General features: G+C 49.6%; 61 protein-coding genes and 1 tRNA gene (1 of these 62 cut by a window edge). 42 read left to right on the top strand and 20 right to left on the bottom strand.

Annotation, left to right across the window (positions count from 1 at the left end):
• Window positions 1-632, top strand: the 3' portion of a protein-coding gene (locus PLA01S_RS18030; RefSeq protein WP_100539133.1) for a YitT family protein. The gene continues 286 nt to the left of window position 1, outside the view; the window shows 632 of its 918 coding nt (coding positions 287-918); its start codon lies beyond the left edge, outside the window; its stop codon occupies window positions 630-632.
• 62 nt (window positions 633-694) lie between these two features.
• On the opposite strand, the gene PLA01S_RS18025 is transcribed toward PLA01S_RS18030, so the two are convergent.
• Both PLA01S_RS18025 and PLA01S_RS18020 read right to left on the bottom strand, forming a co-directional pair.
• On the bottom strand, window positions 695-1,765 hold the full coding sequence (locus PLA01S_RS18025) for a serine hydrolase domain-containing protein (protein WP_127593412.1): 1,071 nt from the start codon (window positions 1,763-1,765) through the stop codon (window positions 695-697).
• Window positions 1,766-1,814: 49 nt separating this feature from the next.
• A complete protein-coding gene (locus PLA01S_RS18020; RefSeq protein WP_127593411.1) occupies window positions 1,815-2,390 on the bottom strand; it encodes a TetR/AcrR family transcriptional regulator in 576 nt (191 codons plus the stop codon).
• Between the two features lie 229 nt (window positions 2,391-2,619).
• On the opposite strand from PLA01S_RS18020, the gene PLA01S_RS18015 reads away from it, so the two are divergent.
• Window positions 2,620-3,708 (top strand): SPL family radical SAM protein, encoded by a 1,089-nt coding sequence (locus PLA01S_RS18015; RefSeq protein WP_127593410.1) that lies wholly within the window; start codon window positions 2,620-2,622, stop codon window positions 3,706-3,708.
• Here the strand turns inward: PLA01S_RS18015 and ligD are convergent.
• From ligD to ku, 3 genes are read right to left on the bottom strand one after another with little or no spacing between them, the layout of a single operon-like run.
• The gene (ligD, locus tag PLA01S_RS18010; protein ID WP_127593409.1) at window positions 3,691-4,608 is read right to left on the bottom strand and encodes a non-homologous end-joining DNA ligase; all 918 of its coding nucleotides are present in this window, start codon (window positions 4,606-4,608) and stop codon (window positions 3,691-3,693) included. The two genes, PLA01S_RS18015 and ligD, sit on opposite strands and share 18 nt — an antisense overlap.
• Before the next feature lie 5 nt (window positions 4,609-4,613).
• Window positions 4,614-5,519 carry an ATP-dependent DNA ligase gene (locus tag PLA01S_RS18005; RefSeq protein ID WP_127593408.1) on the bottom strand — a complete coding sequence of 302 codons (906 nt, stop codon included), beginning with the start codon at window positions 5,517-5,519 and terminating at the stop codon, window positions 4,614-4,616.
• Between the two features lie 5 nt (window positions 5,520-5,524).
• Entirely contained in the window at window positions 5,525-6,454 is a 930-nt protein-coding gene (gene ku, locus PLA01S_RS18000; protein WP_127593407.1) for a non-homologous end joining protein Ku, read from the bottom strand.
• Between the two features lie 208 nt (window positions 6,455-6,662).
• Between ku and PLA01S_RS17995 the strand changes: the two genes are divergently transcribed.
• The 7 genes from PLA01S_RS17995 to PLA01S_RS33190 all read left to right on the top strand — a co-directional run bounded on the left by PLA01S_RS17995 (window position 6,663) and on the right by PLA01S_RS33190 (window position 11,135).
• Entirely contained in the window at window positions 6,663-6,950 is a 288-nt protein-coding gene (locus PLA01S_RS17995; protein ID WP_127593406.1) for a hypothetical protein, read from the top strand.
• Between the two features lie 4 nt (window positions 6,951-6,954).
• Window positions 6,955-7,137 (top strand): H-type small acid-soluble spore protein, encoded by a 183-nt coding sequence (locus PLA01S_RS17990; protein WP_127593405.1) that lies wholly within the window; start codon window positions 6,955-6,957, stop codon window positions 7,135-7,137.
• 337 nt (window positions 7,138-7,474) lie between these two features.
• Window positions 7,475-7,945, top strand: a complete 471-nt coding sequence (gene tsaE, locus PLA01S_RS17985; RefSeq protein WP_127593524.1) for a tRNA (adenosine(37)-N6)-threonylcarbamoyltransferase complex ATPase subunit type 1 TsaE — start codon at window positions 7,475-7,477, stop codon at window positions 7,943-7,945.
• Window positions 7,932-8,723, top strand: a complete 792-nt coding sequence (gene tsaB / locus PLA01S_RS17980; protein ID WP_127593404.1) for a tRNA (adenosine(37)-N6)-threonylcarbamoyltransferase complex dimerization subunit type 1 TsaB — start codon at window positions 7,932-7,934, stop codon at window positions 8,721-8,723. Before tsaE ends, tsaB begins: the two co-directional genes overlap by 14 nt.
• Window positions 8,724-8,742: 19 nt before the next feature.
• Entirely contained in the window at window positions 8,743-9,267 is a 525-nt protein-coding gene (gene rimI / locus PLA01S_RS17975; RefSeq protein ID WP_127593403.1) for a ribosomal protein S18-alanine N-acetyltransferase, read from the top strand.
• A complete protein-coding gene (tsaD, locus tag PLA01S_RS17970; RefSeq protein WP_127593402.1) occupies window positions 9,264-10,313 on the top strand; it encodes a tRNA (adenosine(37)-N6)-threonylcarbamoyltransferase complex transferase subunit TsaD in 1,050 nt (349 codons plus the stop codon). Before rimI ends, tsaD begins: the two co-directional genes overlap by 4 nt.
• A gap of 654 nt (window positions 10,314-10,967) precedes the next feature.
• The gene (locus PLA01S_RS33190; RefSeq protein ID WP_443093761.1) at window positions 10,968-11,135 is read left to right on the top strand and encodes a hypothetical protein; all 168 of its coding nucleotides are present in this window, start codon (window positions 10,968-10,970) and stop codon (window positions 11,133-11,135) included.
• Between the two features lie 35 nt (window positions 11,136-11,170).
• Here the strand turns inward: PLA01S_RS33190 and PLA01S_RS32840 are convergent, their stop codons facing one another.
• Window positions 11,171-11,302: a hypothetical protein gene (locus tag PLA01S_RS32840; protein ID WP_272868154.1), complete on the bottom strand. Its 132-nt coding sequence runs from the start codon at window positions 11,300-11,302 to the stop codon at window positions 11,171-11,173.
• Window positions 11,303-11,329: 27 nt separating this feature from the next.
• On the opposite strand from PLA01S_RS32840, the gene PLA01S_RS17960 reads away from it, so the two are divergent.
• Window positions 11,330-12,853: a 2-isopropylmalate synthase gene (locus PLA01S_RS17960; protein ID WP_127593400.1), complete on the top strand. Its 1,524-nt coding sequence runs from the start codon at window positions 11,330-11,332 to the stop codon at window positions 12,851-12,853.
• Between the two features lie 482 nt (window positions 12,854-13,335).
• Here PLA01S_RS17960 and PLA01S_RS17955 read toward each other — a convergent pair whose 3' ends face one another.
• Window positions 13,336-15,288, bottom strand: coding sequence for an ABC-F family ATP-binding cassette domain-containing protein (locus PLA01S_RS17955; RefSeq protein ID WP_127593399.1), 1,953 nt, complete (start codon window positions 15,286-15,288; stop codon window positions 13,336-13,338).
• 396 nt (window positions 15,289-15,684) lie between these two features.
• Here PLA01S_RS17955 and PLA01S_RS17950 point away from each other — a divergent pair, with 396 nt between their 5' ends.
• The 5 genes from PLA01S_RS17950 (at window position 15,685) to tatC (ending at window position 18,656) form a co-directional block, all read left to right on the top strand.
• A complete protein-coding gene (locus tag PLA01S_RS17950) occupies window positions 15,685-16,335 on the top strand; it encodes a 5-formyltetrahydrofolate cyclo-ligase (RefSeq protein ID WP_246059656.1) in 651 nt (216 codons plus the stop codon).
• Window positions 16,336-16,338: 3 nt separating this feature from the next.
• Complete coding sequence (gene moaC / locus PLA01S_RS17945) at window positions 16,339-16,824, top strand: cyclic pyranopterin monophosphate synthase MoaC (RefSeq protein ID WP_127593398.1); 486 nt, start codon at window positions 16,339-16,341, stop codon at window positions 16,822-16,824.
• 39 nt (window positions 16,825-16,863) lie between these two features.
• Complete coding sequence (locus PLA01S_RS17940) at window positions 16,864-17,355, top strand: MogA/MoaB family molybdenum cofactor biosynthesis protein (protein WP_076324712.1); 492 nt, start codon at window positions 16,864-16,866, stop codon at window positions 17,353-17,355.
• 218 nt (window positions 17,356-17,573) lie between these two features.
• Window positions 17,574-17,810, top strand: a complete 237-nt coding sequence (locus PLA01S_RS17935) for a twin-arginine translocase TatA/TatE family subunit (protein WP_127593397.1) — start codon at window positions 17,574-17,576, stop codon at window positions 17,808-17,810.
• 72 nt (window positions 17,811-17,882) lie between these two features.
• Window positions 17,883-18,656 carry a twin-arginine translocase subunit TatC gene (tatC, locus tag PLA01S_RS17930; protein ID WP_127593396.1) on the top strand — a complete coding sequence of 258 codons (774 nt, stop codon included), beginning with the start codon at window positions 17,883-17,885 and terminating at the stop codon, window positions 18,654-18,656.
• Between the two features lie 176 nt (window positions 18,657-18,832).
• On the opposite strand, the gene PLA01S_RS17925 is transcribed toward tatC, so the two are convergent.
• Window positions 18,833-19,606 (bottom strand): WYL domain-containing protein, encoded by a 774-nt coding sequence (locus PLA01S_RS17925; protein ID WP_246059654.1) that lies wholly within the window; start codon window positions 19,604-19,606, stop codon window positions 18,833-18,835.
• A 147-nt stretch (window positions 19,607-19,753) separates the two neighbouring features.
• Between PLA01S_RS17925 and PLA01S_RS17920 the strand changes: the two genes are divergently transcribed.
• From PLA01S_RS17920 to groL, 3 genes are all read left to right on the top strand, one after another.
• Complete coding sequence (locus tag PLA01S_RS17920; RefSeq protein ID WP_127593394.1) at window positions 19,754-20,572, top strand: nucleotidyltransferase domain-containing protein; 819 nt, start codon at window positions 19,754-19,756, stop codon at window positions 20,570-20,572.
• Between the two features lie 277 nt (window positions 20,573-20,849).
• Window positions 20,850-21,131, top strand: a complete 282-nt coding sequence (groES, locus tag PLA01S_RS17915) for a co-chaperone GroES (RefSeq protein WP_006212454.1) — start codon at window positions 20,850-20,852, stop codon at window positions 21,129-21,131.
• A 62-nt stretch (window positions 21,132-21,193) separates the two neighbouring features.
• On the top strand, window positions 21,194-22,822 hold the full coding sequence (groL, locus tag PLA01S_RS17910) for a chaperonin GroEL (RefSeq protein ID WP_100539115.1): 1,629 nt from the start codon (window positions 21,194-21,196) through the stop codon (window positions 22,820-22,822).
• 667 nt (window positions 22,823-23,489) lie between these two features.
• On the opposite strand, the gene PLA01S_RS17900 is transcribed toward groL, so the two are convergent.
• Both PLA01S_RS17900 and PLA01S_RS17895 read right to left on the bottom strand, forming a co-directional pair.
• Entirely contained in the window at window positions 23,490-23,936 is a 447-nt protein-coding gene (locus PLA01S_RS17900) for a DUF6199 family natural product biosynthesis protein (protein ID WP_127593393.1), read from the bottom strand.
• A gap of 177 nt (window positions 23,937-24,113) precedes the next feature.
• Window positions 24,114-24,353: a WGxxGxxG family protein gene (locus PLA01S_RS17895; protein WP_127593392.1), complete on the bottom strand. Its 240-nt coding sequence runs from the start codon at window positions 24,351-24,353 to the stop codon at window positions 24,114-24,116.
• A 338-nt stretch (window positions 24,354-24,691) separates the two neighbouring features.
• Here PLA01S_RS17895 and PLA01S_RS17890 point away from each other — a divergent pair, with 338 nt between their 5' ends.
• Window positions 24,692-26,518, top strand: a complete 1,827-nt coding sequence (locus PLA01S_RS17890; protein ID WP_127593391.1) for a hypothetical protein — start codon at window positions 24,692-24,694, stop codon at window positions 26,516-26,518.
• 223 nt (window positions 26,519-26,741) lie between these two features.
• Window positions 26,742-26,906, top strand: coding sequence for a sporulation protein Cse60 (locus PLA01S_RS17885; RefSeq protein ID WP_009593971.1), 165 nt, complete (start codon window positions 26,742-26,744; stop codon window positions 26,904-26,906).
• A gap of 128 nt (window positions 26,907-27,034) precedes the next feature.
• Here PLA01S_RS17885 and PLA01S_RS17880 read toward each other — a convergent pair whose 3' ends face one another.
• The gene (locus PLA01S_RS17880; RefSeq protein ID WP_127593390.1) at window positions 27,035-28,195 is read right to left on the bottom strand and encodes a PsbP-related protein; all 1,161 of its coding nucleotides are present in this window, start codon (window positions 28,193-28,195) and stop codon (window positions 27,035-27,037) included.
• A 481-nt stretch (window positions 28,196-28,676) separates the two neighbouring features.
• Between PLA01S_RS17880 and PLA01S_RS17875 the strand changes: the two genes are divergently transcribed.
• The 5 genes from PLA01S_RS17875 (at window position 28,677) to PLA01S_RS17855 (ending at window position 33,760) form a co-directional block, all read left to right on the top strand.
• A complete protein-coding gene (locus tag PLA01S_RS17875; RefSeq protein WP_127593389.1) occupies window positions 28,677-29,489 on the top strand; it encodes an undecaprenyl-diphosphate phosphatase in 813 nt (270 codons plus the stop codon).
• A 121-nt stretch (window positions 29,490-29,610) separates the two neighbouring features.
• The gene (locus PLA01S_RS17870) at window positions 29,611-30,246 is read left to right on the top strand and encodes a pyridoxamine 5'-phosphate oxidase family protein (RefSeq protein WP_127593388.1); all 636 of its coding nucleotides are present in this window, start codon (window positions 29,611-29,613) and stop codon (window positions 30,244-30,246) included.
• 44 nt (window positions 30,247-30,290) lie between these two features.
• A complete protein-coding gene (locus tag PLA01S_RS17865; protein WP_127593387.1) occupies window positions 30,291-31,532 on the top strand; it encodes a phosphoenolpyruvate hydrolase family protein in 1,242 nt (413 codons plus the stop codon).
• A 128-nt stretch (window positions 31,533-31,660) separates the two neighbouring features.
• On the top strand, window positions 31,661-32,872 hold the full coding sequence (locus PLA01S_RS17860) for a Tm-1-like ATP-binding domain-containing protein (protein ID WP_127593386.1): 1,212 nt from the start codon (window positions 31,661-31,663) through the stop codon (window positions 32,870-32,872).
• Between the two features lie 57 nt (window positions 32,873-32,929).
• Window positions 32,930-33,760: a phosphoenolpyruvate hydrolase family protein gene (locus PLA01S_RS17855; RefSeq protein ID WP_127593385.1), complete on the top strand. Its 831-nt coding sequence runs from the start codon at window positions 32,930-32,932 to the stop codon at window positions 33,758-33,760.
• 174 nt (window positions 33,761-33,934) lie between these two features.
• Here the strand turns inward: PLA01S_RS17855 and PLA01S_RS32030 are convergent, their stop codons facing one another.
• Window positions 33,935-34,108, bottom strand: a complete 174-nt coding sequence (locus tag PLA01S_RS32030; protein WP_164817458.1) for a hypothetical protein — start codon at window positions 34,106-34,108, stop codon at window positions 33,935-33,937.
• Between the two features lie 182 nt (window positions 34,109-34,290).
• A complete protein-coding gene (locus PLA01S_RS17850) occupies window positions 34,291-34,608 on the bottom strand; it encodes a hypothetical protein (protein ID WP_127593384.1) in 318 nt (105 codons plus the stop codon).
• Window positions 34,609-34,777: 169 nt separating this feature from the next.
• Here PLA01S_RS17850 and PLA01S_RS17845 point away from each other — a divergent pair, with 169 nt between their 5' ends.
• The 4 genes from PLA01S_RS17845 (at window position 34,778) to PLA01S_RS32025 (ending at window position 37,832) form a co-directional block, all read left to right on the top strand.
• Window positions 34,778-35,755 carry a LacI family DNA-binding transcriptional regulator gene (locus tag PLA01S_RS17845; RefSeq protein WP_127593383.1) on the top strand — a complete coding sequence of 326 codons (978 nt, stop codon included), beginning with the start codon at window positions 34,778-34,780 and terminating at the stop codon, window positions 35,753-35,755.
• A gap of 152 nt (window positions 35,756-35,907) precedes the next feature.
• On the top strand, window positions 35,908-36,834 hold the full coding sequence (locus PLA01S_RS17840) for a prenyltransferase (protein WP_127593382.1): 927 nt from the start codon (window positions 35,908-35,910) through the stop codon (window positions 36,832-36,834).
• A 17-nt stretch (window positions 36,835-36,851) separates the two neighbouring features.
• Window positions 36,852-37,583, top strand: coding sequence for a DUF6081 family protein (locus PLA01S_RS17835; protein ID WP_127593381.1), 732 nt, complete (start codon window positions 36,852-36,854; stop codon window positions 37,581-37,583).
• Window positions 37,584-37,676: 93 nt separating this feature from the next.
• Complete coding sequence (locus tag PLA01S_RS32025; RefSeq protein WP_164817457.1) at window positions 37,677-37,832, top strand: hypothetical protein; 156 nt, start codon at window positions 37,677-37,679, stop codon at window positions 37,830-37,832.
• A 719-nt stretch (window positions 37,833-38,551) separates the two neighbouring features.
• Here the strand turns inward: PLA01S_RS32025 and PLA01S_RS17830 are convergent.
• Genes PLA01S_RS17830 through PLA01S_RS17820 form a run of 3 tightly spaced genes read right to left on the bottom strand, consistent with a single transcriptional unit; the run spans window position 38,552 to window position 41,502 of the window.
• Entirely contained in the window at window positions 38,552-39,472 is a 921-nt protein-coding gene (locus PLA01S_RS17830) for a glycine betaine ABC transporter substrate-binding protein (protein ID WP_127593380.1), read from the bottom strand.
• A gap of 1 nt (window position 39,473) precedes the next feature.
• Window positions 39,474-40,307: an ABC transporter permease gene (locus tag PLA01S_RS17825; protein ID WP_100539092.1), complete on the bottom strand. Its 834-nt coding sequence runs from the start codon at window positions 40,305-40,307 to the stop codon at window positions 39,474-39,476.
• Window positions 40,300-41,502, bottom strand: a complete 1,203-nt coding sequence (locus tag PLA01S_RS17820; RefSeq protein ID WP_127593379.1) for a quaternary amine ABC transporter ATP-binding protein — start codon at window positions 41,500-41,502, stop codon at window positions 40,300-40,302. The genes PLA01S_RS17825 and PLA01S_RS17820 overlap by 8 nt, the downstream gene beginning before the upstream one ends.
• 371 nt (window positions 41,503-41,873) lie before the next feature.
• On the opposite strand from PLA01S_RS17820, the gene PLA01S_RS17815 reads away from it, so the two are divergent.
• The 10 genes from PLA01S_RS17815 to PLA01S_RS17770 all read left to right on the top strand — a co-directional run bounded on the left by PLA01S_RS17815 (window position 41,874) and on the right by PLA01S_RS17770 (window position 52,945).
• Entirely contained in the window at window positions 41,874-42,443 is a 570-nt protein-coding gene (locus PLA01S_RS17815) for a GbsR/MarR family transcriptional regulator (RefSeq protein WP_100539090.1), read from the top strand.
• Window positions 42,444-42,610: 167 nt separating this feature from the next.
• Window positions 42,611-43,939 carry an alpha/beta hydrolase gene (locus PLA01S_RS17810; protein WP_127593378.1) on the top strand — a complete coding sequence of 443 codons (1,329 nt, stop codon included), beginning with the start codon at window positions 42,611-42,613 and terminating at the stop codon, window positions 43,937-43,939.
• A 35-nt stretch (window positions 43,940-43,974) separates the two neighbouring features.
• Window positions 43,975-44,535: a GNAT family N-acetyltransferase gene (locus PLA01S_RS17805; protein WP_127593377.1), complete on the top strand. Its 561-nt coding sequence runs from the start codon at window positions 43,975-43,977 to the stop codon at window positions 44,533-44,535.
• 173 nt (window positions 44,536-44,708) lie between these two features.
• Complete coding sequence (locus PLA01S_RS17800; RefSeq protein WP_100539087.1) at window positions 44,709-45,206, top strand: winged helix-turn-helix domain-containing protein; 498 nt, start codon at window positions 44,709-44,711, stop codon at window positions 45,204-45,206.
• A gap of 63 nt (window positions 45,207-45,269) precedes the next feature.
• On the top strand, window positions 45,270-46,598 hold the full coding sequence (locus PLA01S_RS17795) for an MFS transporter (protein ID WP_127593376.1): 1,329 nt from the start codon (window positions 45,270-45,272) through the stop codon (window positions 46,596-46,598).
• Between the two features lie 257 nt (window positions 46,599-46,855).
• Entirely contained in the window at window positions 46,856-47,968 is a 1,113-nt protein-coding gene (locus PLA01S_RS17790) for a LolA family protein (protein WP_100539085.1), read from the top strand.
• A gap of 271 nt (window positions 47,969-48,239) precedes the next feature.
• Window positions 48,240-49,427, top strand: a complete 1,188-nt coding sequence (alr, locus tag PLA01S_RS17785; protein ID WP_127593375.1) for an alanine racemase — start codon at window positions 48,240-48,242, stop codon at window positions 49,425-49,427.
• 225 nt (window positions 49,428-49,652) lie between these two features.
• Window positions 49,653-49,934: a CopG family ribbon-helix-helix protein gene (locus PLA01S_RS17780; RefSeq protein ID WP_028406492.1), complete on the top strand. Its 282-nt coding sequence runs from the start codon at window positions 49,653-49,655 to the stop codon at window positions 49,932-49,934.
• Between the two features lie 3 nt (window positions 49,935-49,937).
• Entirely contained in the window at window positions 49,938-50,288 is a 351-nt protein-coding gene (locus tag PLA01S_RS17775) for a type II toxin-antitoxin system PemK/MazF family toxin (protein ID WP_006212388.1), read from the top strand.
• 440 nt (window positions 50,289-50,728) lie between these two features.
• On the top strand, window positions 50,729-52,945 hold the full coding sequence (locus PLA01S_RS17770; RefSeq protein ID WP_127593374.1) for a Tex family protein: 2,217 nt from the start codon (window positions 50,729-50,731) through the stop codon (window positions 52,943-52,945).
• Window positions 52,946-53,050: 105 nt separating this feature from the next.
• Here PLA01S_RS17770 and PLA01S_RS17765 read toward each other — a convergent pair whose 3' ends face one another.
• Together PLA01S_RS17765 and PLA01S_RS17760 are read right to left on the bottom strand one after the other, a co-directional pair.
• Window positions 53,051-53,491 carry a GNAT family N-acetyltransferase gene (locus PLA01S_RS17765; RefSeq protein ID WP_127593373.1) on the bottom strand — a complete coding sequence of 147 codons (441 nt, stop codon included), beginning with the start codon at window positions 53,489-53,491 and terminating at the stop codon, window positions 53,051-53,053.
• 67 nt (window positions 53,492-53,558) lie between these two features.
• On the bottom strand, window positions 53,559-54,119 hold the full coding sequence (locus PLA01S_RS17760) for a CGNR zinc finger domain-containing protein (RefSeq protein WP_127593372.1): 561 nt from the start codon (window positions 54,117-54,119) through the stop codon (window positions 53,559-53,561).
• Window positions 54,120-54,269: 150 nt separating this feature from the next.
• Between PLA01S_RS17760 and PLA01S_RS17755 the strand changes: the two genes are divergently transcribed.
• Window positions 54,270-54,740 carry a DinB family protein gene (locus PLA01S_RS17755; protein WP_127593371.1) on the top strand — a complete coding sequence of 157 codons (471 nt, stop codon included), beginning with the start codon at window positions 54,270-54,272 and terminating at the stop codon, window positions 54,738-54,740.
• Window positions 54,741-54,836: 96 nt separating this feature from the next.
• On the opposite strand, the gene cmpA is transcribed toward PLA01S_RS17755, so the two are convergent.
• Complete coding sequence (cmpA, locus tag PLA01S_RS17750) at window positions 54,837-54,968, bottom strand: cortex morphogenetic protein CmpA (RefSeq protein WP_015737250.1); 132 nt, start codon at window positions 54,966-54,968, stop codon at window positions 54,837-54,839.
• Window positions 54,969-55,048: 80 nt separating this feature from the next.
• Window positions 55,049-55,399 (bottom strand): hydrolase/acyltransferase, encoded by a 351-nt coding sequence (locus PLA01S_RS17745; protein ID WP_127593370.1) that lies wholly within the window; start codon window positions 55,397-55,399, stop codon window positions 55,049-55,051.
• 98 nt (window positions 55,400-55,497) lie between these two features.
• Between PLA01S_RS17745 and PLA01S_RS17740 the strand changes: the two genes are divergently transcribed.
• A complete protein-coding gene (locus tag PLA01S_RS17740; protein ID WP_246059650.1) occupies window positions 55,498-56,004 on the top strand; it encodes a SprT family protein in 507 nt (168 codons plus the stop codon).
• Between the two features lie 26 nt (window positions 56,005-56,030).
• A tRNA-Asn gene (locus PLA01S_RS17735) sits at window positions 56,031-56,106 on the top strand.
• Window positions 56,107-56,185: the final 79 nt, after the last annotated feature.

The raw sequence follows: 56,185 nt of genomic DNA, 5'->3' as shown, positions 1-56,185 counted from the left end.
TCGGGAAAACCTTTGCATTATCCACGCTGTTCGCCGTAGTGATCATGTCCATTGGAACTTATTTTCTGCATCCCGTCGATCCGATCACCATCGATCCGCTGCTTGCGGCCGTGTTCGGCGGCGTTCTGCTTGGTATCGGGGTTGGTCTTGTTATCCGGTCCGGCGGCTCCTTGGACGGTACGGAAATCGTAGCCATTCTGATCAACAAGAAGACACCGTTCTCTGTCGGCGAAATCGTAATGTTCATTAACGTATTTATTCTTGGCAGCGCTGGATTTATTTTCGGTTGGGATCATGCCATGTACTCGTTGATTGCTTATTACCTGGCGTTTAAACTGATTGACATTACAATCGAAGGCATTGATCAATCCAAATCGGTTTGGATTATCAGTGATAAGCATAAGGAGATCGGTGATGCGCTGACCCAACGTTTGGGACGCGGCGTAACCTATCTGGATGGAGAGGGCGCTTATTCCGGGGACAGCAAGAAGGTTATCTTTGTTGTCATTACCCGTCTGGAAGAAGCCAAACTCAAATCGATCGTGGAAGATTGGGATTCCCAGGCTTTTGTCGCCATCGGGAACATCCATGATGTGAAGGGCGGCCGCTTTAAGAAGAAGGCCATTCATTAATAACCATGAAGTGTTATGTTCCACCCATGTTGAGAGTTAACACGGGTGGAACATTTTTTTGTTTAAGGGGCATCTGCGTGCAAGCGAAGCGCCTTCTTCTCCCGCCCATATTGACGAATGATTCTTGTCATCGCCTGCACTGCCGCTGATTGTCCGACGGCCTGATTCACGGTTCCGGTGAAATAGAGACCTGATTCGGGGTGATGGAAGGCAAATGCGCCGGATTGCCCCCAGTGACCGATAAGTCCTCGTCTCAGGCCGAATGGAGAGAGCGGCTGTCTTGAAATGCCGATGCCATAGAAGAAGGGGCCAGGTGCCCATAGAAAATTCCATTGCCTCTGAAGCTCATCCAAATCGCTGATCGGAAACAAATCCCCGCTAAAAAAGGAGCGCAGGAATATCATCGTTTCCCTTGCCGTTGAGACAATGCCGCCTTCCGTTCCGATGGACGCCATGTATAGAGGAAGGTCCAAACGCTTTTTCTTATAATAGAAAGGAACGGGGCTGGTATCCTCGGGATCATCGAAAAAATACGTCTGTGTCAGATTCAGCTTGTCGAAGATGTACTCCTTGAATACGCTCTGAATGGATTCGCCCTTGATATTCTCGATCATTTGTCCAAGCAGCCTATAGTTGGTGTCGGAATATTGGGCTTTATTTCTTTGGCCAGGTTTGAATTTGGGCTTTTGCCGTCTGGCCGCATTCAATGTTTTGTCCAGACTCCAAGCCTGATCATGCCCGGCGATGAGATCCGAGAAGACGTCCCCGGAAAAATAATCCGGGATGCCTGACGTATTGGACATTAACTGTTTGACCGTGATTTCTTCGGTGTAATCCCTGTTCTCCATCATATGGAGTCCCGCCATGATCTCTTTTGAAAGGTATCTGCCGATTGGATCATCGAGCCCAATCCGCTGCTCCGCCCGTAATTTCAAAAGCACGGCTGTCACGTACAATTTGGTCACGCTGGCAATGAAATAGCGGTCCTCAGTCTGCATCTCCCCGCCGCTGCTGACAAGGGACAGGGATTGCTCCTGGTCCTCAACGCATAAAACCGTGCTAAACACATTCCTTTTATTGGCGAGCCGAGCCAACCATTCATCCAGAAGTGACTGCTCCAGGGATCTTCCCATTCACCATATACCTCCCACAGACTGTTATTTATCGATGCCTTATACAGCTTCACTTCTCCTGCTGTTTCCGCAAACGAGCGGCACGTATGAAATCTTCAGCGGCTTCGTCCATCATATGGATCATCTTGCTGTCATCCATACTCTCCGTGAACAGATCATTGGCTAGCATGACACATAGACCTGTCTGAAAGGTTTGCATTTTCAATAAAATAGATTGCAGCTCCTGATCAGAGAATCCCGCAAGCTCCGGGTCCTGCTTCATCAACACGATAATCTCACGAATTTGTTCCGGGGTATTCTTCATATGGGGATTGTTCTTCATAATCAAATCCCGGTAGAGCACAGGGTATTCCTTGGCGAATCGGAGACTTGCCATGCCGATATCCCGGAACGGCTGCCCGGATTGCTGCTCTGTAATCAATCCTCTGGCCACCTGAAGGGCCTTTTCGACGACCTGTTGAACCAGTTCTTCAGCATCGTTGAAATTGACATAGATCGGCGCGATGGAGCTGCCCAGACGTTCAGCTACTTTACGAATCGTAATGGACTCGATTCCATCGGTCTTGGCAATGTCAAATGCAGCTAGCACGATATCCTGTTTGGTGAACTTCGTTTTCGGTGCCATGGCTGTCTGCAACTCCTTGGATTAATTATATGTAGAACAATTGATATATATCATATGATATATAATAATTATAAAGCGTAATTGGACCAAGTTCAACCGATTATGATGAAGCGTTGCTGGAGGTTGATTTGTAAATCCAGTAAAATCCACTTATAATAAGAACATATGTTTGTTAAAATATATAATAGTTCAAAATACAGTAATACAGGATCAGAGGGGAGGAAGAGGAGTGGCTCGTACGTTATATGAACGGATAACGACCAAACAGACTTTAAACAGAGTAAAGGAGGAGAGGATGCCCTTCGATTGGTCCATCAATCCGTACCGCGGATGCGGGCATGGATGCAGCTTTTGTTATGCCCGCGCTTTTCAATCCTTTATCGGTATGGGGGCGGAAGATGAGTTTCAGCACCATATCTTTATGAAGTCGAATGCAGCCGAAGCGCTGGAGAAGCAGTTATCGAGTGCGGCTAGGAAGTTTGATTATGATATTGAAGCGATGCGCAGATCGATTGGACAGGTTACGATTGGAACGGCAACCGATCCGTATCAGCCGATCGAGGGCAAGGAGAATATTACGCGGGAGTGCCTGAAGCTGCTCGCTAAATACCGCATCTCCACGAGCATTACAACGCGTTCTCCGCTCGTGCTCAGGGATTTGGACATATTGACCCGGATGGAGAATGTGTCCGTTAACATCAGTCTCAACACGCTGAATGGGGACATCATCCGGAAGCTGGAGCCGGCATCGCCTCATCCGGAGGGCAGGCTCGATACGATTCACCGATTATCGGATGCAGGCATACGAACGGGCTTGTTTGTGGCGCCTGTGCTGCCCTTTTTGACGGATAAGGAGTCGGAACTGAAGGATCTCTTGTCGCAGGCGAAGGTAAGGGGCGTTTCTTTTGCTATGATCTCGTTACTGAGACTCTCGCGTGACGTGAAGAAATGGTATATCGAAACACTTAAACACCAGTTTCCCGAAGTGGTTCAGCCTTACCGCGAGTTATATGGACAGGGCGCATATGCCGAAGAGCATTACGTACGTTCCTTCAAATCGATGGCAGCCAGGCTGCTGAACGAATATGAGCTGAATGGACTGACCACGGGGGCATCTGCTGCTGTAGTGAGCGAATCCGGGACGATCGCAAGCGGGACTTCTCAAGAGAACGGGACACAGGAAGGCGCTCGCGATCATCTTCGTTCAGTCCGGGACCTGGCTGCTCCTGCACAGCCAAGGAAACTGCCTCAACCGGCAGCGCCAGTCTCCGGCAAGGAGCTTATGCCGGATATTGAGCAGTTATCCTTTCCTTTTTGACGATCCCTTTCCTTGGGGTTTCAGATGTCGGATGACGTTCTCTATCGGTTGGGGAGGCAGGCTCTGAAGCAGGTCGCCCTTCTCTCTTAGCCGTTCTTCAATGTTCAGCAGATGAAATTCCGTGGGAGAAACATCCTGACGGACCTCGTCCCAAGTGAGCGGCGTGGAGACGGTCCCAAGCCGCCGGGCCCGCGGGGTATATGGAGCGGCGAGTGTCCTTCCGCTGTAATGCTGAAGATAATCGAAGTAGATCTTATCGCCGCGATTTTTTTTAAGCCGTTCGATGGTGAACAGCTTAGGGAACTTCTCGGTTACATATTGCCCCACGAATTGGCCGACCGTACGAAGTTCATCGAACGTAATGCCTTCCGGAATCGGAACGATGATCTGCACCCCGGTAGCGCCTGAGGTTTTTGGGACGGAGGACAGGCCCAAGGAGCTCAGCACGTCCCCTACAATCGCCGTCGCCTCCATGATCCGGGGCTCTTCCGGCAGCGTAGGATCCAGATCAATCATCCATTCGCAGGGCAGAGTGCTGCCTGCCAGATGCAGGGAAGGGTGAAACTCAAGCGCAGCCAGGTTCCCCAGCCAGAGCAGCTCCGGCAGTCCGTTCAACAGCACGTAGTTAATATTTTCGTGGACATAGGTCTGAACAAAAGGCGGCAGCGGCTCCGGCGCATTTTTCTGATAGAAGGATTCGCCTTCGGCCCCGTGCGGATACCGGATGGTCGTGAGCAGCCTTCCCCGGCAGTATCGGAGCAGGAACGGGGAGATGGCCGCAAGCTTTTGCAGATACATCGCTTTGGTAATGCCGACTTCCGGCCATAGCGGTTTGTCGGGATTCGTAATTTGAATTTCCTGTCCCTCGATCGTCAGGGTGCCTTTGACGGTACGAGCCATATCGTTTACACCCCCTCAATCGATACGAGTTTGGGATGGCGCATCATGCCATCCTGACTCCATTCGAGAAATGTGACCTGAACCGAAAGCGGCTGGCTAAGCCAGGCCAGCAGTTCTTTTTTCAGGTCGGTATGAAGCGTATTCCATATCGCGTCAGCATGATGGCTTTCGGCATATTGCAGCAGCCTCTTCTTCGTCTGCTCATTAAGCCCCAGGGAAGCCCGGCCGATATAGTTGCCGTCGTCATCGGCAATGACGAGGCTGGCCACACGGCCTTCCCTGATAATCATGGCGACGGCGGTGGCTGTCAAGTTTACGGCAATCTTTTTCTTGTACCAATCCCGATGTTTCTTGCCTTCACGATAAGGAGAGGAGAGGCGCTTCATCACAATGCCCTCCCATCCCCGTTCTTCGGCCCAACTCCATAAATGCTCGCCTTCAAGAAACAGATCCGCGGTCAGGAGGCCCGGCGTGTCGGAAACGATCTCCTTCAGGCGGTGGTGTCGTTCAAGATATGGCAGCTTGCGCATGTCTTGGTCGCCGTCCACCAGAATGTCAAAGAGAACATAAGTAAACAGAGGAGCGTTCGTGCTGACCGCACGCGAACGCTCCCGCTGAAGAACTTTCTGAAACACGGGACGACCAAGCTCCGGATGAAAATAGACAACCTCGCCATCCAAAAGAAGGCGCCGTTCTTGCAATCCGGATAATGCCTGAACGACTTCGGGATACAGAGAGGTTTTATCGAGCAGCTTGCGGGAGTATAGCGATATACGGTTCTGGTCAAGTCCGGCCAGAATGCGCACGCCGTCCCATTTCAGCTGATAACCCCAATCCTCACCCGTCGTGATCTGATCCGTTGAGATCGGTGCCATCGGCTCTTTGGGCAGCAGATTCTGCAATTGTCCCATACGGATCAGGATGTCGATTCGGATTTCTTGGATTTGGTTGTCCGGCGCTTCGGCTTCGGTGCGTCGAGCTCGCCTTCCCCGCCACTGACCTTGGCAGCCGGTTCTTTGGCAGCCGTCTTCCGGGTTGTTTTACGCGGCTTCGGTTTGGTGCCCGGATCCGTTCCGATCGGCTTTACGGCCTCGATGCTGGCCTGAAGAGCAGCCATCAGATCGACAACGTTGGTCTCCTGACGGGCAGGGGCAATCTTGATCTCTTCGCCGGATACTTTGGCGTTGATCAGATCCAGCAGACGTTCGCGATAATCATCCGTATACTTCTCAGGGTCAAAGGGAGTCGACAGCTGGTCAATCAGCAGTTTGGCCATATCGAGTTCCTTGGAGTTGACCTCGGTTCTTTCAGGCAAATTCGGGACCTGGGAGATCGGCCGGATCTCATCCGGGTAGAAAATCGTCTCGATCGACAAGCATTCATCGAGCACCCGGATCGCGGCCAGACTGCTCTTCGAGCGAATGGCGATTTTGGCGATGCCGATTTTGCCGGACTGCTTCATCGCTTCCAGCAGGAGTCGATATGCGTTTGCGCCTGCCTGATCCGGCGAGAGGTAGTACGTCTTTTGAAAATAAATCGGGTCAATTTCGGTCAGATCCACAAAGTCCAGAATGGTAATGTTTTTGCTGTTCTGCTCCGCCAGCTGCTCCAATTCTTCTTTTTCGAACAGCACGAATTTCCCCTTCTCATACTCGTACCCCTTCGTAATTTCCTCCCAGGCAACTTCCTCTTCGCATACCGGACATTTGCGGATGTAAGAGAGCGGGCTGCCGCACTCCTTGTGAATGTACCGCATCGAAATATCCTTATCTTCCGTAGCCGAGAACATCTTGACGGGCACGTGCACCAGACCAAAGCTGATCGCGCCCTTCCATACCGTATGCATTCTATGAAACCTCCTATCAAATTCTAATATGTTTGGGTATGACCGTGTAGTAAACGTAATAAACGACTGCTATAAATTTTTGTACTACCTCTATCAGTGTGCCCAAAAAAAGACTCTAGTATGAGTTATAGCTCGAGATTGCATAATTAGAACCGGTTTGTGGCATATTGACGATGAACTCTGCCTGTATAAGGAGGTATTTTTCGTCATGATGGAGCCTAGAGAAACCGAAACGTCGGAGGAGATACAGAAGGACAGGGCCTCGGATCATTCCGCTGCAGAAGCGGTGAACGGGGACATGGTGGATTGGAACAGCCTGACCTCGGAAGAGAGCGAGATCTCTCGGGAATCTACGATGTTTGATATTGACCGGATGATCAATGAAGGCCTTGGCGGAGGCAATGTCACTGTGGATAATGGGCTGATCGGCCCTTCCACAACCGATACGATGGACGTCGTGGACGAATCGCCAAGAAATATGGAGAAGGAGGATTAAACGTATGGAGATACAGCGCGCCGTGGAAATTTTCAATTCCAAGGATACTTACAAAGTCAACCTGGAAGGGGAGTCGGTTTGGATCGAGCATGTGGATCAGCAGAAGGGGATGGCCACCGTCCAGGTTGGCTCCCGTCCGACCAATACGCTGACCGTGAACGTTGACCGGCTGAAAGAAGGCGAATAGCTTCTTAACGAGGAGGGGCTCTTGGCTTCCGTCTAAGCGTTTAATAAACACGAAAAAAACACACCTTGCTCGGGGCTCCGAAACGTTGGAACCCGGATAAGGTGTGTTTGCGTTGATTGTGGTTTAACTATAATGCTTAATCTTTGACTACGTAGTGCCAGTGTTTGCAACCCGGTTTGATGTTTCTTTTCTCATCTCAGTTATGAAGGCGAAACTCATGTTCTTGCAGCCGGTTGGGAGGACCGATATAATGAAGATCAAGTATTTTGAGATATGGGCAAACTAAGTAAAGGGTGGGTTATCAGTGAACAATGGCCGTACGGAGGGCCGGTTTCGAATGATTTCAAGCAGTCTGGAGGAGACGGAGCAGCTTGCTGCTTGGCTGGCCATGAGGGCGGAGCCAGGAACTGTCATCGGCTTGGACGGGGATCTTGGAGCAGGGAAAACGGCATTTTCCAAACAATTTGCACAGCACCTTGGTGTGAACGGGGTTGTGAATAGCCCGACATTTACAATTATTAAAGAATATGAGGGGCGTCTGCCGCTCTACCATATGGATGTGTACCGTTTGTCGATTGATGAAGCGGATGAGCTCGGGCTAGACGAGTATTTTTTTGGCGAAGGGGTTTGTCTCGTAGAGTGGAGCAGCTTGATCACCGAGCTTTTGCCTGAGCGGTATCTGCATATCCAGCTTGAAACGACAGGCGAAACTCACCGGATTATCACACTTTCAAGCCAGGGCGAGCCCTATGGCGAGTGGTGCCGGGATTTGAATGAAAAATGGGGTAGCTGGAATGAACAACAATGACACGAAGCCGCAGCAGCGGTTTTTGGCGCTGGATACGTCTACGGCATCGCTGGCGGTATCCGTGATGGAGCAGGACAAGCTGCTGTCGGAAGTTAACACGAATGCGGACCGCAACCACTCGGTGCATCTGCACCCGGTTATGGCGCAGGCGCTTGCGGAAGCAGGCCTAGGCATGGACCAGATGGACGGTATTGCCGTAGGTGTAGGTCCGGGTTCATATACCGGAATTCGGATTGCGGTAACGGCTGCCAAAACATTGGCATGGGCTAATCACATCCCGGTTGTCGGGGTATCCAGCCTGCATGCCTTGGCATGGGGGGGCTTGAAGTCTGGATGGCATCAAGCCGAGCCAAAGAAGGGAGTCCACTGGGTCATTCCGCTGCTGGATGCAAGACGGGGACAAGTGTACACGGCATTATTCGCTGCCGATTCAGAGAGCCAAGGGGATGCGCCGATACGTATGGAAGCAGACGGTATTCGCCTGATGCAAACCTGGGTGGAAACCATAAAGGAACGTATCAGCAAGCTGCCTGAAGAGGAGCGCCCTGTTTGCATTTGGTTTATTGGGGAAGTGGAGCTTCATGCCGAAACCGCCCGCGGGCTTGAGCCGTGGTTTAGAGACCGGCTGCATATTCATCCGTACTCGCTTGAAGGCCGCTGGATGGGGTACTTGGGAGCAGCCAGATTGCTCGCGGGGGAAGCGGATGATGTGCATACACTAATACCCAACTATACACAGCTTTCCGAAGCGGAAGCGAACCTGCTGCGTAAGCGGTGAAGGGAGCGTAGGATTCGTCATGGATCAGCAGAAGAAGCCGGTAGATGGTGAAGAGGGTTTGTCCTTTCGGTTGATGACCCTGGAGGATATTCCGGAGGTTCTCGTGGTGGAGCACGAAGCGTTCACCGTGCCCTGGACCGAGGAAGCTTTTCACAATGAGCTGAAACTGAATCATTTTGCACGTTATATGATTATGGAGTATGAAGGCAAGACGGTTGGGTATGCAGGCATGTGGACGATCGTTGATGAAGCACATGTTACGAATATTGCGCTGCTGGAGCAGTACCGCGGACGCAAGTGGGGCGACCGGCTGCTTACGGAATTGATGAAGACCGCCGCCTATATGGGAATGGAGAAAATGACGCTGGAGGTTCGGGTATCCAATCACGTTGCCCAGCGCTTATATATCAAAAAAGGGTTTAAACCAGCCGGAGTCCGGAAGGGGTATTATTCCGATAACCAGGAAGACGCACTCATCATGTGGGCAGATCTGCCCCCTTATCGAGAGGACGATGGCGAGGAAGGAAGTCAAAGGCTATCATGAATGAAGAAAGAGTAGATCGGCAGGAGAGCTGCATATTGGCGATAGAAACGAGCTGCGATGAAACCTCGGTTGCCGTTGTAAAGGATGGCTGCGAGGTTATGTCCAGTGTCATTGCCAGCCAGATTGAAACGCATAAAGCTTTTGGCGGGGTTGTGCCTGAAGTGGCTTCCCGCAAGCATGTGGAGAGTATCACGCTAATTATTGAACAGGCCGTAGCTGAGGCTGGTATTGAAATGAAGGATTTGTCGGCGATCGCTGTAACGCAGGGGCCCGGTTTGGTTGGAGCGCTTCTCGTTGGCGTCATGGCTGCTAAAAGCCTGGCCTTTGCGCTTGGCAAGCCGCTGATCGGCACGCATCATATTGCGGGGCATATCTATGCCAACCGCTTTGTGGGCGATATCTCTTACCCTTGCATGGCGCTGGTTGTTTCCGGCGGCCACACCGAGCTGGTCTACATGAAAGACGAAGGCAGCTTTGAGCTGATCGGCAGGACGCGGGATGATGCGGTTGGCGAAGCGTACGACAAAGTGGCCAGGGCGCTTGGCTTCCCGTATCCCGGGGGTCCGCATGTCGACCGTATGGCATTGGAGGCTGAAGAGGTTGTGGAGCTTCCCCGCGTATGGCTGGAGCCGGATTCCTACGACTTCAGCTTCAGCGGTCTGAAATCGGCTGTATTAAATGTCGTCAATCAGAGCAAAATGCGTGGAGAGGAAGTCCGGGCGGAAGCGATAGCCCGGGGTTTCCAGGAATCCGTGGTCGAAGTGCTCGTGGAAAAGGCGGTTCGTGCGGTCAGGTCATATGATGCCAAGCAGCTGCTGCTGTGCGGTGGCGTTGCCGCCAATCGCGGGCTCCGTAAAGTTTTGGCTGAACGTTGCGAGCAGGAAGGGATTCCGCTAACCATTCCGCCATTTCAGTATTGCACCGATAACGGAGCGATGATTGCCGCCGCGGCCCATTTGAAATGGAAGCAGGGGAGTTTTACGCCGCTCGATATGAAGGCGGACCCGCAAATGTCGCTGGAACTTTGGGCGGAACCATTAAGCTAAAGCGTCTTGACACGTCTCTATATAGGACGTATAATCATGATCAAATTCCAGAATATTGAAACGCGAAGAACAGGACCAGTAAGGTGAACCTTGGATGAAGAGAGCTGCGGGACGGTGCAACGCAGACGAGAGGGACCTGAACTCACCTGGGAGCGGAGCAGGGGAACCTTGCGCAATGAAATGCCGATCAGGCATGGATTGAAATTGCGGAGTTTGACCTTGTTACGGGATGGCCTCCGTGAGAATGGCTGCGCACAAATCATTTGTGATTTGGCGATGGAGGGGGCTTTAAGGTCCGGGAGACAGCAGTATGAACCCGGGAGCTTAGAGTCAACAAGAGTGGTACCGCGATAGGATAGCCTGTCGTCTCTTGAATAAGAGACGGCAGGCTTTTTTGCATTCTTATTAGGCAGCTAATGATTTGATCAAGCAGCAGGCATATAACAACGAAACGGTGCAAAAGAGGCAGGATACCCGGTGAAGGGAGCCGGATATCATGAGGTTTTTGCATAACAGCATATCGTGTAAACGCGATGAACGGGAGCAGTAAAAGGGAGCCGTCTACAGAGAGCTGCGGGTATAGTGTGACGCAGCGGCAGCAACCTTCGAATCTCGCCCGGGAGCGGAAGAGGGGAACATCTTGCATCGGCTGGTTTGGTCCATGGATCGGCTGCCAAGAATGCAGGCTTTATCCTCTTACGGCGTTTCCTCCGTCATCAGGATGTCCATCTCTTCATGTCCGGCCGGTATGAAGAGATCATGGACGTGAGCGGACGCGGACGTGTTGCGGCAGAACAGCTGCGAGCGAGGCGCGTCAATTAGAGTGGTACCACGGAGGGTTCTAAGCCCGTCGTCTCTTATATGAAGAGATGGCGGGCTTTTTTTGCTGCCGACAGCAGCAGGGTGGGATGCGGACGCAAGTCGACGTGCGGACGTAAAGCGAACATATCGAGCAGGTGGGACAACAAGCCCGTAGAAAATCGGGTCATACCCTAACCAAGGAGGAGTATACAAAAATGAGTGAATCCATGAGAACCATCCAAATATTCGATACCACATTGCGGGACGGGGAACAGGCGCCGGGAGCAAGCCTGCAGCCTGAACAGAAGATTGCACTCGCCGGAAAGCTGGCGGAGCTGGGCGTTGACGTCATGGAGCCCGGATTTCCGGTGTCCAGTCCCGGGGAGTTTGCCGCAGTGCAGGCTATCTCAAGACAGCTGCAGCAGGTGGAAATATGCGGATTCGCGCGTGCTGTAAAAGGGGATATTGATGCTGCCGTTAAGGCCACCCAGGACGCGGCCAGAAGGCGAATCCATCTGTTTATTTCGTCTTCCGACATCCATCTTCGCCACCAGCTGCGCATGAGCCGTCCGGATGTGGTGGCAAGGGCACGTGAGATGACCGCTTATGCGAAGCAGTTCAGCGACGTGGTGGAATTTACGGCGATGGATGCCTCGCGTACCGGTATTGACGACTTAATTGAGATGGTGGAGGCCGTCATTGAAGAGGGCGCAACGATTATCAATCTGCCCGATACGGTTGGATATGCACTTCCGAATGAATACGGCGAGATGTTCCGACGCGTGCGGGAAGGTGCCCGTGGCGGAAAGACGGTCGCCTACAGCGCTCACTGCCACAATGATCTCGGTCTGGCTGTGGCCAACAGCCTGGCCGCTATTGAGAACGGCGCCAGCCAAATCGAGGTTACCGTGAATGGGGTTGGCGAGCGTACAGGCAACTGCGCACTGGAGGAGCTGGTCATGGCTTTATCTACCCGGGGCGACATGCTGCGGGCAGAGACCGGAATTACGGCCGAGAAGCTGTATGAAGTATCCCGTCTCGTAAGCGGTGCGATGCATTTTCCAATTGCCTTCAATAAGCCTGTGGTCGGCCGAAACGCCTTCCAGCATGAATCCGGCATCCACCAGGACGGTCTGTTGAAGGATCGAAGCACTTACGAGATTATGGACCCGGAAAAGCTGGGCATCCCGCGGAGCATGATCGTGCTGGGCAAGCATTCCGGTCGTCATGCGCTGAAGGATCGTCTTGCCAGGTACAGTGTTCAGCTCGATGGAGCCGAGATGGAGTCCTTGTACAACATCTTCAAGGAGACGGCTGACCGTCAGAAGGTGGTCAGCGATGATCAGCTGCTGCAGATGGTGAGCAGCACTTTGGGCAAGCCGGCACAGGTATATGAGCTGGCCGAGGCGCAGGTCATTTCCGGCACGGGAAGCAGCCGGGTTGCGGCCGTCACGCTGCGCCATTTGAGCGAGCAAATGGAAGCCACCTACTCCAGCGTGGCGGACGGTCCTGTGCAAGCCGTTATTTCGGCGATCAGCCAAGGAATCAGCAGCGACATCCGCTTTGGTGATCTGGAGCTTCACTCATTAAGCAGCGGCGAAGATGCGCATGCCGAAGCAGCGGTCACGGTGGAGAAGGCCGGCAAGTTCTTCCGCGGCACGGCCGTGCACCAGGACATCGTCATGGCGGCAGGTCTGGCTTATGTTGCTGCATGCAACTCGGCGTTGATGTCGGTTTAGGCAGGGAGGTTGATTAGGGAACCTTAGAGTCTCCCCTTGTATTTACTTAGCATTGGAATAAGCGACCTTCCGAACCGGATTGAGGAGGGTCGCTTTTTTCAAAATTAAGCTCAATATAACTTGCAAATAACAAGAGGTAAGTCTATATAGAGGCCTATTATATAAGACATATAATTCTGTCAAGTTGTGAACAACGTTATCCACATATTCGCCGAAAAATGTGCATAAGCGAGAAAAATGTCGATAAATCGGTCTTTTGCAAGACGCTGAAAAGAGGGGACAGGATTTTCAAATTTACCGGTGGAAACTGTGGATAATGTGAATAACTTAGTGGATAAAGCTGGATATAGGACCAAGGATGCGCGTATAACAACAAAAAAATGGCCGTTTCGGCCATTTTCATGGTAAACTTATGCACCGTTATTGGGGATAAGTTTGTGTATAAGTGCAAAACTCCATTTGAAACACTTTTGTGAATTTTTTTAATCTTCCAGCAATGACTCCCATTCGGCAAAAATTTGCTCAAGCTGACTCTTTTTCTCCTCTAACGACTGCTGCCGCTCTTGGAGTGCCATATAATCCTGATAGATCTCCGGCAATGTCATCTCGGTTTCCAATTGAGTAATGTCCGATTCCAGGGCGTGAATTTGCTCCTCCAGGCTTGCAAGTCTGCGCTGACGGTTTCGCTCCTCCCGCTTTGCTTGCTTCTCGGCTTCAAAGGAAACGGCTCCCTGTTTCTCGACGGCAGCTTCAGCTTTCCCTTCCTGTTTCAGGGTGTGACGAGCAAACGGCTCGGAAGGTTCGTCATTCATATCGAGAATTTCCTGCTTTTTCTCCGTATAGTCGTCATAATTACCCAGGAAATGTTGAATGCCGTCCGGATGAAGCTCGATGATGCGCTCGGCCATTTTGTTAAGGAAGTAACGGTCATGGGATATGAACAATAAAGTGCCTTCGTAATCCATGAGTGCCGATTCCAGAACCTCTTTTGCAAATAAGTCCAAATGGTTCGTAGGCTCGTCCAAGATGAGCATGTTGGCTTCCAGGAGCATCAGCTTGGCAAGCGAGACGCGTGCCTTTTCCCCGCCGCTTAAGGAACTGATCTTCTTGAGCACATCTTCACCGCTGAAGAGGAAGTTGCCCAGAACGGTGCGGATACGGGCTTCCTCCATATGCGGATAGGTGCCCCATAGCTCTTCCAGAACGGTATTGCTCGGATTCAGCTCGGATTGCTCTTGATCGTAGTAGCCGATCTTCACTTTTGTCCCCCATTGAAGCGATCCTGCCGTTGGTTTCAATGTACCGATCAAGCATTTCAGGAGCGTCGATTTGCCAACCCCGTTGGGGCCGATCAAAGCTACGGTTTCTCCGCGGCTGAGATCAAAGGAAACCTGTCGGAACAGAGGCTTGTCCTGCTCGAACGCAAGTGCCAGGTCCCGCACATGAAGGACGTCTTTACCCGACATATACTCGGCTTCGAAAGAAAAATGAGCTTTTTTCAAATCACCCAGCGGTCTGTCGAGCCGTTCCATTTTATCCAGCGCTTTGCGGCGGCTCTGCGCGCGCTTGGTCGTAGAAGCCCGGACCAGATTTCGCTGAATGAAGGTCTCCATGCGGGAGATTTCATCCTGCTGCTTCTCGTATTGCTTCAGCTGGGATTCGTATTCCGCTGCCTTCAGTTCAATATACCGACTGTAGTTGCCCGTATATTTTTTGGAATGACGGCGTTCGATCTCCACAATGGTCGTCACGAGACGATCCAGGAAATAGCGGTCATGGGATACGACAAGCAACGAGCCGGAATATCCGCGCAAATAATCCTCCAGCCAGGTGAGGGTGGCGATATCCAGATGGTTTGTCGGTTCGTCCAGCATGAGCAGATCGGGTGCCTGCAGCAATATTTTTGCAAGGGCCAGCCTTGTCTTCTGCCCGCCGCTTAATGTGGCAATGGACGTATCCGGCGAAAAACTGCCGAATCCCATGCCGTGCAGCACGCTGCGGATGCGTGTTTCGATCTCATAACCGCCTTGATCCTTGAACCAGTCCGAACGGATCGCATAACGATCCAGAAGCTCCTGGTATTTTTTCGGATCCTCGCTCGACTTCGGGTCGGCAATTTGTTCCTCCATCTGACGCAGCTCGCGCTCCATCTCCAGAAGGGGAGTGAAGACATCCAGCATTTCGTTCCATATCGACGAATCGGACTGAAGCCCGCTGTTCTGGGCAAGATAACCGACGGTGGTTTCCTTAGCCTTGAAGATTTGTCCGCCATCATAAGACATCTCACCGGCCAATATTTTGAGCAGCGTCGATTTCCCGGCTCCATTGACTCCGACAAGGCCGATTCTTTCGCGTTCAAGCACCTGCAGATTGATCCCGTCAAGCACGGGCGTAACTCCGTATAATTTCGTAATGCCATTGGCTTGCAGCAGCATGTTATGTGAAACCTCCATCATTCTATATGTTTGTACCATTAATTCTTCATTATAAGAAAAACCTTTACCGACGTACACTCTCAGAAGACAGACCGCATATAGCGGAAGTTTTTCTTGCGAGATAAGGAGGGGAACCTCTGATGTATATACATTCTTATCTCTTAAGAAAAACGTATACCGACGTACATTCTCAGAAGACAGACCGTTTTTAGAAGCTATTTTTCTTGCGATATCAGGATGGTCATGCTTTGAAGTCTATACGTTCTGATATCTTAAATTAAGTGTACATGAAAATGACCGAACAATCGACCATGATTGGCGACTTCCGGCATTCTTGGCTAAAGGAAGGAACAGTGGTAAACTAAACTTAATTATAAGCGTGAGAGGAAAGATCACGTGTTGAACCCTGAGGAAGATTTGAAGCGGGTATCCGCAAAAGCTGCCCTGCGCAAGGCGATGGCATTGCGTAGGGATGAATTATCTGAGGATGAGCGGGCAAAGCGGTCGCAGCAAGCCTGCGAGTTTGCTTCGGAGGTCATGAATCGGTTTCAACTTCAGAGCATGATGATTTATGTCCCCTTTCGCTCCGAACTGGATTCCCGGCCGCTTGTTGAATGGGCATGGAAGCAGGGGATTCAGGTTATCGTCCCGCGGAGTTTGCCCCAAGACCGTTCGATGGAGTTGTATAAGCTTCAGGCATGGAACGAGCTGATTCCCGGAGCCTACGGCATTCCGGAACCAGATCCGTTGCGGTCGGAGAAATGGAATCATCCTGGACCTGATATCATCTGGGTGCCGGGGCTTGCGTTTGACAGAAAGGGCGGAAGGCTTGGGTACGGAGGCGGTTATTATGACCGGCTGTCGGACAGGCTTAGTCAGAGAGCACAAGACAACCCTCGTCAGATCGTGAAGCCCTTGTGGGTGGGAATCGGTTACGAGATTCAGGTCTTGGAGCATGTTCCTATGGAAGAACATGATAGGGTATTGGACGGTTTGGTTACGGAACTGGGACATACCGTGAAGGCCGGAACTGCAGCGGAGGGATAAGAGATGGAATTGAGTCATTTTAATGGCCAAGGCAGAGCACGCATGGTGGATGTTAGTGATAAAGATGTAACGGCCCGGACAGCGGTAGCGAAGACAACGGTCCGTATGCATCCGGATACGCTGATTCGCATCCAGGAGGGGAAGATCGGCAAGGGAGATGTGCTCGCCGTAGCACAGGTTGCGGCCATTATGGCTGCCAAGAATACGTCGAACTGGATCCCGATGTGTCATCCGCTGCCGTTGACTGGCGTGAATGTGGAGTTCAGCGATAATGCTAGAGATGAGTTATATATAGAAACGACTGTGAAGACCACAGGCAAAACCGGCGTTGAAATGGAAGCCTTGACCGCAGCTTCCGCTGCTGCGCTGACGGTCTATGACATGTGCAAAGCCTTGCAAAAGGACATGGTCATCGGCCCTACCTACCTGGCAAGCAAAACCGGTGGGAAGAGCGGGGATTACATACAAGAACAACATAGCATTGAATAGAGACAGGAGATTCGGACGAGTGGGAAGGAGAGAGGGCAGATGGTGTGGAAAACGGCGATCCTAACGGCGAGCGATAAAGGTTCGCGGGGGGAACGCGAGGATACGAGCGCTCAAGTGATCCGGGAATTGGTGGAGGAAGAGCTGAGCGGAGAAATTATTGAATACCGGATCGTACCGGACGAGCCGGATGAAATTATCGCGGCATTGATCGAACTGACGGATTATTATCAAGTGGATCTCGTACTCACGACGGGCGGAACGGAGCTGGCGGTCCGGGATGTTACCCCGGAGGCAACCAAGCGGGTCATCGAACGCGAAGTGCCCGGCATTGTGGAAGCGATGCGCGCTACCGTCATGCAGAAGAATCGGAGCGCGATGCTGTTTCGGGGCGTATGCGGCGTCCGCGGCCGCACCTTGATTGTCAACCTGCCGGGCTCGCCAAAAGGCGTGCACGAGAATCTGGCGGCGGTCATGGATCAGCTTCCGGAGGCACTGCTGATGGTAACGGGCCAGTATCGCGAGCAGCTCTAAGTGATATCCTATTAGATAATTATGTAAATAATCTGTCACGTTTCTAGACTGTATATGTGATTTACATTATGGTATGATGGCGATATATGAGCTTGTTTCAACTGCTGTAGTCGGATTATGGTCATTAGTTAACACCTGTTGTAGTGCAAGGCATGACGGATTTAGATCATCCTGAAGTCCTTTTGAAGGCATTGAGCAGGACGAGGAGGAGAATAGATATGAGTACAATTGGAGTGCCGGGTATTATTTTACTCGTCATTTTGGCGCTGCTCTTGTTCGGACCGAACAAGCTTCCTGAACTGGGACGCGCGGTCGGAAGAACATTCCGGGAGTTTAAGGACGGTGCCCGCGAGATTATTGCTGACGATGCGCCGGCGAAGAAGAAAGAAGAGGCTCCCCAGCAAGTCGTTGCTGCTGAACCAACCAAGGTTGAAGACAAGCGTCTTCCGGAATAATGCAAGGTTTGAAGTCCCTTCCTTCGGGAGGGATTTTGTTTTGTTAGGGTCACATATAGGGTGGTGGTTAACATGTCGGAGCAAGTGAAAGATATGGCGCTTGTGGAGCATTTGGGCGAGCTTCGCAAACGAATTATAATCGTGCTCGTGGTATTCGTAGCAGGACTGATCGGGGGGCTGTTTGTTGCGGACCCGATCTATCACTATTTGACGGCAGCCGAAGAAGCAAAGAACTTTGAACTGCATGCCTTCTCCTTCTGGGATGGTATCGGGATCTACATGAAAATCGCTGCCATTTTCTCACTCGTCATTTCCGTTCCGCTGATCTTCTATCAGTTGTGGGCGTTCGTCAAGCCGGGACTTCGCAAAGAAGAGCAGAAAGCGGCCATTCGTTATGTGCCGTATGCATTTCTTCTGTTCCTCGTGGGGATTGCATTCGGATACTACATCGTGTTTCCGATGACACTGTCGTTCACGACGGCGATTACGCAGGGCATGGGGCTCCAGGAAACCTATGGGATTACCAATTACTTGAATTTTATGTTCAATCTCGTATTGCCGCTGGCTTTGCTGTTTGAGCTGCCGCTTGTGGTGATGTTCTTAACGAGAATTCGCATTCTGAACCCGCTGCGGCTTCGTAAGATGCGCAAAGTGGCTTATTTCGCGCTTGTATTCATTGCGGTTGTCATTACGCCGCCGGACTTCATATCGGATTTCCTGGTCACGATTCCGCTGCTGCTTCTCTACGAATTCAGCGTGTTCCTGTCTTCCGTGATCTACCGCAAGCAATTAGAGGCGGATATGGAACGGGACAGCCGGTACGTACGGGTAAACGAAGAGGATTAACAGAGATTATAATCGTTTTGCAAAATAGGATCGCATGAGAATAAGAACAACCCGCATAACCTCACTCCACGGAGTATGGTTTGCGGGTTGTTTTTTTGTTCAAGGATCGAATGGGTAGAAATCAACTTCATCATTGCATCTGTTCTCGGTCTTCATGGGAAACATTTCATAACGTCTTAACCTTCATCTTGAGCATATCTTGCCAGAGCCAGCGCTGCGGTTTCTTGCATCCGGGCCTGCAGCGTGCTTCCTTCCACGACTTTCACCCGCAGTCCGAGAAAGCGAATGCGGGAGAGCAGAAAGTCGCACTCATCCTCCAAATAACAGACCTTAATGCGGTAGGTGTCGGACTTTTCATCATAATGCACGGTTTTGTCAAAACAGGAGAAGGCGTACAGGATCCGTGACAATTCCGCATGGTATCGTCGATGGATTTCAATGAGGGCTTGCTTCTCCCGATTTTCCATCAGCTTCTGCAGCCGTTCCTTAATGCGGTTGATTCGAAAAGACGGGAGTGATGTCCCTTGGATATATAGAATATAGTCGAGCTTCGTATACATAAGCCCTCTACGGTTCTTGCTGTACCAGATCAGCATCCATTCCCGTTTGATCATGGAATACTCTAATTTGTACGGGAAGCCGGACTGATTGCTGCGCGTTTCTCCAAGCTTTGTGCGGTAGCTTAAGCGAAAGCCTTGATCCTGCATGATCATTCTTCGCAGTGTTCGAAGATGGGGATGGTATACGCTTCGTTCTTGTCCCTTGGCCTTCTCCAGGATAATCTCCTTCATCTCGGCACCGCTATGCTCCGTGTGAAGGATTTGTTCGAGTCGCTTCAAGGTTTCAGGTGTAAAGGCGTTGGCTGCCTCAGGGTGCACCAGCATCATCTTGAGCCATCCCCGTTCTTGTGCCGTTATGGCAATCGAGTCGGTTTCCTCAAGCCGCGTCATAATCTGATATATGGAACCGCATAAAGGAAGGATATTATAACAACTTTTTGTTATCGCCATACTTTCGCCCTGTTGAAATAGGAACGCTTGGAAGACAATAAGAATATCGGAAATCACATGGCACATACAGAAGGAGAGATTCCGGATATGAATATAACGCAGGAAATGAAATCGACGATTCAGCAAGAACTTGATCTGATTGAGCGGGAGGAAGGGGTTCTTATCCTGTATGCCTGCGAGTCAGGCAGCAGGGCCTGGGGCTTCCCGTCGACGGACAGCGATTATGATGTAAGGTTTATCTATATCAGACCCGTGGACTGGTATTTATCCATATTCGACAAGCGAGATGTGATTGAGCGGCCGATCAGCGACAGGCTGGATATGAGCGGTTGGGATTTGAAAAAAGCACTGGGGCTTTTTCGCAAGTCCAATCCGCCCCTGCTCGAGCGGTTGGAGTCCCCCATCAAGTATAAGGAGACGCTTGGCATCGCCCAGCAAATCCGCAGCATATCTCCGCTTGCCTTCTCGCCTAAATCTTGCATGCACCACTACCTGAACATGGCCAAGGGCAATTACCGGATGTATTTGCAAGGGGGAGACGTTAAGATCAAAAAGTATTTCTATGTACTGCGTCCGATCCTGGCATGCGACTGGATTCAGACCTATAACGAGATGCCTCCCATGGAAATCGAGCTGCTTACGGATCGCCTATTAGATCAGGGAAGTGCACTGAAACAGGAGATCAATCAATTGCTTCTTCGCAAACGTTCGGGTGAAGAGATGGATGTTGAACCGAAACTTCCTATTATTAACGCATTCATCGAAGAGAAATTGAACGAGTATGAGCTGCTGGCCAAGGATAAGAAGCATCAAGATACGGATCTGGATCAAAGGCTGGATGCTTTGTTTCGGAACGCACTGGTTGCAGCATGGGGAACAGGCGGACCGCAGTTATTCAAGGTTTGATGAAAGGGGAGAGTTAGTTGGTTTTCAGCCGTACAGTGTACCTTACGAATCAGGCATATTTTGGCTGGTCATGGATACAATGGAGAAGGGGGTTTAGGGACAACCCCGATCAGAGTCCCAATTGCAAAAAAATGATCAAAAAATCATGCAAAGGACTTGAAATTTTAAGACAACTTGAGTATCATAAAATTGGTTGTTAGCACTGAGGGTTGTCGAGTGCTAATACATAAAGCTTTGAAAAAAGCATCACAACATATTTAAAGGAGGCTATTTTTTCATGATCAGACCTTTAGGTGAACGCGTATTGGTAGAACCGATCGAACAAGAAGAAACTACGGCATTCGGGATTGTACTTCCTGACTCTGCTAAAGAAAAGCCGCAAGAAGGTAAAGTTATTGCTGTAGGCAGTGGCTCCCTGAAAGACGGCGCACGTGTACCTTTGGAAGTTAAAGAAGGCGACCGCGTCATTTTCTCCAAATACGCTGGAACAGAAATCAAATACGAAGGTAAAGAATATTTGATTATGAAAGAAAGCGACATCCACGCGATCTTAGGCTAATGAACGCCTGAATATATCTTTGGTTCACTATTTCATAATCCACTAGGGAGGTATGTAATATCATGGCAAAAGACATTAAGTTCAGTGAAGACGCCCGTCGCGCAATGCTTCGAGGTGTAGACGCTTTGGCAAATGCAGTTAAAGTAACACTCGGACCGAAAGGCCGTAACGTGGTTCTTGAGAAGAAATTCGGAAGCCCGCTCATCACGAATGACGGTGTAACCATCGCTAAAGAAATCGAGCTGGAAGATGCATTCGAGAACATGGGTGCTCAGCTTGTTAAAGAAGTAGCTACCAAAACCAACGATGTTGCCGGTGACGGTACAACAACAGCAACGGTTCTGGCACAAGCTATGATCCGTGAAGGTCTGAAGAACGTAACAGCTGGCGCTAACCCAATGATCATCCGTAAGGGTATCGACAAAGCGGTTAAAGCAGCTGTGGCTGAGCTTCAAAACATCGCGAAAGAAGTTAAAAACCACCAGGAAATCGCTCAAGTCGCTTCCGTATCCGCAGCTGACGAAGAAGTAGGTCAACTGATTGCAGAAGCTATGGATAAAGTAGGCAAAGACGGCGTCATCACCGTTGAAGAATCCCGCGGCTTCTTGACTGAGCTGGAAGTTGTAGAAGGTATGCAATTCGACCGCGGCTACATCTCTCCATACATGATTACCGATACGGATAAAATGGAAGCTGTTCTTGAGAATCCATACATCCTGATCACTGATAAAAAAGTAACCAACACGCAAGAGATCCTGCCGATCCTTGAAAAAATCGTACAGCAAGGCAAACCGCTCGTTCTGATCGCGGAAGACATCGAAGGCGAAGCGCAAGCGATGCTGATCGTGAACAAACTGCGCGGTACGTTTAACGCTGTCGCTGTTAAAGCTCCTGGCTTCGGTGACCGTCGTAAAGCCATGCTGCAAGATATCGCTGCATTGACTGGCGGCCAAGTGATTACGGAAGAGCTCGGTCTCGACCTGAAAACAGCTTCCATCGATCAATTGGGTACTGCTCGTCAAGTGCGCGTAACCAAAGAGAACACGATCATCGTGGATGGCGCTGGCAACAAAGAAGACATCGAAGCTCGCGTGAAGCAAATCCGCAACCAATTGGAAGAAACCACTTCCGATTTCGACAAAGAAAAACTGCAAGAGCGTCTGGCTAAATTGGCTGGCGGCGTAGCGGTTATCAAAGTCGGCGCGGCTACGGAAACGGAATTGAAAGAACGCAAACTGCGCATCGAAGATGCCTTGAACGCAACCCGCGCTGCGGTTGAAGAAGGTATGGTATCCGGTGGTGGTACAGCGCTCGTTAACGTATATAACGCTGTTGCTGGTGTGCAAGTAGAAGGCGACGAGAAAACAGGCGTGAACATCGTTCTGCGCGCTCTGGAAGAGCCAATCCGCACGATTGCAGCAAACGCTGGTAAAGAAGGTTCTGTTATCGTTGAGCGTCTGAAAAAAGAAGAGATCGGTATCGGCTACAACGCCGCTACAGACACTTGGGTGAACATGTTCGAAGCAGGTATCGTTGACCCTGCGAAAGTAACGCGTTCCGCTCTTCAAAACGCAGCTTCCGTTGCGGCTATGTTCCTGACAACTGAAGCGGTTATCGCTGACAAGCCAGAACCAGAAAAACCAGCTATGCCTGACATGGGCGGTATGGGTGGAATGGGCGGCATGATGTAAATAAGGCCCCAAAAGCCTGTCATATCAATGAAAAAGAGACCTCTCGGGGTCTCTTTTCTTGTATAAGGTCACAATGTATAAATGTATATATGAGGGGATAAAATATCTTGGGATAATAGAACTAGACAGCGACAATTGCAGAGAAGTGATTTACAATCCCGGACGGTACCCAAGTACATTTCATTTATAGATAGCAAAAAGAACCTACTTGCGCATAGCTAGTAGGTTCTTTTCTACGTCTAGTCGTATTAATCGACTCACATGTTTTATTTCCTCGAATGGTACCCAGACTGGCCCATAAACACTCCGCATCTCTAAGCGATCTGTACAAGCATCAGGTATGCCTTGTAATACTGCGCCATCAATAAGGTATATCGTCACATTTTGCTTCTTCTGTATGGCTATTTTCAGTTCTTTATCCCACATTTGATTGATCACGCACCCATGACTAAAGTAATAATGTCAGTATATCAAAGGGGGGTAAAACTTACTATGATTTATTTGAACACGAGTAGATGTTATATATGCTATCCTTCAGTTTACCGACAACGCCCTCCATCTCGCGTTCCTCTATCCGGGTAAACAACGCTTAAAGGTATATCTGACTTTGAATCCGTTATGACTCGGTTCCAAGCGAAAAAGGCGGATAAAATCGCTGCATTAAATATCAAAGCAATAAAGTCATCATTCCAAGCACAAAAAATATCGATCCAAGGCAAATGGAAATTAATCCACCGAATTTCACTAAATCAATATAAGTATCGCTTGGTTCAGAATCTCCTTTGACCTTCCATCCCTCATTCATTCTCCATCCGAATGTCGGATACTTTCTGGCAAGAATGCCAGTGCCTATTAAGATCATAGCAAAAAGAAAAAGTGTGCCCCATGACATAGCGTTATCTCCTTGCACCAGAGTCGATAGCCCCATTAAGATCAATACACCACCAAAAAATCCACCTATTGATGCACCAACCTGGGTTTTTAATAAGTCATGATCGTCCTGTTCGTAGTCATCAGGTAGTCTTTTTCCCCATCGAACCCAATCGGAATCCGGATTTTTGAAGTTATATCGGCAAAGTATAATGATAACGACGCCAAAAAAAATCCAAAACATGTAAATCAGCCCCTTGATGATACATACGCAGTGACAAAATAGAGGTTTCAGTAAAGAGAAGTGAACATGGAGAATGGGGAGTAAATGTTATAAGAGATAAAGGGAACTACAGAAGAAAAAAGTCCTGCTCTAATTGAGCAGGACTTTACCTTCGTTTTCCTCGGTTCTTCGCTTTAATTAATGGCGCTCCGGGGTACGGCGTCTTAGACCAACAAGACCGGCTAGGCCGATTAATCCAAGCCAACCCCAGTCTGTGTCATTATCATTGTTTGCTGCGTTGGTGTTATAGCTTCTTGCGTTTACGTTGTTTGTATTCATGTCGTTTGCATTCATGTTATTGTTATCGGCAGAAACAGGGACAACCAGCATTAAAGCAATGCTCAACGCAGCAAGAAAAGACATACAGATCTTCTTCAAGTTGTTGACCTCCTTTCAGTATTAAAATGTATGGGCAGGTACCGACATTATGGTGCCCATAACAAACCTTAATAATCCTTTTTTTATGACTTAAGAATAGTGACCGCCTAATCCTTGTCGGGGGCCGGGGGCAATCGGTAAACCGAAAGATACTTCTGCCTTCCGAGAGTGAAACTGTCCTGATTCTTTCCGTTTATCCATAACTGGAAAACAGTCCCATCGCATTATGAAATTATGAAGTTTGTCGTATTCCAATTCCAGGAGATTCAATGAATAATTAAAAGGAATTGAAGATATTGACAACTTAACAAATATCATTTGCTAATGGGGGTAGGATTGTGTCTAGAAAATATTCACGATTATGGATTGCGTGTTTTGCCGGATTGCTGCTGATGTTCGGGTTAATGCCCGGGCTAAGCCACGCGTCTGCCGATTCGGTGCAGTCGGCTGTCGAATGGTCCAGGGATTATGGGAGCAGATCGACTGGAGAGGGCGTGATCACGACTTCTGACGGCGGCTATCTAGCCGTAGGAGGTGTCTATGAGAGTTATGAAAAGGCCGCCTACATTTTGAAGCTTGATGCAGAAGGCGAGGTGGAGTGGGAACAAAAGCTCAAGTATAATGCTACGAATAATATGGCATATACAGCCATTGAGACAAAGGATGGTGGGTATCTCGTTGCGGGCAGCACCAATGCGGACGGTGAGCCGGTCAGTCCGCTGTACATCATGAGGCTTGATTCATCGGGCAAAGTACTCTGGGAAAAGGTACAGGAGGATTATATGCATAGTTCCCCAAAGGCCATAATCGAAACGGATGACGGCGATTTTCTGGTAGCCGGGAGTGGGCTCATAAGCTGGGTTATCTATGAAAAGGCCTATATTTTTAAGATTGATAAAAACGGCAACACGTTGTGGTATAACAAATACAATTATACGGACAGCGTGGCGTTCAACGATTTGATTCCGGCAAATGACGGAGGGTACATTGCCGTTGGCAGCGTAGGCCGGGCGGAATATGAACCGGGAGACCTGGATGCGATGCTGATGGTCAAAATTGATGATCAAGGCAAAGAGGTCTGGTCGAAACAATTCAAAGAACCGGATAGCGCCTGGACCGCCTTTTCCGTTACGGCTTCGGGGGATGGGGGTTATGTCATTGGCAGTGGAAAAAGGGTCAACCGCAATCATGTGAACGTACTGACCAAGACGGACCTGAACGGACAGGTGCAATGGGAAAAAACATATCGAGATGGGACGAATTCCGAATACTTCAAACGTCTTGTCCGCACCAAAGACGGCTACGCTATGCTGGGAGAACATTTTTCTCGAAACAGTCTGGATTACAAACGTCAATATGATGTGCTGAGCGTCGATAGGAACGGCGAGTTGATCAGCAGGGAATTGTTTAAAGGCCCTCCCATCTACAGCGTTGGAAGTGCAGCGGTAACTCCTGACGGCGGATTTATTTTTCCTGGAACGATTAAGCGGGGAGACGTGACTAAGTTCCAGCTGATGAAGCTGTCGCATTCAGTGAACATACCGCCTGTAGAACGTACGCTGACGGGTATCTCGTTTACGGAAAAGGATAAGAAATTGAAAGCAGGTACAAACGTCTCCACCGTGCTTCAAGCGGTTTATTCCGACGGTACAAGGAGCGATTTGTCCAGCACCGCGGATTATGTCTCGGCGGATAGCGCCATCGTGGAAATCGACGCATTGGGCCGGATTACGGGGCACGAGCCGGGGAACTCCTATGTCGAAGCAACTTACGAAGGTTTTACGGCCAGATTGAACGTTACCGTGTTCCCGGAAGACACGGACGAATTCGACCCTGTCTCTGGCTATATCAAACTCGATTCTTACGAGTATTCGCTTGTGGAAGGCTCGATGCTCGACTTGAAGGTCTTATTGGGTAACTATAACAACCAAAACGAAATCGACATCACAAGGCAAACCACATTCATCAGTGATCATCCGGATATAGCCGGGGTGGATGAGGAAGGAAACCTGATCGGACATAAGCGGGGAATAACCAAGATCTATGCACAATATAAGGGAAGCATCATTTCGGCCAACGTGCTGGTGGTTCGTGCATCTGTGCCTGAAGTGGATTTGCAGTCAGACTCGGACGAGTCGGCAAAAGGTGCAATTGTAGAAGAATAATCGGAACGATCTGCGGTCTGTTAGCTTTTGATCTAGGAAGTAGCGTTTTTACATAGCAGACATGACAACTGCCTTTGTTTCATGAGCCGTATCAATGGATGCGAGGGAGTTTAGCTAAGATTTGATACACTGATGTATCAAGCCGTGGTATGAAATGTCCGTGTACTTAACTCCACCAGGGAAACTCCCGTTTTATGTCGAAGTTTGAAATGGGGGTGCTTACATGCTTAAAACATTGAAGGTAGAGCTCTTTAGCGATTCCAATCTGGACGATTTGCAGGATCAGGTGAATGAATTCCTGTATAATATTCATCCTGATGATGTGAAGGATATTAAACTTTCTTCGGCAGATGGAACGTATGATATTTTGGTCATTTATAAAGAATAAAGAAAAGCACCGCTAAAGGTGCTTTTTCTTTATGTTAAGGTATCACCGTATGGAGTGCTCCTTGAGTAGATTTACAAAGAGAAAAGCCCAAAATGGGCTTAGGATAATAGAGCGTCTATAAGAACAAACTATTCCGTCTTCTCAAGCGTGGAGACCCCGATAAGAACGGAATTCGTGGTTCCGCCACTTACATTATCAAATGAATAAAATGTTGCTGGTACTCCTCGCATCGTGACATAATCGTCTTGCAGAATGTCGCCAGTAGAGTGGGCATAAAAACCGATAATGGAGTTGTCGTTATCATCTACGATGTGTATTTCGGTAAGGGTAACGCCCTCGTCGAGTTCCTCTTCAATGATATCAATAACGTATCCACTTACCTCGACCATCTGATCCAAATAGGGACTCAGATTTTTGTTGAGGTGACGTGACGTGATACTTGGATCGACTTCAGCTTTCGCTCTCTTTTGAGCTTCAGGTGTAAGCGCTGGAAATAACTCATAATGCTCAACAAAATAGTTATAGGTTAGCTCGTCTAGTGCTCCGTCTTCAATTTCAATAGGGATAATATAAGCCATGATTTCAGCGAAAAGGTTCTCTTCCGTTAATCCCTCGACATTGCTCCCAGCGTTAGCATTCGAGAGCGCAACATCATCGCTATTTTTAACGATTTCGAATGAGTCCATTATGTTTTGGACAATCGCTTTTCCTCCATTATCGTAGGCTGTCTTGGAATAGGAAATGGAAAGCGTATAAAGCTCATTACCGTTTGAGACAAAATATTGAGTCAATATCACCTGGGCGTTTGACTCTCCATGAGTGTATTCAGATTCCAATATCCCCGCGGCCTTCTCGGGAACGTCGATGTAATTCAGTTTTTTGAAATTTTGTATTAATGGTCCCCCATCTCCATTGGTTAAACCTTGTACAGCAACATTAGCTGCTTCTTCAGGAGTAGCAGACGCTTCCTCGATAACTACATTTAAATTATCAACAAAAGCTCCTTGGGGACTAGGATTTACAAATGCCGCAATGACTTGAGGAACGTTAAGTTCTGCATCCTTCCATGTCGAAGGGTAGGAAAAGGAGAAATTCTCCCCCTTAAATGGTTGAGTTTTATTATTCTCTTCATTCTTCTCCGTATTTGCAGAGGCCGTGTTTTTAGCCGCTTCATTTTCTGATGGTGAAGGGGTGGACGAACTTTCGGTTGTGTCTTTCCCTGAACCGCATGCAGTTAGCATGGCTAATAACAACAGGATGAACAGGGTTGATTTTGCTAGGCTTTTCATTTCTTCTTCTCTTTTCTTGAGTCCCTATCGGCTAGGGTATTTGCTTGAACGGAAATATTCCGCTTGTTGTCTACCTGTAATAGGAATATTATAGAATAGTCTATCAGAACTAGGTATATTTTTCTATATTTAATGCGAAAGAGTAAGGATATTGTAGAATCATAGAAATTAATGGGATAAATGAACTATTACTTAAGAATATTAAGCCGCACCGATGTGTGACCACAGTGATCAATGGGATACTCACAACTTTTTATGTCCCCCTAATGAAGCTTTAAGGTTTCATTAAGCTACATATCTTATGATGGAATCACCTCTTAACAATAGATTAGGAGCCCCTCTAATTCCGTGGTTAGAGGGGCTTCTCTTGTTTACATACCTTTTTTGGCCGCTCGTGGTTTGATTGTTGCTATTTTTTTGGGCTATGATAGACTAGTATTTTTTATAAGCCATACAATGTTGTAAAGAAAGTAGGAGAGTAATGGAAGATTTCATCTTGTGGTTGAAGTACTTGCTGCTGGGTATTGTGCAGGGGGTGACGGAGCCGATTCCGGTATCCTCCAGCGGTCATTTGATTGTCGCCCAGAGACTCATGGGCATGGAGCAGAATGGGCTGTCGTTCGAAATTCTGACCAATACGGCATCATTAATTGCGATTGTATTTATCTTTCGTAAGGATTTGCAGAGACTGATCGTGAACGGCCTAAGTTATTTGCGCACACGAAAACCGGAGTATAAATCCGACTTCATGTTCATTCTGTATATTATTGCAGGTACAATTCCGGCCGTCATTATCGGTCTATTGTTTAAAGATCAGATTGAAGAAATATTTGCTTCTGTACGTACGGTAGGCGTTGCGCTCCTGTTCACCGGTGTCGCCCTTTGGCTGATTCGGAACCTTCGCGGCCGCAAGCTGGATAATGACTTGTCTTTTAAGGACGCGCTTATTGTAGGTTTGGCACAGGCGGTGGCGCTGATTCCGGGCATCAGCCGATCCGGCTCGACCGTCATTACGTCGATCGCTGTAGGGATGAAGCAGGAAACGGCGCTGCGATTTTCCTTTATGCTGTACATCCCGATAAGCCTCGGCGGCATGGTGCTGGGCGTGTCGGATATCGCATCGGATCCCGATTTTTCGCCGCTGTTAATACCCTATCTGATCGCGTTTATCGCGACGCTGATCTGTACCTATTTTGCAATGAAATGGTTCATGAATATCATGGCGCGCGGGAATCTGAAATATTTCGCTTATTACTGCTTCGTTGTTGGCATTTTGCTGCTTGTCTTCTTATAAGAATGGCGTAAGGCTCCTCAAAGGTTCCTTGAACTTGTGGGGAGCTTCTTTTCGTACAGTGAAAAGCCGAAAAGAATGTTATAACAAAGGTATAAGAGGTAGCTAATAGGGGGGAACTACGATGACAAAAAGTCCTTTTCAGTCCGTCATTACATCGGAGGAGGAGCTTCGCGACCTGTTCGGCGAGTCCAATCACGTGGTCAAACATAAAGCGATAGATCGATTGGATCCTCACTGTAAAGACTTCATAGCGAAGAGTCCGTTGCTATTTATGGCGACTTCGGACGCATCCGGTTACTGCGATGTTTCGCCCAGGGGAGATGCGGCGGGCTTTGTACATGTGATGGATGAATCCTGTTTGGTCATTCCGGAACGGCCGGGCAATCGACGGTTTGATTCGCTGCGCAATATCTTGTCCAACCCGAGAGTCGGCATCGTGTTTGTCATACCGGGTTTGAAGGAGACTTTGCGTGTCAACGGCAGCGCCGTCTTGGTTAGGGACGAAGACATTTTGGATCAGCTCAGCGTACAGGACAAACGGTCATGGCTTGGCATCGGGGTACGGGTCGATGAATGCTACATCCACTGCGCAAAAGCTTTCATGCGTTCGCAAGCATGGAATCCCGATTCCTGGATACCAAGCGAACAGTTGCCGAATCCGTCCAAGATCATAGCGGATCATGTGAATCAGGATAGCGTGACGGAGGAGTACGTTACCCGGGGAATGCAGGACAGTTACACTAAACGTCTCTATTGATATACATTTATAATAGGTTTAGCGATATAAGGAAACGATGATGGATGACGGTCAGATTGAAGATAAGGGGACCAATAGCTTTGATAACGACCAGAGAACAAATTTTAGACCGATTACATAAAGGAATACAGACGCAGGAGCGATTGATTGGCGTTGCGGCAGGGGCAGGAATCTCGGCAAAATATGCGGTTAGGGGCGGTGCCGATCTGATACTGGCCCTGAATTCGGGCCGATTTCGGCAGATGGGGCTCGGCTCCCTGGCGGGTTTCATGCCCTATGCGAACTGCAATGAAATGGTGATGGAATTCGGCTCGCGGGAGATTCTGTCGGTGGTCCGTGACATACCGGTGATCTTCGGCATATGCGGGACAGATCCAACCATTCAGCTTCCCGATTACTTGGCCATCATCCGCGGCAGCGGTTTTGCCGGCATTATCAACTATCCGACCGTGGGACTGATTGATGGACAGTTCCGTGAAGCCTTGGAGGAAGAAGGCATCACCTATCTGCAGGAGGTGGATGCCATCCGGGCTGCTCATGAGCAAGATATGTTTACGATGGCCTTTGTTTTTACTCCAGAGCAGACGAAGTGGATGCTGGATGCGGGAGCCGATATCATCTGCGCCCATTTGGGCGTCACGGCAGGCGGGTTGATGGGCACCACGAAAGCATGGTCGCTGGAGAAGGGGGCGGAAATCGCCAGAGACATATTTGAAGTATGTGACGCTTCGGGCAGGCGGCCGATCAAGCTGGTGTATGGCGGTCCCGTCCATACGCCGATCGATGTTCAGTATATGTATGACAACACGTCAGCCATGGGTTACGTGGGCGGATCGAGCTTTGAACGAACGCCGACGGAAGAAGCCATTGTGGATGCAACGTTTCGTTTTAAGGCAACGGGCCATCTGGAGCAGGATCGGCAGCTGATGGAGAAGCTGACACGGCTCGAAGAGCCGATGGATTATGTTGCTTTTGTAAAGGAGTATGTTGCCGAGCATTACGCGGGTCCGATTTCAATGACCGAGCTGGCAGAGCGAATTCATGTTTCACGAACGCATCTGAGCGCGCTTTTTAACAGGGAAGTGGGATGCAGCTTTCCGGAATATATAGCCAAATACAGGATTCACAAAGCGCAGGAAATCATGAAGCACAGCAAGCTGTCCCTGAGCAGAATAGCGGAGCTGGTAGGCTACCCTGACTATGTTCATTTCAGCAAAACCTTCAAAAAATACGCGGGAACTTCTCCCCAATACTATCGTCAGCATATGAAAGACAAATATACATAAAGATCGTACATCGATACGATCCTTTTTATTTGAAAGCGCTGTATTATGGTCTTGTAGGGATCCTATGCCGGACCTGTCAGGACGGGTGCAAGCGATCCTTTAGATGAGATATGGAGGAGGTCTGCACGGTGAAGACGGTAGCTATTGCGGGGACATTTGATTCGAAGGGTGCCGAGTTTTCATACGTTAAATCCGTTATCGAGGGCTTGGGATTAAAGACGTTTACGATTCATAGCGGTGTGTTCGAGCCGATGTTCACGCCGGATGTATCCAACATCGAGGTTGCAGCGGCAGCTGGTGTGGATATACGCGAGATCGCGGCCCGGAAGGACCGTTCCGCAGGGACTGAGGTATTGGCTCAAGGAATGGAAAAAATCGTACCAAAGCTGTATGCAGAGGGCAAATTCGACGCCATGCTGTCATTCGGAGGTACTGGAGGTACTTCGATCGTCACAGCAGGCATGAGGGCATTGCCGATCGGCGTTCCGAAACTGATGGTGTCCACGGTCGCATCCGGCAATACGGCTCCTTATGTGGGGACAAGTGATATCATCATGTTCCCGTCCATCGTGGATGTATCCGGACTGAACTCGTTTTCCACCAAAATATTCACGAACGCGGCACATGCGATCGCCGGTATGGTTCAGTTCGAATCTGCGCCCCCGATGGATAAGAAGCCGCTGGTTGCAGCGACGATGTTTGGGGTCACAACCCCTTGCATGGATTATGCCAGGGCGCATCTGGAGTTGCATGGTTACGAAGTGCTTGTATTTCACGCAACAGGTACGGGCGGGCAAACGATGGAAAGCCTCATTGAGGCCGGATATATAGACGGTGTGCTGGATTTGACGACAACGGAATGGTGCGATGAGCTGGTGGGCGGCGTTTTGGCGGCTGGTCCGCATCGGCTGGAAGCAGCCGGTCGCTGCAAGGTGCCGCAGGTCGTATCTACGGGAGCGCTGGATATGGTCAACTTTGGTCCTTATGATACCGTGCCGGAGGCATTTCGGGAACGGAATCTGTACAAGCATAACCCCTCGGTTACGCTGATGCGGACTACGGTTGAGGAGAACCGGCAGCTTGGCGAGAAGATTGCAGAGAAGCTTAATGGTTCGCAAGGTCCTACGGTGCTTATGCTCCCATTGAAGGGCGTATCGATGCTCGATGTAGAAGGTGAAGCATTCCATGGACCGGAAGAGGATGAGAAGCTGTTTGATACGTTAAGACAACGCATAGACCGTAAAACCGTTGAGTTGATCGAAATGAATACGGACATTAATGATCAAGCCTTTGCCGTGGCTGCGGCCGATAAGCTGATGGAACTGATGAAACGGCAGTGAGTTTGGCACAGGCAACACAATCACACTCAGGTATTCACACAGAAGGAGGAAAAGATCATGGCAATGACAACAAGAGCGGAAGTGTTATCGAAATTAAAATCGGAGGTAGCAGCCGGTAAAGTATTATTGGGAGCAGGAGCGGGGACGGGCATATCGGCCAAGAGCGCCGAAGCCGGCGGTGTAGACCTGATCATTATATACAATTCGGGCCGTTACCGGATGGCTGGGCGCGGCTCGCTCGCCGGATTGATGGCGTACGGAGATGCGAACCAGATTGTGGTGGACATGGGGAATGAGGTGCTGCCGGTCGTGAAGCATACGCCGGTGTTGGCGGGTGTTTGCGGCACGGATCCGTTCCGGATCATGGATATTTTTCTGAAACAGCTGAAGGAGCAAGGCTTTGCGGGCGTGCAGAACTTTCCGACGGTTGGCTTGATTGACGGCGTATTCCGGGCGAATCTGGAAGAGACGGGGATGGGTTATGATCTTGAGGTTGAGATGATCCGGAAGGCGCATGAGCTGGATATGCTGACAACCCCGTATGTGTTTGACGTCGATCAAGCGAAGAAGATGGCCGAAGCCGGAGCCGATGTCCTGGTTGCCCATATGGGTCTTACCACGAAAGGCACCATAGGTGCGAAAACGGCATTGACACTCGATGATTGCGTTGAAAAGATTCAGGCGATCTGTGATGCCGGAAAAGCCGTCAACCCGGACATTATGATTCTGTGCCACGGCGGTCCGATTGCAGAACCTGAAGATGCGGCGTATGTATTGTCCAAAACCAAGGGCGTGGAGGGATTCTTCGGAGCATCCAGCATCGAACGTTTTGCCACGGAGGTTGGCATTAAGCAGCAAACAGAGGCATTTAAGAATATCTCGAAATAAATCGATAAGATAAGAATGATCGGAATCATCTGGAATGATAAAGACTCCCTTCAAGGGAGTCTTTTTGGGGTACAGTGGCTAGATCATCGGGCTGATTGGTCTAACTCGCATATGGATCAGAGAACAACGCGTTAACAACCTCTCTAGCATCCGGCGACTTACCCGCGGTTTCACTTAATCATCATCCTTGTGCTTGCTCTTGGATGCAGCTACAGCAAAGGCTATAATGATAAGCGGAATGAAGATAAACCAAGGGAGCGTAATCGTCGTCCCCAATAGAAGGGCGAGCAGTAACAATCCAACCATGCCAATAATAATGTACAGGCATCCTCTGCCAAACGTCTCCATTATCCATCAGCTCCTTTTGACAAGGATAACGTAATGGACAAGGTCCAAGTTTCGCGAATCATGATAAAAAGGCAGAAGCCTTGCCCTTGCCATCACGCCCTTGCGGTCACGCTGACAATGAATGAAGGTTTCCACCCAACCTCAGTGTAAAGTATGAAAAGCATACCAGATCAAGTCTCTTTTTATCGTTGTTCATCTTTTGCGTTCATCTTATAATTCTTCAGTGCGCTGAGATTAGCCCTGGAATTTCCAAGGGGCGGTTTTTTGTCGCCAGGCTGCTCAGGAAGATGGTGCAGTACTTCCCGGAGCAGGGCATTATTTTCCCACACGATTTCATGGATTTCACCTACCGTATAGAACAGCGCGCCTGAGATAGCACCGCTAATCAGCCAAGTGATACCGGTTAACCAATTGCCTTCCATTATGATATGAACGATAACTCCTCCGATAAAACCGCCGATGAGCCATATAACGCCAAGTATCTTGAACAGTTTAGACATGCCGATGCCTCCGTAGGGATGATATATTAATCGTACCAAAAAAAGGAAGACATAGATATTGCGTACACGCTGACATCAGCCTTCTGCTGCCGGGTTGCCTCCCTTTGAATAGGGAAAGCAATCATGATAGTATCAGGAAGGAACCAGTGGATGAAGGGGGCTTGAAGGAGTGGCTAATATTAAAGAGATTGCCAAGCTGGCAGGCGTTTCGGTGTCAACGGTATCCCGGGTGCTGAACAATCATCCCTATGTCAGAGAAGATAAGCGGACACGCGTGTTGGAGACCATGAAACAGCTGAAATACGCCCGGAATATGAATGCGGTCCATCTGATTACAGGGAAAACGATGAATATTGCCATCATGCTGCCGTTTATTAATCATGCCTACTTCTCCTTGCTAATGGAGGGAGCCGGCCAAGAAGCGCTTGCCGCTAGCTATCGCCTGATCCTGTGCCAAACCGGGTATGCGCCGGATAAGGAAGTGGAAGTGCTGGAGATGCTGCGTAACCGCGAGATTGACGGCATCATTATTTTATCGTCGGCCGTGACTCCAAAACAGATCGAAGCCTACTGCGCTTACGGACCGATCGTATGCTGTCAGGATGCGGGCGAACGATTATTTTCTTCTATATATATAAACCATGCGGAGGCATTTCGCAGTGCCATGCAATATTTGATAGAGCGGGGACATCGACGCATCGGCTTCACGGTGGGAAGACTGGACAGTCCGAGCACGAGAGCACGCCAAGTGGCATATGAAGAAGTGCTTAAGGAGATCGGCGAGCCTTACCGCCAGGAATGGATTTTGGAAGGTTGTATCGATCTGGAAGACGGTGCGGCAATTATGGATCGGCTGTCTGCTATGGAGGAACGCCCAAGCAGTTTATTGGTAACGGGTGACCATGTGGCCGCCGGTTTGATCTATGAAGCCGAGAAGAGAGGACTCTCCATTCCGCAAGAGCTCGCGGTCATCGGTTTCGACAACCAGCCCATCGGCAAAATGCTGGGTCTCACCACGATTGATAACCGACTGTTTGATATGGGTTCCGAGGCCTTCAAGATGTTATATGCGCATATTCAAGGGGAGCAGAAAGAGCCGATTCGCAAGGAGCTTGCCTTTGAGCTGATCGAACGGTCATCGGTATAATGGCTGCATAGCCAAGTTCTAACAAACGGATTACAAAGTTCGACAATTATGATATTCTTATTTATGCAAGTTCCATGTTTCACAACGTTAACGTCTGTAGCTGTCTGCAGGCGTTCTATTCTGTATTATAGAAGGAAAGGAGCATAACCAAAGTGGATGCCCTTGAACAGTTTAAAAAAGCTTCCCGAATCAAAGTGATTCCCGTTATGCTGATTCCGGTTGCTTTGGGAGCACTCGGGGCTTATGTATGGATAGGTGAATTTCATATAGGCCTCTTTTTATTGACCTTGATCGGAAGCGGCGCTGCCCATCTGTTCTCCAATATGGTGAACGATTTGTGGGATTATAAGAATGGAACGGACACGGAAGCACAGGAGCATGTGGATGCGATCTCCACGAACTCCGGTTTTCTGACGAAGGGCGTCTGGTCGCTCCGTAAATTCGAGATCGTTACCTGGACGCTGTTCGGGATTGCTGCGCTGAGCGGCATTATCCTCAGTTTGATCAGTGGCTGGTGGGCTTTCGTCTTCGGCGGACTTGGCGGGTTGATCGCTTATTTCTATGTCGCACCGCCGATTCAATTCGGATATCGCGGCAAAGGTTTCAGCGAGATTGCGATTTTGCTATCCTTTGGTATTTTGCCGGTGATGGGCGCATACTACGTTCAAACCTCACATATGGATGTCCGGGCGCTGCTGCTGTCACTGCCCATCGGGCTGCTGACAACGCTGATTTTGTTTAATCATCACTTTTTGCATTGGCAGGCAGACCGTCAGGCCGGGAAGAAGACCTTGGTTGTGGTATGGGGTGAAAAAAGAGCGCTGAGCTTCTCGCGGGTCCTGCTGCTGTTGGCCTGCTTATCCTTGATAGCCTGCGTGTTGGCCGGGGCGCTCCCGCCTTACGCATTGATTGCACTGCTTACGATTATTCCGTTGTATCTTGTCTATGGAAGACTGAAGGACAGCAACCGTTCCGAAGCGTATTTACCGCTGATGGGCGCCTCAACGATGACGACTATGCGCTGCGGTGGCGTGCTGATCCTGTCATTGCTCATCCAGGGAATCATTCAGACTTTGTAAGGAAGAAGGGGAAGTAGATGGAACAACAACGCGTTTTTGGTGATTTTCACTCTATCCTGTCCGAGACCGGGACTTGGAAAATCGGCGGTTTCCCGCTGCCGGACGGTTCATTCTGGGAATATCGCGAGCCGAATGCGGTCGTGATCGTCCGCAACGGCATCCTGTACGTGCGCGCGCCGCTCAGCCGCCAGAATGATCAAATCCAAATTCTTGATAATGCCAAGCATATGTACTATTCCAACGAAGAGGTGGAAGTGCCGGAATCCGGCGAGGTGACCTTCGAGCTTCAAATTCGGGCACGCACCCAAGGTACGGTTCCCGGCGACTTGTATGACGGCTACGTATCTTTGAACCTGCTGGATTTCAGTACGGGCGCAGCACTGGACTTTTTTGCTTCGAATGACAAATACGCCAGCGTGTATGCCGTCCTGCCGTTCCCGGGCGTGCAGGTGCCGGAATCGGACAAGACTCGTTACTTCTGCATTTTTAAAGAGGAAGATACACACTTCACCCCGCGGGAATTCAACACGTACAAAATCACGTATAATCGTGCCGAGGACGAAGCGATCTTCTACGTGAACGGTGAAGAGATCCGCCGGGAGAAGAACATCCCGATCAAGTTCAACAAATTCACCATCGCGCTTGGCATCATGACCGAAAAAGATCTTACGCCGCAGGGCAGCGTATCCGTGCATGGACAAACCGTCATTGCCGAATACTCTCCCGTAACGGTTACGATAAAAGAGTAGTGTTAATATAGTAGAAAAAAGATCATGCTCATGATGTGGGCATGATCTTTTTTTCGTGTAAGGGGCTCGGCTGCGCTTTAGAGGGCCTGCAGCGTGTTATTTGTCAGAGATGATAGGGGAAAGCTGCAGCCCCCGAGACGAAGAAGCCAAGCCGGCAAGCCTGTGAGCCCCAAAGGGATTCACAGCATGCCCGGCCATTCGGAGGTCGAGCCAGTGGCAGTCCCTCAAGCCGAGCCGGCAAGCCTGTGAGACCAAAAGGGGATTCACAGCATGTCCGGCTATAAATCTGGCTAGCTGACCATGTTGAACGGGTCAGCTTAGCCTCTCCCCCGCCCAGCCCCCAAAAAAAGCCATCCCAGATGAAAGGGATGGCTTTCTTTTCGTGGGTGGAAAGATTGGAGGCCGAGCCCAAGAACAGATGATGTATCGGTGGAGGAGACCTGGCGTTCGCCTTTGAAACCGGGAAAATACCGCAAGAATATCATCCTGTTTTCCTGGTTTCAACAGCGACCGGAGCGGATACATCCTCCTCAGAAAAGGCCGACAATCTTGATTAAGAGGGACTGCACCGGGGCACCAGCAGTCCCTCCAAGCCGGCAAGCCTGTGAGTCCAAAAGGGGATTCACAGCATGCCCGGCAATCCGGGTGTGATGTTTAGGCTAGCTGACCATGTTGAACGGGTCAGCTTAGCTCCTCCCCCGCCCAGCCCCCAAAAAGCCATCCCAGACGAAAGGGATGGCTCTCTTTGTGGGAAAGATTGGAGGCCGAGCCCAAGAACAGAGGATGTATCGGTGGAGGAGACCTGGCGTTCGCCTTTGAAACCGGGAAAATACCGCAAGAATATCATCCTGTTTTCCTGGTTTCAACAGCGACCGGAGCGGATACATCCTCCTCAGAACAGAGGCCGACAATCTTGATCACCAAAAAAGAAAAGCCACCCCATATACCATAGGATGGCTTTAACCATTTTATTTCAAATCCTCAATCGAATTGGCTTCCACGTAGGATGGAACCACCAGTCCGGTTTTTACGCCTTCCATGTTAGCGCCAAGGTCTTCGACTTGGTCCTTGAACTTATCCCAGTAGTCGGCATGCGTCAATGGCAGCCAAGCCGCTACAGTCGCATCCACGTCGCCGTTGGCAACGCCGGTCCACATCGGGCCTGCTTCGACTTGAAGCGCGTCAACTTTGTATCCGAGCTTGTCTTCCATGATCACTTTCAGCAGATTGGTGCTGGCGATCTCGGAATCCCAGGCCACATAACTGAATTTGAAGCTTTTGCCGTCAACCGGCTGTACGCCTTCGAGCCAGGCATCGACTTTCTCCGCATTGCTGTCTGCCCATTCCTTAGCGGCAGCTTCAGGATCTTGCCCTTCTTGAATCGCCGTCATAATCTGACCCATATCATCGGATGTCCATTTGAAATTACTCAGGAACTTGTAGGCTTCCGGATGATCTTCTTTCAGTCCAAGACGGACAACGGTGTGAATTTCTTCCGCTTCACCATATACCTTCTTCGGATCTTCCAGGTACTTCAGGTCATACTTGGCAAACATCCAGTGTGGAGTCCAACCAGTAATAATGATGGGATCCTCGTTCTTGATGGCTTTGTTGAGGGTTGCCGTCATGGCAGCACCGGAGCCTTCGACCAGTGTCCAGTCGGTCAATCCATATTCTTCAATAGCAGCAGCCGTGGCTTTCATGATACCCGCACCTGGATCAATACCGATGATTTCATGTTTCACTTGTTCGCCGAGGGAAGCAGTGGAACCGCCGTCAGCCCCATTGTCCGTCGTTCCATCCGCACCGCCGTTTCCTCCCTGTCCGCAAGCAGACAGGACGAGGATAGCAGCCAAGCTCAGTAGCAACCAAAACTTCTGTTTCTTCAAATTAAGCACCCCTTTTTTTCGATTTAAATATATTTTGTGTAAAGCGGTCGAGGACAATCGCCAAAATGACGACAGCCAAGCCGGCTTCAAACCCTTTGCCGATTTGCAGCTGAGTTACGGCCCGGTAGACCTCGGCACCGATACCTTGGGCACCGATCATCGAAGCGATGACGACCATCGACAAGGACAGCATGATGGTCTGGTTAATGCCGGCCATCAAGGTTGGCATCGCCAATGGAAGCTGAACCTTAAACAATTTCTGTCCGGAAGTCGAACCGAATGCATCCGCAGCCTCCGTCAGTTCACCTGATACTTGCATAATGCCAAGACGGGTCAGGCGAATCGTTGGCGGAATGGCGAAGATAACCGAAGCGATCACCCCTGGAACCACGCCCAAGCTGAAGAATGTGACGGCAGGGAGCAAATAGACAAACGCCGGCATGGTTTGCATAAAGTCGAGAACCGGTATGATCACGCGGGATGCCGACTTGCTGTAGGCCGCCCATATCCCCAGTGGAACACCAAGGATAACGGAGATCAATGCTGCCGTGATCACGAGGCTCAGCGTGCTCATCGTCTGTGACCAGTAGCCCAAGTTATCGATCAGCAGAAAACCGATGGCTGTGAACAAAGTCAATGGCAGACGGCCTAATAAATAGGCAATGACAGCCAGAATGACGATGAACAGATACGGATGAGGGAGCATGAACAAATCCGTAAACAATTGCACGACGTTTTCAATGATGAAGGCGATGGCGTCAAAGAATCCGGAAAAGACGTCTCCCATCCATTCAACCAAGGAATCAACCCAGCTAGCGAGAGGAATCTTAGGCATCTTGCGTCACCTCCTCGCTCTTGCTTTCTCCAGCCAAGGCTCCAAGAACAGCACCGCGAACGATAACGCCCATCAATCTGCCAGTATCATCCACAACGGCCAATGGCACTTTAGCCATACTCGTAATTTCAAACAATTCATTCAGCAATGTATCGGGTCCGACACTCGGACCGTCCGTAATAAGAATATCCTCAAGCTTGCGGTTATTCTTCATGGCATCCGACGCATCTTCGGCCGTAATGACGCCAAGCAGCTTCTTGGAACGGTCGATGACGAACAGGTTCGAGATCCCCCGTTCACGCATAAGCTCCAGCGCAACGCGAGGCCCGCGATCCATCGTAATGGTCTCCGGACGGCGCATAACCCGTGAAGCGGTAAGCACCTTGGACAGATCGACATCTTCCACGAACCGCTCAACATAATCGTTGGCAGGCTGTGTCAAGATTTCTTCCGGCGTTCCGATCTGAACAATCGAACCGTCCTTCATCAAGGCAATGCGGTCGCCGATTCGAAGAGCTTCGTCCAGGTCGTGAGTGATGAACACGATGGTTTTTTTCATTTTGTCCTGAAGCTCGATCAGTTCATCCTGCATGTCTCTGCGGATGAGCGGATCCAGTGCGCTGAAGGCTTCGTCCATCAGCAGAATCTCCGGATCATTGGCGAGTGCGCGGGCAAGCCCGACACGCTGCTGCATGCCGCCGCTGAGCTGATCGGGCATTTTTTCCTCCCAGCCCTTCAAGCCCACAAGCTCAAGCGATTTCATGGCCGCTTCGTGCCGCTTGCTTTTGTCTACCTTTTGAATTTCCAAGCCGTACTCCACATTCTCTACAACCGAACGATGGGGAAACAAGGCGAACTTCTGGAACACCATGCTGATTTTTTTGCGGCGTACTTCCCGCAGCTGTTCCTTGTTCATTTTTCGCAGATCCTTGCCGTGAATCAATATTTCGCCCGATGTTGGTTCAATCAACCGATTTAGCAAACGGACCAATGTAGATTTACCGCTGCCTGACAGCCCCATGATCACAAAAATCTCGCCTTCATGGATATCGAAGCTGACACGGTTAACGCCAACCGTTATATTTTTCTCTTTCGCAATTCGCGCTTTACTCCAGCCTTGCTCCAGCAGTTGAAGCCCTTGTTCCGGGTTCGCGCCGAACAATTTGCTGACTTTGTTAACTTGCAGAATAGCCAAAAGTACTCCTCCTTTTATTGTATAGAGACGCGTCCATTTGACCGAGTCTTCTTATTCCTGTCGTCTCGTAAACCCATGTCACCCATTGTAACAACCGATACGTAAAGTATCAAACGTTATATCCGTACGTAAAGTACGTACAGTAAAAACTGTACAAAGTTATCCTTTGAAATGCTCCCATATGCTCCGATATCCTCCAGAGCGATCTTCTTTACTTTTAAAATAGCTTTCCCTACAATAGATCAGAGAATGTGTGTGGATTCGGCTTGTTTAGATTTCCTTGAGATCGTTCACACTACACTTCGAGTCCACCTAGTTTTGTTATGTTGACATGACTTCTTGGATGGCTACAGATAGAGGAGGCTGCAAGCATGGGCTTGTACCATTTAGATGATGAACGGCAGGCAGCCGTGCATAAGATTCGTAAGCGTGTCATTGAAAATATTGGACGAAATATGGATTTGTACGGCATTCCACTCTCAACGGGACATTTATACGGACTGCTTTATTTTGCGGATAAACCGATGAACCTGGATGAAATGGGACAGGAAATGAAGATGAGCAAGACCAGCATGAGTACAGGCGTGCGGACGCTGCTCGATTATAAAATGGTAAACAAGGTGTGGGAGAAGGGTTCCCGCAAGGATTTGTATGAAGTGGAGTATGACTGGTACCAGACCTTCTTGGATTTCTTCGATATTAAATGGCGTAAATCGGTGGAGAGCAACATTCTGGTCCTGCGCAAAGCGCTCGACGAAACGGAGAAGCTCCGTAAAGCGCATGAAGATGACGAAGAGCTGGCAGCGGTGCTGCAAGAGGATCAGGCGAAGATGCGCGAGGCCGTTGCTTACTATAAATGGCTGGAACGATTGATTGATACTTTTGTGGATGGCGATATCTTTAAGTATGTGCCGAAAGAACCGCCGGAAGGTGAATCCTGATATTGAAAATGGGGGAATTCCCCAGTATAATGTGGAGTAAGGCAATGCTTACCCAAGAGGTACAACCTGATTTTATCGGGTTGTGCCTTTTTTTGTTATCTGGCATTGTCTGGATGAATAACCGCATGCAAGTGCATGTGGTGCAAAAATAGTCAGGAGGGGTTAGAATGGTCAGTATGTCCTCAAGAATGGTAGAAATTGCAGATTTTCCATCGGTTCACCTAAGCAATACCCGAAGTTTGTATGTATATCTTCCACCCAGTTATCATGAGAATACGGAGAAGCATTATGCCGTACTCTATATGCATGACGGGCAGCATGTATTTGCAGCGGATGAGCGAGGCGGCTCGTGGGATATGCATGTCACCGCAGATCGCCTGGTTTCCGAAGGACGGATGGAAGAGATTATCATCGTTGGCATCGCTACGGTTCCCCATCAAAGACTGAACGAGTACTTCCATGACAATCCAAGGATGCATCAGGTATTCGATCCCCCGTTTGCCGGCGAACGGTACGAATCATTTATCATTGAAGAAGTCATGCCATATATCAATCAGACTTATCGCACATTAAGGGGCCCGGAGCATACGGCCATGATGGGTTCGTCCGCGGGCGGGATCGTCACATACAATATCGGCTTCCGCAGGCCGGATGTGTTCGGAAGCATTGCGGTCATGTCGCCGTATTTCGTCAAAGCCCATTTTGATGCTCAGGGGGAGCTTAAGGAACATCCCTTCTATGAAAGATACGGCACGCACCCAAATCTTAAGTTATGGCTGGATATGGGCGGTGCGGAAGGAGTTTTCATGGAAAAATACGCCCGGGAGGAAGCGGAGCGCTTGGTTCGGGACGGTTTTGTGCCGGGGGATGATCTCATGCTGTTCCTGGATCCGGGAGCGGCTCACAGCCAAAGCGACTGGGCAGGCAGAGCACAGGCACCGCTGCTGTATTTTTTCGGCGACATTGGAGAACCGGTCTCGATTAAGCTGTATGGCGATGGCGTCGCAGGGGTAAACGGCCCCGTCAAACAACTGAATCCGGTCATTACATACGACAGCGGATTTGTGCAAACGTTGATGAATGGAACATATCATGTAGAGGATCCGGAATTGCTCACGCTGCTGCCGGATGGAACGCTGAAGCCTCGAACTCCCGGCAGTACCCGGATTACGTTGCAAATGGGAAGCTTGATCGCGGATAAAGAGATTACGATTGTAGAAGAGCTGCCTGAGCTTGTGAAAGTCACGATTCAGGTGAAGGTACCGCCTTCCACGCCGGTTTCCGCCACGATCTATGCCGGATTTGAGATTCCTTACTGCGGAGAGGGCTTATATAGGGGGAGTGCGATGGTACCACATGGTTTGTCTTTTACGTTCAAGGTATCAAGAGGCTTTGGACTGCATGAGAAGATTGGGGATCCTGAAGTGAAACGGCGTTCTTTTACGGCATCGTCCGAGATGGAGCTGTTTTATGAGGTTGAGGACTGGGATGCTTGAATTTGAGTTGAATTGTAATCGGAGGATGAATCGGCATGACCATCAGATCAGCAAGACCACAGGATGCAGCTGCAGCGATAAGGCTGCTGTACGATGCACTGCACGATGTGGCGCATCAATTAACAGGGGAAGACAGTGAAGAGAAAGTGCTTGAAGTGCTGGAGCAATATTTCCGGGCTGACGAGGGCAGGCTCAGTTACCGTCAGGCTGCCGTGAAAGAGATCAACGGCGAGGTGGCCGGCATGATCGTAGCTTACGGCGGCGATCATGCGGCCGAATTGGATCGTCCGATGTTGGATCGTTTGCGGAAGCTCAAGAATGACCCTTCCATAGCGCTGGACAAAGAAGCGGACGAGGATGAGTACTATATCGATACGCTATCCGTTTCACCGCAGTTTGGAGGAAAGGGGATTGGTTCGGCTCTTATTCATCATGCGGAGAATCGGGCGAAGGAGCTTACCTATCGTAAAATTGCTCTCGCCGTGGTGACGGACAATCATCGCGCCCATTCTTTGTACGAAAGAAGAGGTTATAAAACAGATAAGGAAATCATGATTAACGGGCATGTTTATTATCATATGGTCAAACCCGTTTAGAAAAAAAGAAACAATTTATAAGCCGCCTATTTACAAATGGTAATAGGTGGTTTATTATTGTGTCATACCGATCTAGAAAATTAGAATGATAAAATAAATTAGAACAAACGAAAATAACCGTATGAATTACACAATTAGAATGACTATTTCATTTAGAATGGAGTGTTTGCGTCATGGATCAAGATCAAAATCAGAGCATTGAAATATCGGTGGAACAAGCGAAGCTGCTGGGCAGCGCCCAGCGGGTGAAAATTCTCGGAACCATACTGGATATCGCCAAAACCTCCAAGCAAGTCGCGGATGAATTGGGAGATTCGCCGGGAAGCATTCACTACCATATACAGAAGTTATATGACGGCGGTCTGATAGATTTGGTGGAGACCCGGACGGTCGGCGGCATCGTTGAGAAATATTATAAATCCAAAGCGAAGTGGTTTAACACCAAGGGAACGCAAACGATGGACCCGGTTCTTGCTGAAGATTATGAAGCAGCGACCCGAACCCGAATTAGCTTGAGGCTGCAGCTGAACGCCGACCAATATGAAGAGATGACAAAGGAATTCAGGGAACTGCTCGAAAAATGGGTGAACAAAACCATCGCGACCAAAGGGGAAGACAGCAAGGAGTATGCCGTAGGGATCAACGTGGTTTCGACGGAAACGTCCAAATAGGAAGGGGCTTCAAAGCCTCTTCTCCCAAACTATTAAATTTAAAAATGAAGGAGTGTTTCTTTCGTGGAAATATTAAAGAATCGCAATTTCCTGCTGTTGTTCGTTGGCCGAATCCTTACGAATATCGGCGACAGCATGTACGCGGTAGCGGCCATGTGGCTGGTGTATGATCTGGGGGGCTCGACGCTGTATACGGGACTTGCCGGATTCCTCTCGATTCTCCCCCGAATCATTCAACTGTTATCCGGTCCGATGATTGACCGCGTTCCTTTACGGGGGCTTCTGGTGTACACCCAGTTGTTTCAGGCGGTTCTTCTGTTGATCGTTCCGCTTGCATTCTATTTCGACTTTCTGACGGTTGGCGTTGTGCTTGCGATAACACCGATTCTATCCACGCTAAATATGTGGGTATATCCGGCCCAAATGTCGGCCCTTCCTAAAATTCTCGATAAGAAGCAGCTAACGCAAGGCAATTCGCTGTTCTCCTTAGCCTATCAAGGCATCGATGTCGCTTGTAACGCAATATCCGGCGTATTGATTATTGTGCTGGGCGCAGTATCCCTTTACTTATGGAATTCGATCGGTTTTTTCGTAGGAGCGCTGTTATTCTCGCAACTGAAAATCAAGAAGTCTATCGAAACTTCGGATAACAACGTAAATAATACATCACCGAAAAGCACCGTAACTTCCAAACCTCAGCGTAATGCCCTTAAAAATTATTGGGCGGACATGAAGGAAGGCCTTAGGTACATTCTGGCAACCCCGCTCGCACGAGTACAGATGGGGATGATCGTCATCAATGCTGCGGGCGGCGCTACCTTTACGGTTATGCCTGCGTTTGCCGACAGCCTCGGCGGAGCCGGCGTCTACGGTATATTGCTTATGGCCCAGGCTTGCGGAAGTTTGCTGGGAGCGATCCTGGCTCCGTATTTGAAGCTGGAGCGCCTGCCCCTTGGATATATTTTTGCCGGAGCGTTTTGTTTATCGGGCGCTGCCTGGTGTCTCAGCGTATTCACTTCATGGACATGGCTTGTCGTTCTGGTATATGGTCTGGCCTGGTTTCCCGGAGGCATTACGAACGTCATCATCAATTCGGTCATTCAGAAGGCGATACCCCAGAAAAGATTGGGTACGGTGTTCGCGGCAGCTAGCGGACTCAGCGGAATTGCCATGCCGCTTGGCAGCCTGATCGGAGGTGCTCTTGGCATAGTTGCGGCAAGTTCCTCCGTTATCGCGGGATGCGGAATCGCCGTGCTCTGCGTAGGGATCTTCTGGATCTTTGACTCAACTACCCGTAGTCTTCCGTCACCTGACAATGTAGATGAGGAATGGTTCGCGCCTTATACGAATGCAGCTCCTGAGAAGTCCATTTCTATGCACACAGCCCCTTAGAGATGGCTAAGTCGATAAACGTCCATGCTTTACAGAGGGCAGAAGAAGATGGCCCGTACTGGAATTTCTCAAATATTGAACCGAGGATGAATCAGCGAACGGATTCGTCCTCGGCTCTTTTTTTCGTTTAAGCGAAGTGTAAACGCCTGCTGCGTCCCACCGTAACGGTGCTTGTCAGGCTAGTCTGCATAATGTGACCAAGTCCCTCATAGACATGTATCAATCAAGTCAAAACAAGTGTTGAAGGGGATGATGACATGCGCCGGATTTCATGGGTGCTGCTCGCGGTAGTATTATGCTTAACAACAATACTGGCGGGATGCGGGAAGAAGAATGCAGACAGCGTTGTGAAGGATCTGGGCAAGGTGGCTGATAAGCTGGAAAGTGCCAAGGGCGCTTACCAGGGAGCGGGCGTTATGACCATACATACCGGTTCGGCGCCGCAGGAGTATCAGGTTGAGGTATGGTACCAGTCTCCATCTTACTACCGGATCAGCTTAACCAATGGGCAAAAGGATATTACGCAAATCGTGCTTCGCAACGATGACGGCGTGTTCGTTCTGACGCCTAGCTTGAACAAGAGCTTCCGCTTCAAGAGCGATTGGCCGGATAATCAGGGACAGGTATATCTGTACCAAACGCTGCTTAGCAGCATTTTGAGCGACAACACCCGTCAGTTTGCCGAGGATAAGGATAGTTATGTGTTTGATGTGGCTGCCAATTACCACAGCCATTCCTTGATTCGTCAGAAGATTTGGCTCGCCAAGGACAACTACACGCCGAAACAGGTGCAAGTGTCGGACTCCGAAGCGAATGTGGTGGTTGAGGTGAAATTCAACACCTTTACTTTCGATACGAACCTGACCAAGGATTCATTTGATACTAACAAGAATCTCAGTGCCATGAACGATGCGAAGGGGACGATGGCGGAAGTTGACGAGAACGGGATACCGGTGGTTTCCACGACGGAGGGGAACGGCACTCAGGGAACCGAGGGCTTGACGGAAACGGCTGCCGGCGGCGACATGGGGTCCTTCGGCATCATCTATCCGGAATATGTGCCTGCAGGGGTCACGAACAAGGACACCATGGAAGTTCCGGAGAGCAAGGATCATGCCGTTATTCTGAAGTATGACGGTGTATACCAATACACGATTATGGAATCCAGACCGGTGGATCGTGCGGTTTCCCTCGTACCGGGCGAGGCGGTGTATATCGATTTCACGACGGTTGGCCTGCTCACCGGCGATCAGCAAAGAACGCTGACCTGGAGTTCGGAAGGCGTAGAATACCGGATCACGAGCGCCAACCTGCCTGTCGAAGAAATGAAGAAAGTCGCTGCTTCCATGCAGGGAGAATCGGGTAAATAATACGAAGTAGGCGGATACCGAGCATTGAAGGAGGGCAAAATTCCGACAATGAGGCCATTCGCCTCTTTTCCAAATAAAGGCACTCCGTCCGTGGGCCAATCGCCATTTCTTGCAGATATTCCGATGTTTCACCAAGTTTCGCCACCCGGGGGGAACCACGAGCCTCATAAATAAGCAGTTTGTCTCAATTGACAGTTGCTCCCGGGAACATTACCATTAATCTATTGTAAAGCATAATGCTTTTTTCAAAATGGTAAGAAGGTGACTGGAATTGCAAGCGATATATCGACCTACCCTGGCGGAGATCAACCTGGACCATCTGCGCGCCAACTATAACGCTTTTCGTGATGCGCTGCCAAGCCACATGAAATTGCTTGCTTGTGTGAAGGCTAACGCCTATGGTCACGGAGCTGTAGAAGTGGCACGCGAACTTCAGCAACTGGGGGTGGCTTACTTAAGCGTAGCTTTCCTGGATGAAGCACTCGAGCTTCGGCAAGGAGGCATCTCTAGCCCGATCCTGGTGCTCGGTTATACACCACCGGAGGCTGTAGAGATCGCTTATGAGCATGATGTAACCATAACCCTGTTCAGTTCGGAAGTGCTCCAAGCGATAAAGGCACTGCCGGTCCAGCCGGAGAAGCCACTCAAGGTACACATCAAGATTGACAGCGGAATGGGTCGTTTGGGCCTGCTTCCAGGCGAAGATGCGATTTCTTTTATAGAAGAAGTATTTTCGCTGCCGCAGGTTGTTGTCGAAGGAATGTTTACCCATTTTGCAAGAGCGGATGAAGAGAACAAAGACTATACGTTGGGACAGTACCGCCGTTTTCAGGGCGTAGCGGACGCTCTTCGGGATAAGGACTACCATATCCCGATCATACATACGGGCAATAGTGCTGCTGCAATTGATACACCCGAATTATCCTATGATATGGTTCGTGTCGGCATCGGCTTGTACGGACTGTATCCTTCGGATGAGGTGAATCGAAAGACAGTGAGCCTCCGCCCTGTCATGACGTTAAAGACAAAGCTTGTCTACGTCAAAAATTTACCTCCGCATTCCGGTATCAGCTACGGGACGAAGTATGTAACGGAGGAGGAAGAGCAAATTGGAACCCTTCCCATCGGTTACGCCGATGGCTTCTCTCGTATGCTGAGCGGTAAAGTGGAAGTATTAATACGCGGCCGCCGCGTCCCTGTAGTCGGAACCATCTGTATGGACCAATGTATGGTATCGCTCAAACCTTTCGCCGATGAGGCGGAACAAATTAAAGCTGGTGAAGAGGTTGTACTCATCGGTCAGCAGTCTGGCGAATGCATCACGGCAGATGAGCTGGCGTCCAAGCTGGGGACGATCCACTACGAGGTCGTCTGCATGATTGCCCACCGGGTACCACGTCAGTATATACGTGATGATATACCCGTGAAGACCGTAAACGCACTCTGGAGCAACCTTTAAAAAGGCATGTCACCCTAAGTAATTTATTCAGGAAAGAAGGAATAAGTACAGAACTTCCCGAATTAGGAATATGTCGTTAAAGTCTGTACGAAAGTGTCGATTGTAGTTTATAATGATATGCAGCATACTTGATATACCTTCGGCATATATATTCTTTTGTATAATTTTCCTTGAATAATGTAATACTGGTGCACAGGCGAGAAGGTTGTGGGGGTGTAATAGAGGGTGGCCAATATGCAGAACACCAAACGAATCATGATCAGTTTACCGGATCATCTTTTGCAGGAAGTGGACGGGATCGCTCAGTTGGAAAATTCCAACCGCAGTGAGCTTATTAGGCAAGCCATGAAGTTGTACCTGAATGAACGGAAGAAACGTTACATTCGTGAATCCATGCAACGAGGTTATATGGAAATGGCCAAAATTAACCTGACCATGGCTTCTGAGGCGTTTCACGCGGAGGAAGATGCAGACAACACTCTAGACCGCTTAGTAAGCGGGGTGTAGACAGTGATCGTTAAACGGGGCGACGTATTTTTTGCGGATTTATCACCTGTTGTCGGTTCTGAGCAGGGCGGCGTAAGGCCGGTCCTTGTCATTCAGAACGATATCGGCAACCGGTTTAGTCCGACTGTGATTGTTGCAGCCATTACGGCACAGATTCAAAAAGCCAAGCTGCCGACTCACGTCGAAATCGACGCGGCGTCGCATGGATTTGACCGGGATTCCGTCATTTTGCTAGAGCAGATCCGGACGATTGATAAGCAGCGGCTAACCGACAAAATCACCCATCTTGATGATGAAATGATGAGTAAGGTGGATGATTCCCTGCAAATAAGTCTGGGCTTGATTGATTTTTGATTCCATTCAAGCGCTAACGTTTTCCACATAGAATGTTATGACTAAAAACCCTCAAGGAGTCACTCCTTGAGGGTTTTTATATGGAGGGTATGGATGACGGCTCGGCAATTGCTGCATGAGACTGGAGATGGGTGGATTACGTGTTTGTAGGTATGAGGATGTAGGCCGTAGTGACCGCCGCTGCAATAAACAAAAGGCAGACAACGGACCAGGCAATCGCATGTTTGTCATTCATCTAAGGTGCCCCCCTGATTTTAATGAGGTGTGGATATCCGGCAGCAGCATTTTCGTACTATAAGAATATAAATAAAATCTTAAAATCAGATGAAATTGACATTAAAAGCAGCTTAAAGCCTTATGAAGTGAGCGATGTAGTGGAAATGAGCGCTTAAGTTTGGGATAATAGCAAATATAGTTTCATTGAAGAAAGAGGGATATCATTGTCTGAATTAGAAGCTGTTGTGGAAGTAAATGAAGAACAGATTCGCAAGGAAGAATCGAAACGGATCGTGAAGCAGATCGCGAAGGAGCTTCAATTGTCCGAAAAACAGGTGCGCACGACCGTTGAACTTCTGGATGAGGGCAATACCATACCGTTTATTGCGCGTTACCGTAAGGAAATGACAGGCGAACTGGATGAGAACCAATTACGTGATATTGAAGAGCGGACAGGCTATTTGCGCAATCTCGAGGTCCGTAAGCGGGAAGTCATCCGCATCATAGAGGAGCAAGGCAAGCTGACGGAAGATCTGAAGGCGTCGATTACGGCCGCCGTTAAGCTGCAGGAGGTAGAAGATCTCTACCGTCCGTATAAGCAAAAGCGTAAAACCCGGGCAAGCGTCGCGAAGGAAAAAGGACTTGAGCCGTTATCGGAGTGGATATGGTCGCAGCCGAAGCAGGCTGATGTGATGGTTGAGGCAGCCAAGTATGTCGATGAGGAGAAGGGTGTGGCTTCGGCAGAAGAGGCTGTGCAAGGCGCGATGGATATACTGGCCGAGAACATTGCCGATGATGCAACCGTTCGTTCCTGGGTACGCAGATACAGCATGGACCACGGCATATTGACCTCAGAGGCGAAGGATACCGAAGTGGAATCCGTATACGAGAACTATTACAATTACCGGGAACTGGCAAAGAAAATGCCGCCGCACCGGATTTTGGCCATTAACCGGGGAGAGCGCGAGAATATTCTGAAGGTGGGGCTTGATGTTCCTTCCGAATCCGTTCATGCGTATATCGGTAAACAGGTGCTTAAAGGTCCGTCAGCCGTCACGGACATTCTTACGGCGGTGATCGAGGATTCATACAAACGTCTTATTGCTCCATCGATTGAACGGGAAGTGCGGGGGGAGCTGACGGAAAAAGGGGAGAACCAGGCGATCTCCATCTTTGCTGGGAACCTGCGCAGCCTGCTGCTGCAGCCGCCGGTGAAGGGACGCTGTGTGCTGGGCGTTGACCCGGCATACCGTACCGGTTGTAAGCTTGCGGTGGTCGATGATACGGGCAAGCTGCTTGAGGTAGCAGTAACCTATCCGACGCCGCCGGCCAACAAGAAGCAGGAGGCCGCCGCGAAGTTTAAAGAGCTCATTGCAAAATACGGCATCAAGCTGATTGTCATTGGAAACGGTACGGCATCCCGTGAGACCGAGCAGTTCGTCGCTGAAGAAGTCATTGCGGAACTTGCTGACCCTGAGTTGGCATACCTCATCGTCAATGAAGCGGGAGCAAGCGTGTACTCGGCCTCGAAGCTGGCTCAAGAAGAGTTCCCTGATCTGGATGTCGCCGAGCGCAGCGCGGCCTCGATTGCACGCCGTGTGCAGGATCCGCTGGCCGAGCTGGTGAAGATTGATCCGAAATCGATCGGCGTGGGCCAATATCAGCATGACGTAACCCAGAAGCATCTCGAGGAGAGCCTGAAAGCCGTCGTGGAGTCTGCGGTTAACCATGTCGGGGTGGATGTGAATACGGCATCGCCGTCACTGCTCTCCTATGTGGCTGGCATCAATGCCACCATTGCCAAAAATATCGTGAAGTACCGAGAAGAGAACGGGAAGTTTGTCAGTCGGAAGCAGCTGCAGAAGGTTCCGCGTCTTGGTGCCAAGACCTATGAGCAGTGCGTGGGCTTTATGCGGATTTCGGAAGGCGAGAACATATTGGATCGAACCCCGATTCACCCGGAATCCTATGCAGTGGTTGACCGTTTATTCCAGGAGCTTCAGGTAAGTTTGGACAAGCTCGGAAGCAAGGAGCTCGCTGAACTGCTGGATGCCCAGCAGCCGGAGAACCTTGCCGTGAAGCTGGAGGTTGGCGTACCGACGCTGCGTGATATACTGGACAGCTTGCAGCGTCCGGGACGCGATCCGCGGGAGGAATTGCCGCTGCCGATTTTCCGCCAGGACGTGTTGAAGATCGAGGACCTTATGCCGGGAATGGAGCTGCAGGGAACGGTGCGCAATGTCATCGACTTTGGCGCCTTTGTGGATATCGGTATCAAGAGCGACGGCCTGGTGCATATCTCCCAGCTGAGCGATGGATTTGTCAAACACCCGATGGATGTTGTCTCCGTGGGGGATAACGTTACCGTGTGGGTGCTGAATGTAGATTTGAAAAAAGGCCGCGTCGGATTGACGATGCGCAAGCCGAAAGATCAGTCATAAGAGCTGCTTAATAGAAGAAGAGCCGTATCTCCTTTGGGGAGAACGGCTCTTTTTTTCGTATTAGGTCCGGACTAATAGCTAATGGAGCATGTCCTGGCGGTTGGTTTAGCTATGATTCAGCTTTAACAGCAGGACTTTTTTATCGTATCTCTCCAGACACCAGTGATATTTTGCTAAAATTTTGGGTTCGACTGTGGGAGCAGATACATCGAATTCATGAAAACCAAACTTCTTATAGAAATGCTGCAGCTCCTCAAACGGAATGCAGTATACGGTTTCCAGGCCCAATCTTTTCGATTCTTCTACCAGAAACGCGACGATTTCGTGCGCCAGAGATTGTCCTCTAAACTCGTCCAGAATATAAATACCGCCGAGCTCCGCCTCGTGGTCATTAAGTTTAACCAATCGGCCGACTCCTGCATCGTCGTCTTGCGACATCACGATAGCAATGATTTCATTGTCCAGTGTGCTTGGCTGGAACCCGATGTGTTCGTATTGTTGATTGACCCAGGTCAATTCTGTTTGAGTCACCCTTTTGATGCTCATGACTACTCACCTCAGCTTGTTAATAATATATGTTGAGATATACTGCTCCCTAAACTTACGCTTCGGCTTAACACTCGCTGTCCGATTGCTGCTTTTTCTTCGCCCGAAACCGTCTGACCTTCATCAGATTGCCGCACATTTTATCGTCGCAATAACGTTTGGAACGGTTCCGTGTATCGTCATAATATACCCACAGGCAATCCGGATTTGTGCAGATGCGGAACCGGGACAATTCGCCTTGCTCGATGGCTTGAGCAAAGGAGCCGGCAATCTCGGCAGTCACTGCTTGCAGACCTGGATTTTGGGGGATATAAGACAGTGCAAAGTTTTGATCCTCATCTATTTCCAGATGGCGAATAACAGGTCCAGCAGCCATCCAGCGGTTCAATTCCTCTATCTCCCTGGGCGAAGGTGACTCTCCCGCGACGATGTGCTGAACACACGTCAACAGGAAGGAACGAAGCTGCCTCAGCAGCCCCAGTTCATCCGGGGTCAGCGGCAGGTTGACTTGAAGCTGATATTGGTTAATGAAATCGGTGAGCCAATCCTCACGGGCAAGCCGGTCCTCGGATCGCCCGCTGCCTCTCCAGTCATGCCATTCGCTATTTATAAAATCATCCCATAACATGAAACCCATCCTTTCTCATTCATTATTGTAACAAGTGAAAATTTATGTTGCTAGTTACTTGTAATGAAGTCTAAACTGTGTCAATTTTTATGTAACATTCTATTTCATTTATGGTGGTTACAAAAAAATGAGGCGGAGGCGATGGTGGTTATGAACATGAAGGAACTACTGCTCCAAAACTGGGATTATACGATGGGGCAAGAGGATTGGTATCCTCCAATTCTCCCTGCCCTGAAGGATGTGACGGTCGAGCAGGCTTTGTGGAAACCGGAAGGGCAGGCGGCGAATTCCATTTGGGAGAACGTGCAGCATTTGCTGTATTACAAGCAGCGTCTGCTCGCGAGATTGGAAGGTACACCGCTTCCTAATGAAGGGATAGGCAATGACGAGACGTTTCTCATTCATGACCCAAGTGAGGAGGCATGGAATACGGCTCGGGAGCAGATTCAAGATGTTCATGCCGCTTTAAGACACAAGTTTGAGGAGATGCCGGAGGCGGAGATCATCGAATCGCCTCAGCGAATACTTAGCTTAATTATGCATGATGCATATCATACGGGACAAATTGTTTTTCTCCGGAAGCTTCAGGGCTCCTGGCCAGCTAAACGCAGCTTTCTATAAGTTCAAAATTCGACGCATTCAGCCCTAATCAAACGCAAAAATAAGCCGGACAGGGTGTCCGGCTTATTGTCATACATATGGATCGGTTGCAGTGCCCTAACGGGCATTCGAGTTTTCTTCACCCGGGGAATTCCGGTAAAAGTACCAGCATTCGTTCAGCAGCTTGATCTGACGTCTGTCCTTTTTACGAAAAGCGCGTGTCAATTGATTGCAGAGCCATTGCGGCAAGGGTATCTCCTCCTCTTGCTAATTCCATCTGTATGGATAGCATATGGGGAAAAAGCCCAAAGCGTGCAGGTCTACCTCGATTATTGCGCTTCTTCCTCGTACCACTGCTCAAGCTGCGCTTGGAGAGCCCGAATTTCGGTAAGCAGCGAGATGAGCGGATATTCCGTTTCCTTAAGGGAAGCAAAGGCCTGCTCAAGCTCATTTATGTATTCCAGACCACCTTGAATGCTTAGCGATTCCTGCAGCAGATCCAGATTGTCGCATTCCGCTACAGCAAGAGGCAGCTGAGGTTTGCCTGCGGCGGTGAGTTTATCGATTTCCTTATTGAGGCGTAAATTTAGAGCACTGAGCTGGTAAGCATAGTCACTGGGCATTTCGACAAATAACAGCTCGTTCTGTCCTTTTAAAATAACGTAGCGCATGTTCGGCATGATTGCAGGTTCTCCCTCCATACTTTCTACTTGACAGTGTAGCCCAGAGAGAAGTTAAAATTCAAGTAGCATTTATAAGGCAAAAGGAAGGATCAGACATGGTGACGATGAACGAGATGAGTAATGAAGAACTGCAGGCATGGGTTGAGAAAATCTCGCTGGAGAGCTTCCGGGTTCCGTTCAAGCACAAGGCAACGTTTAACCGGCGATTGTCCTCGACAGGCGGCCGCTATTTCATGAAAAGCCATCATATCGAGATCAATCCGCATCAGCTGGCTACGCATGGCAGGGAAGAGGTGGAGAAGATCATCAAGCATGAGCTGTGCCATTATCATCTGCATATTGCGGGCAGGGGATATCGGCATCGGGATGCTGATTTCAAAAGCCTGCTGCAAGCCGTTGGAGGGAGCCGTTTCTGCAAATCCTTGCCGAAGGGCAAGGCTGCGGGCCGTCGGGAGCCGGAACCTTATCGATATAAACTTCGCTGCAGCGCCTGCGGGACTGAATATCTGCGTAAACGGAAGATGAATCCGGCCCGGTATCGGTGCGGAAAGTGCGCCGGACGCCTTACGCTTCTGAAGCTTGACTCCCCTATGAAGTCATGATAAATTATTAATATCCAACTTAATGTTCCCTGATAGCTCAGTTGGTAGAGCACTCGACTGTTAATCGAGTTGTCACAGGTTCGAGTCCTGTTCGGGGAGCCATATGGAGAGATACCCAAGTGGCTATAAGGGGACCCTCTGCTAAGGGGTTAGACTGCGTAAGCGGTGCGAGGGTTCGAAT

It is taken from the genome of Paenibacillus lautus NBRC 15380 (assembly GCF_004000945.1).
GTDB lineage: Bacteria > Bacillota > Bacilli > Paenibacillales > Paenibacillaceae > Paenibacillus_AQ > Paenibacillus_AQ lautus.
Note: the sequence above shows the minus strand (reverse complement) of the source record. Positions and strands in the feature narration are given on the sequence as shown.

What these genes read in the sequence shown, in the direction of transcription:
- PLA01S_RS18025 (WP_127593412.1), bottom strand. Translation starts at nt 1,765, where the DNA reads ATGGGAAGATCCCTGGAGCAGTCACTTCTGGATGAATGGTTGGCTCGG.
- PLA01S_RS18020 (WP_127593411.1), bottom strand. Translation starts at nt 2,390, where the DNA reads ATGGCACCGAAAACGAAGTTCACCAAACAGGATATCGTGCTAGCTGCA.
- ligD (WP_127593409.1), bottom strand. Translation starts at nt 4,608, where the DNA reads ATGGCTCGTACCGTCAAAGGCACCCTGACGATCGAGGGACAGGAAATT.
- PLA01S_RS18005 (WP_127593408.1), bottom strand. Translation starts at nt 5,519, where the DNA reads ATGGGACAATTGCAGAATCTGCTGCCCAAAGAGCCGATGGCACCGATC.
- ku (WP_127593407.1), bottom strand. Translation starts at nt 6,454, where the DNA reads ATGCATACGGTATGGAAGGGCGCGATCAGCTTTGGTCTGGTGCACGTG.
- PLA01S_RS17995 (WP_127593406.1), top strand. Translation starts at nt 6,663, where the DNA reads ATGATGGAGCCTAGAGAAACCGAAACGTCGGAGGAGATACAGAAGGAC.
- PLA01S_RS17990 (WP_127593405.1), top strand. Translation starts at nt 6,955, where the DNA reads ATGGAGATACAGCGCGCCGTGGAAATTTTCAATTCCAAGGATACTTAC.
- tsaE (WP_127593524.1), top strand. Translation starts at nt 7,475, where the DNA reads ATGATTTCAAGCAGTCTGGAGGAGACGGAGCAGCTTGCTGCTTGGCTG.
- tsaB (WP_127593404.1), top strand. Translation starts at nt 7,932, where the DNA reads ATGAACAACAATGACACGAAGCCGCAGCAGCGGTTTTTGGCGCTGGAT.
- rimI (WP_127593403.1), top strand. Translation starts at nt 8,743, where the DNA reads ATGGATCAGCAGAAGAAGCCGGTAGATGGTGAAGAGGGTTTGTCCTTT.
- tsaD (WP_127593402.1), top strand. Translation starts at nt 9,264, where the DNA reads ATGAATGAAGAAAGAGTAGATCGGCAGGAGAGCTGCATATTGGCGATA.
- PLA01S_RS32840 (WP_272868154.1), bottom strand. Translation starts at nt 11,302, where the DNA reads ATGACCCGATTTTCTACGGGCTTGTTGTCCCACCTGCTCGATATGTTC.
- PLA01S_RS17960 (WP_127593400.1), top strand. Translation starts at nt 11,330, where the DNA reads ATGAGTGAATCCATGAGAACCATCCAAATATTCGATACCACATTGCGG.
- PLA01S_RS17955 (WP_127593399.1), bottom strand. Translation starts at nt 15,288, where the DNA reads ATGCTGCTGCAAGCCAATGGCATTACGAAATTATACGGAGTTACGCCC.
- moaC (WP_127593398.1), top strand. Translation starts at nt 16,339, where the DNA reads ATGGAATTGAGTCATTTTAATGGCCAAGGCAGAGCACGCATGGTGGAT.
- PLA01S_RS17940 (WP_076324712.1), top strand. Translation starts at nt 16,864, where the DNA reads ATGGTGTGGAAAACGGCGATCCTAACGGCGAGCGATAAAGGTTCGCGG.
- PLA01S_RS17935 (WP_127593397.1), top strand. Translation starts at nt 17,574, where the DNA reads ATGAGTACAATTGGAGTGCCGGGTATTATTTTACTCGTCATTTTGGCG.
- tatC (WP_127593396.1), top strand. Translation starts at nt 17,883, where the DNA reads ATGTCGGAGCAAGTGAAAGATATGGCGCTTGTGGAGCATTTGGGCGAG.
- PLA01S_RS17925 (WP_246059654.1), bottom strand. Translation starts at nt 19,606, where the DNA reads ATGACGCGGCTTGAGGAAACCGACTCGATTGCCATAACGGCACAAGAA.
- PLA01S_RS17920 (WP_127593394.1), top strand. Translation starts at nt 19,754, where the DNA reads ATGAATATAACGCAGGAAATGAAATCGACGATTCAGCAAGAACTTGAT.
- groES (WP_006212454.1), top strand. Translation starts at nt 20,850, where the DNA reads ATGATCAGACCTTTAGGTGAACGCGTATTGGTAGAACCGATCGAACAA.
- groL (WP_100539115.1), top strand. Translation starts at nt 21,194, where the DNA reads ATGGCAAAAGACATTAAGTTCAGTGAAGACGCCCGTCGCGCAATGCTT.
- PLA01S_RS17900 (WP_127593393.1), bottom strand. Translation starts at nt 23,936, where the DNA reads ATGTTTTGGATTTTTTTTGGCGTCGTTATCATTATACTTTGCCGATAT.
- PLA01S_RS17885 (WP_009593971.1), top strand. Translation starts at nt 26,742, where the DNA reads ATGCTTAAAACATTGAAGGTAGAGCTCTTTAGCGATTCCAATCTGGAC.
- PLA01S_RS17880 (WP_127593390.1), bottom strand. Translation starts at nt 28,195, where the DNA reads ATGAAAAGCCTAGCAAAATCAACCCTGTTCATCCTGTTGTTATTAGCC.
- PLA01S_RS17875 (WP_127593389.1), top strand. Translation starts at nt 28,677, where the DNA reads ATGGAAGATTTCATCTTGTGGTTGAAGTACTTGCTGCTGGGTATTGTG.
- PLA01S_RS17870 (WP_127593388.1), top strand. Translation starts at nt 29,611, where the DNA reads ATGACAAAAAGTCCTTTTCAGTCCGTCATTACATCGGAGGAGGAGCTT.
- PLA01S_RS17865 (WP_127593387.1), top strand. Translation starts at nt 30,291, where the DNA reads ATGACGGTCAGATTGAAGATAAGGGGACCAATAGCTTTGATAACGACC.
- PLA01S_RS17855 (WP_127593385.1), top strand. Translation starts at nt 32,930, where the DNA reads ATGGCAATGACAACAAGAGCGGAAGTGTTATCGAAATTAAAATCGGAG.
- PLA01S_RS32030 (WP_164817458.1), bottom strand. Translation starts at nt 34,108, where the DNA reads ATGGAGACGTTTGGCAGAGGATGCCTGTACATTATTATTGGCATGGTT.
- PLA01S_RS17850 (WP_127593384.1), bottom strand. Translation starts at nt 34,608, where the DNA reads ATGTCTAAACTGTTCAAGATACTTGGCGTTATATGGCTCATCGGCGGT.
- PLA01S_RS17835 (WP_127593381.1), top strand. Translation starts at nt 36,852, where the DNA reads ATGGAACAACAACGCGTTTTTGGTGATTTTCACTCTATCCTGTCCGAG.
- PLA01S_RS17825 (WP_100539092.1), bottom strand. Translation starts at nt 40,307, where the DNA reads ATGCCTAAGATTCCTCTCGCTAGCTGGGTTGATTCCTTGGTTGAATGG.
- PLA01S_RS17815 (WP_100539090.1), top strand. Translation starts at nt 41,874, where the DNA reads ATGGGCTTGTACCATTTAGATGATGAACGGCAGGCAGCCGTGCATAAG.
- PLA01S_RS17810 (WP_127593378.1), top strand. Translation starts at nt 42,611, where the DNA reads ATGGTCAGTATGTCCTCAAGAATGGTAGAAATTGCAGATTTTCCATCG.
- PLA01S_RS17805 (WP_127593377.1), top strand. Translation starts at nt 43,975, where the DNA reads ATGACCATCAGATCAGCAAGACCACAGGATGCAGCTGCAGCGATAAGG.
- PLA01S_RS17800 (WP_100539087.1), top strand. Translation starts at nt 44,709, where the DNA reads ATGGATCAAGATCAAAATCAGAGCATTGAAATATCGGTGGAACAAGCG.
- PLA01S_RS17790 (WP_100539085.1), top strand. Translation starts at nt 46,856, where the DNA reads ATGCGCCGGATTTCATGGGTGCTGCTCGCGGTAGTATTATGCTTAACA.
- PLA01S_RS17765 (WP_127593373.1), bottom strand. Translation starts at nt 53,491, where the DNA reads ATGAGCATCAAAAGGGTGACTCAAACAGAATTGACCTGGGTCAATCAA.
- PLA01S_RS17760 (WP_127593372.1), bottom strand. Translation starts at nt 54,119, where the DNA reads ATGTTATGGGATGATTTTATAAATAGCGAATGGCATGACTGGAGAGGC.
- PLA01S_RS17755 (WP_127593371.1), top strand. Translation starts at nt 54,270, where the DNA reads ATGAACATGAAGGAACTACTGCTCCAAAACTGGGATTATACGATGGGG.
- PLA01S_RS17745 (WP_127593370.1), bottom strand. Translation starts at nt 55,399, where the DNA reads ATGCCGAACATGCGCTACGTTATTTTAAAAGGACAGAACGAGCTGTTA.
- PLA01S_RS17740 (WP_246059650.1), top strand. Translation starts at nt 55,498, where the DNA reads ATGGTGACGATGAACGAGATGAGTAATGAAGAACTGCAGGCATGGGTT.